We start from the raw sequence: 57,671 nt of genomic DNA, 5'->3' as shown, positions 1-57,671 counted from the left end.
AGCCCACCAGGCCCCGCGAGGGGATCTCAAATTCAAGGCGCGTATTGCCACCATGAGAGCTTCCCATGTTTTGAAGCTCTCCTTTACGTCTCCCCAGGCCTTCCATCACGGCCCCGACGTAGGCATCTTCCAGGTCTAAGGTCAGGTGTTCAAAGGGTTCATGTTTTTTTCCATCGATCATTTTAAAAATGACGGTGGGTCGGGAAACGGCAAACTCATAGCCTTCACGGCGCATGGTTTCGATCAGGATGGAGAGGTGAAGCTCTCCCCGACCGGAAACCTTGAAGGCATCGGTGCTGTCCGTCTCTTCCACCTTGAGCGCAACATTGGAGCGGAGTTCCCGAAAGAGTCGATCTCTCAGATTTCGGCTTGTAACATATTTCCCATCTAAACCCGCAAAGGGAGAGGTGTTCACCATAAAATTCATTGAAATCGTCGGCTCGCCGATTTCAATAGCAGGAAGGGCATCGGGGGTTTCCGGATCGCAAAGCGTCTCTCCAATCTGGGCGTCGTCCATCCCGGCAATCCCGATGATGTCTCCGGCTTTTGCATTCTTGAGTTCGACGTTCTTCAGACCTTCATACCCGATCAGGCGTGTTGCCTTCCCCTTGATCATCTTTCCATTCTTCTGGATCAGGACAATCTGCTCTCCGAGTTGTATCTTGCCCCGGTCGATTCGGCCCAGGCAGATCCGACCAATAAAATTGTCGTACTCGAGAGATGAAATGAGCATCTGAAAAGGCGCTTCATCGTCTCCGGAAGGCGGATTCACTTTTTTCAGGATTGTCTCAAACAGGGGGGAAAGATCGCTTTCGGGATCTTCCAATTGCAGTTTTGAAATCCCCGTCTTGGCAGAGGTATAAACAATCGGAAAATCAAGCTGATCGCCCTCCTCATCCAATTCCAGAAAAAGATCGGTCACCAGATCTGCCACCACGGCTGCCCGGGCATCCGGCCTGTCTATTTTATTGATGACAACGATGGGGTTTAAATGAAGCTCCAGGGCTTTTTTAAGGACAAACTTTGTCTGAGGCATCGGACCTTCAAAGGCATCGACCAGGAGAAGAACACCATCAACCATCTTCAGGGTTCTCTCGACTTCTCCGGAAAAATCGGCATGACCAGGGGTATCAACAATATTTATTTTATAGTCTTTATAGTGAATGGACGTATTTTTCGCGAGGATGGTGATCCCCCGTTCCCGTTCCAGATCGTTCGAGTCCATGACGCGGTCCAGGGCGTCCCCGCGTGCGTGAACAGCCCCGCCCTGTTGCAGCATCTTATCCACCAGGGTTGTTTTCCCATGGTCAACATGGGCAATAATGGCAATATTCCGAATATCTTCTCTTAGTTTCTTCTGCGCTTCTGTCGTCATGATAATTTTCCGTTTCTATCCTTTTTTTTCAAAGATTTCTGGAACTTAAGGGATCTCTTTTCTCAAAAAAAAACCCCAATCAGGTATGGGGTGACTTTTACAATAAAAACCAACCGGCGTAAATACTCACGCTAACTATAACAATCGCCACCCCCCCTCGTCAACTGTCAGAATGTTACGCTTACCCTTGACTAGAATTGACTTTTTTTCATTACCCATTATTATGTATGATTGAGAAATCGATGGCATTAAGTTCTACAGTGAAAAATTCCTGGCTTTTAATAAAGGGGGGTAATAATGGCTGAACCAACTGTTCCACAGAAGATGCCTTATGTTCAGGAAATGGAACCGGGCACGTATCATTGGTGTCGCTGCGGTCGCTCAAATGCGCAGCCCTTCTGCGACGGATCGCACAGCGGGACGGATTTTACGCCCCTGGAGGTAAGAATAGACATAAAGAAAAGGGTCGCGTGGTGCGGATGCAAGCACTCCGGAACCCAGCCCTTTTGCGACGGATCACACAGCAAGTTGTAAAACGGAAGGGCAGGGCTATAATATTGCCCTGCCCTTGTTGTTCCGACTCGCACACTTTCCGCAGGATTGCATATCCGGCGATGTGATGAAATTCCGATCATTGTGTAATAGACTGAGGTTGGCCTCAATGGCCATCTCGGAAATGATGCAATCCGTTTACAAATCTGTAATCTGGAAGCCGCTGTAGGCCTCCATGCCATGCTCGGAGAAATCGAGCCCCCGACGCTCTTCTTCCTCGGTAACCCTTATCCCCATCGTCTTTTTAATCACAAAGAAGATACCGTAAGCTGCGGCAAAACAAGTGGCCCCGTAGGCCACAACACCGATCAACTGCACGACGAGGCTATGCTCTGGATTCGTGCTGAAAATGCCGACGGCCAGAGTCCCCCATATTCCGCAAACCAGGTGGACCGAGAGCGCACCCACCGGATCATCAATCTTGATTTTGTCAAAAAACATCACGGAATAAACCACCATAACACCCGATACGGCCCCGATGATAATGGAAGAAGTCACGGAAACGGTATCAGCACTTGCCGTTATCCCGACCAGGCCTGCAAGACTTCCATTTAAAATCATCGTTAAATCAGGTTTCTTCTGAACCACCCATGAGGTCAACATTGCGGCAATCACGCCGGCCGCCGCAGACAAGGAGGTCGTGACAAAAACAAGAGAAACCAGGCCCGGGTCTGCTGACAAGACCGAGCCGCCGTTAAAACCAAACCAACCCAGCCAGAGAAGGAAAACACCAATCGTTGCCAATGGAAGATTGTGTCCCAGAATCGGCTTGATCTGCCCATTGACATATTTTCCGAATCGCGGTCCCAGAATCAATACCCCGGCCAATGCCGCCCATCCGCCAACACCGTGAACCAGGGTCGAACCGGCAAAATCGTAAAACCCCATTTTATCCAGCCAACCGCCTCCCCACTTCCATGACCCCACGATCGGATAAACGAAGGCCACATAAATAGTGGAAAAGATCAGAAAGCTGCTCAGCTTAACCCGTTCCGCAACCGCTCCAGAGACAATGGTAGCCGCTGTTGCGGCAAACATCGCCTGAAAAATGAAGTCCGTATGGTAAGTGTAGGCCCCATCCGCATAGCCAATTAAACCGGCATCGCCGGGAGGCAGACTGATACCTATCCCGGCCAATCCGATAAATCCATTAAAATCACCCGGATACATGAGGCCAAAACCAATTAGCGCATAGGTCAGCAAACCGATGGCGACAATGGCGGTATTCTTGAATAAGATGTTCGTCGTATTCTTGGCGCGCGTTAACCCCGCTTCAAGCGTCGCGAATCCAAGATGCATGATAAACACAAGGAAAGTCGCCACCAACATCCAGGTATTGTTGACGGTAAACATCTCCTGAGAGACACCCGCGGCCCCCGCTCCCGAAACATTAAAGAGAAGAAAGAAAAGAAGAACGAGTGAAAAAAAGAAAACAAGGGTAAATTTGTCATATCCTTTCAACATGGGCCTGAAACCTCCATTAAGATACGCTTTGCCTCCTCACCAAGATATCCTCGAGCTAAGCAAATATCACGGAATTTCCTTGCAACATTTTCCAGGAGTATACGCCATCACATCATTTTTTCAATGGAAAATTTTCAACCCCATGTGAAAGAATGGGACATTTTCCCCCTTAAAAACAATCCATGACTTATTTAGAGCTTCCTTGATATACTCCAACCATGTCTTTTAATCTCAAACAATTAACGGATTTAATCGGTCCGGAAAAGGTCTTGTCCGACCCCCCCGCGATTACGGCTTATGCCATTGATGCCAGCATCTACAAGGTCACGCCGAAGGCAATTGTCCTGATTACATGCCAGGCCGATATGGAATCAGCCTTGCGTTATGCCCGGAAAAATCAGGTCCCGCTGACGGCCCGAAGCGGGGGAACCAACCTGACCGGGAACGCAGTGGGAGAGGGGCTCATCTTGGAGTTTTCCCGCCTGAACCGAATTCTGGAGATCAATGATCGGGAACAATGGGCCCGTGTACAACCCGGGATCACCTACGCTGAATTGAACCGTCGCCTTTCTCTTCAGGACTTGATGTTTGCCCCTGACCCTTCCAGCGGCGAGATGTGCAAGTTGGGAGGGATGCTTGGAAACAATGCCGCCGGTCCACACTCACTTAAATACGGGGCGACAAAAGACAATGTTCTTGAGATGGAAGTCCTCCTTTCTAATGGGAACTGGATTACAGCGAAGGAGTATCGCCTCGATGATCCTCTCTTCCAGAAACTGCTTTCGGACAATCCCCCTCTGAAAGCACTGGTCGACCTGATCGGCTCTCACCATGAGCTGATTCTCTCAAAAAAACGCAAGGTCTCAAAAAATTCGAGCGGGTACAATCTCTTTGCCCTGGCAGAGAGCTTGGAACAGGGCCGATTTCCATTACATCAGCTTTTCATCGGAAGTGAAGGGACACTGGGCCTGGTGCGGGAGGCGAAAATCAAGCTCGTCCCCCGTCCACCTGAAGTCGCCACGGCCCTGGTCTATTTTAGATTCTTGTCTGATCTTGGTAAGGCGGTCAAAACCATTCTAAGCCTTTCCCCCAGCGCCCTGGAGATGATGGACGCCGCCACACTCGACCTGATCGGTCGCGAGACCCATGACATCCCTCATCAGGCAGAGGCCATGCTTCTCATCGAGTTTGATGAGTCGGTTCGGGAAAAAATGGAGGCCCTTCTCGCCTCTCTTGAAAAAACGCCCGTGTGCGCCACGCCGACCCTGGCCTTCGACCCGGAGAAACAGGCCGCACTCTGGAAGGTGCGTAAGGCGATCAATCCAATCCTCTATATGCACGACGCGAAGAAAAAACCCATCCACTTTGTCGATGATGTTGTTGTTCCGGCAGATCGGATTCCGGAGTTGATCCCTTACCTTGAGGCCCAATTCTCAAAGAGAGGGGTGAAGGTTGCGATCTATGGTCATATCGGAGATGGCAATGCCCATATCAACCCCTTGTTGGATTTGAATGATCCGGACGACTTTGAAAAAATGACCGACCTCTATCATGAGATCCATCAGGTGGTGATCAATCGCTTTGAGGGTTCTCTCTGCGGCGAGCATGGGGATGGTCGGGTCCGAGCCGAGTTACTGGAAGGCCTTTACGGGCCGGAGATCTATGCCCTTTTCAAGGAGGTGAAGCGCCTGTTCGATCCGGAGAACCTCCTCAATCCGGGAGTGAAGATCTCGGATCATGCCTTTACAGATCAAATCGACTACGAACGTTATACCAAACCCTGCGCCACCTGCGGAAAGTGCAACGCCGTCTGTCCCGTCTATGATGTGGTCGGTGAAGAGTCAAATGCCGCGCGGGGCTGGTTTCATATTTTGACCGATCCGGACTATTCTTATGAAAAATCCGCCCGCGTCGTGGAGGCCTGCATCAATTGCAAATCGTGTCGAACCGTCTGTCCCGCCGGGATCGATGTCTCCGCGCTGATTCTGAAAAAGAGGGAGGAGCATCCGAACAAGACGGCCGGGGCCCTCTTTGCCTTCCAGTCCAGACGCGCCCTTTTTGAATCCTTCCTGAAGGTCGCTGCCTGGACACAGCCGATCTGGGACACGCAGCCCGTCCGCCTCCTGATCGAATATCTCACCCTCCACTGGGTGAGAGGTCTGGCGCCGACAGCCCGAATCCCGTCTGACATGGTTCTTCCCCGGCTGGCCAAACAGCATCTGCGGGAGAGATATTCCGAGCTCACCAAGCGAAGCGGATCGCAAAGTTCAACCGCCTATTTCCATGGATGTGCGGCCAATTACATTGATGACGGGGTGGGGGATGCGGTGATTGACCTATTGAAAAAGAACGGCGTCGATCCGGCCCTTCCTCCCCAGCGCTGTTCCGGGACACCGATACAGACCTACGGCGTGATTAATCGTGTTCGGGAGGACGCCCGGTTCAACATGGATTCGATGGAAAGCTTTGAAAGGGTCATTACCGGCTGCGCCTCCTGCACCTTCATGCTCAAGGACTATGCGACGATCTTCCCGGAAGGGGAATATCACCAGAAGGCCCTAGGCCTGGCCGAAAAGGTCTTCCACATCTCAGAGTTCATGGCCGACCGGCCTCCGGAAAAGTCTCTATTAAAGGGGAATGATCTGCCAAAGAAAAGACGCGTGACCTACCATTCCTCCTGCCATCTCCGGGCGGCAGGAGTCAATGACGCGCCCCGCCGTCTCCTGCGCCAAGACCCTTCCCTGGAGTTTGTCGAGATGCCGGATGCCGATCGATGTGCCGGAGGTGCAGGGACATTCTGCATCAAAAATCCGAAGCAGTCCGCGGAAATATTTGAGAGAAAACGGCGGGGGATTGCGGCCAGCGGCGCAGAGGTTGTGGTGACCTCGTGTCCCGCCTGTATGATTCAACTTAAAAATGGATTAAAGGGAGGGGTGGATGTCAAACACATCGCCCAGGTCCTCAACGAAGAATAAAGAATCCGGGGAGCATAGTCATGACGAGACCCGGAACATCCTAATCTATGACGCCGGGTGCCGACTCTGCGTCCGTTCTAAAGGGATACTTGAAAGGTGGGACCGGACCCACCGGATCAAGTTTCTCCCTTTCCAATCGGAAGAAGCAAGGGCGATTGTTCCAAATTTTGCGGGACGGAGCGACATCGACGCCATGCGCTTTGTCGAAGCGGACCACCCCGTTTCCATCGGGATAGACGCCTTTCGACGAATGCTTCCGCTGCTTCCCCTTGGACGGGTCTTTTCGATCTTGTTTTATCTCCCCGGTTTTCCATGGCTCGCCGGGACGATTTACCGTATCGTTGCAAAAAATCGCATCCGCTGGTTTGGAAGCTGTGAATACAAATAGCATCGCTGACGATTACCGTACAAGCCCTTGTTCGAAATCTTGATCGGCCTTTTCATAGCGCTCCAAAACCCCGATATCATTCCAGTATCCGTCCATAAGATAACCCGCTATAAGCTCGTCCTGGCGAAGCATCTCAACATATGCGTCTATAATGGAATAAAACTTCCCGGAGGGGATATAATCAAAAACCCGCGATTCTATGACATGAATCCCGGTAAACATCAGGCGGCGCATGCTGCCTTTCTCTTTTGATCGAACCTTTCCCGAGTCCTTTCCCCGGACCTTTCCAAGAATATCCCGTATTTGATCTTGTGGATCAAGCGCAATCACGCCATATGTGTTTACCTGCGCTTCCTCTCGAAGAACCAGAGTTGCGCACCCTCCCCTCTTTTGATGAAAAGAAACCAGCTTCCCAAGATCCAGACGGACCAGGATATCGGCATTCATCACAATAAACGGTCCGGCTCCCAGGGCGGACTGAATTTTCTTAATCCCTCCGCCCGTCCCCAATATTTCCGGCTCTTGTGAGTAGGTGATCTTCATCCCAAAACGATCCCCGTTTCCCACCCTCTCAATAATTTTATCTCCGTGATAGTGGACATTAATAATAATATCCGTGATCCCATGGTTCTTCAATAACTCAAGATGGTGAAAGATCAAGGGCTGTCCCCCTATAGGCAAGAGAGGTTTTGGAAGGTCATTGGTGAGGGGGCGAAGACGTGTGCCCAAACCGGCCGCCAGGATCATCGCTTTCATTACTACTGAAACTCCTCAACATAAGGAAGAAGAAGGCGGTGAAGGGGAAAAAGTTTTGCGTATTTAAGAAGGTTTCGTTTGACCTTTGCAAGTGTCGGAGGAACATGGGAAAGATACTGGCTTTTATGCTTCACTTGGTCGAAATAGACAAAGCGTCCTGCCGCCTTCAGGTTCCGCTGAATACTGACCAGATCAAAAAGCTCGCGGAATGTCTCCAGTTCGATCACCGTCTTTGTGCGTTGCTCCGATTTCTCAATATAATAAAGAATCAATTCATCAACAAGCGCTTCGGGAAGATCAATATAAGAATCACGAAGGAGGGAGGCCAGATCATAGTGGGGAGGACCCATGAGCGCATCCTGAAAATCAATCAGGCGGACCCGCTTGCCACCCAGACCGGATTGAATCATTAGGTTTCGGCTATGGTAATCCCGGTGGGTGTATACAGCAGGAATGTTCGCGAGGCGGCAAGCGATCTCTAAAAATCCGGCCCGGATCGCCTCTTTCTCCTTTTTTGGCAAGACGATCCCTTTGCGCTTTTCGACGCCATACTCGATAAAATGATCAAACTCCCAGAGAAAAAGCGCCTGATCGTACTGGCGAAGGTGGGCGAAGCTGGGCGAGTTCGGGACAGGGCTGGCCTCAACCTGGAGTGTAATCAATACATCAATCGCCTTTTGGTAGTAATTCAGGAGAAGAGGCCTGTTTTGAAGCTGTCCTTCGATTTCCTGTGCCAGAGTCACATCACCCAGGTCTTCCAGAAGGAGCCATCCTTCTGGAAGATTCGAATCAATGATTTCAGGAACAGGTAGTTTGCAGGCAAGAAGGTGTTTCTGAATGTTGATAAAAGGGATCTCTTCTATGGGTGGGGCTTCCCCGCTGCCTGCTTCTTCCGAAGCCTTAAAGGCTTCGGGGTCGGCCAATACCATCACGACGAACGAGTGAAAGGAGTTGTTCTCTCTCCAGGAAAGACGACAGTAGGACCGGTTCGAGGCATCTCCGGCCAGTGGTTCCAGAGTGACCTCTTTCGCCGGAATATGTAGACGCTGATTCAGCACCTTCTTTAAGGTTTCCCGCAGCTTTTCCAGATCAATCATAAATTCCGCTCGCTGAGGTCAGCCGCTTCAATGCCTCGACATACCTCTCGCTTGTTTGCTGGACCACCTTCTCCGGCAGGTGAGGTGGCGGCGGCGTTCCATTCCAGTCGATCGAGAGGAGATAGTCTCTGACAAATTGCTTGTCAAAGCTCGCCTGGCCTTTCCCTGGTGCGTACGATGACTGCGGCCAAAAACGAGACGAGTCCGGTGTCAGAAGCTCATCGATCAGAATGAGATTCCGGGTCTTTGGATCAAGGCCGAATTCCATTTTAGTATCTGCGATGATCAGTCCGCAGGCCTCGGCCTTTTTAGCCGCCGCCTTATAGATCTGGAGACTGCGGGTCCGGACCTCCTCCGCTACAGGCGCGCCGATTAAGCCTTTCATTTCTTCAAAGGAGATATTCATGTCATGGCTTCCCACCGCGGCCTTGGTGGAGGGCGTAAAGATCGGCTCTGGAAGTCGGGCGGATTCCAGAAGGCCCGCTGGCAGCTTGACTCCCGAGACCGAGCCCTTCTGAAGATACTCTTTCCATCCTGAACCGGAGAGATATCCTCGGACGATGCACTCCACCGGCAGCGGCTCGGCCTTTTGGACAATCATGCTCCGCCCTTCCAACAGCTGCCGGTAGGGAGCGCATTTTTCCGGATAGCGATCGGAATCGGCCGTTAAGACATGGTGAGAAACAGGATGATCCCACTTTGTTAACCAGTCGAACCAGTAAAGAGAAAGCTGGGTGAGAACGTTGCCCTTTCCAGGAATTCCTTCCGGCAGAATAACATCAAAGGCAGAAATCCGGTCGGTCGCGACAAAGAGGAGCGAATCTCCCAAATCATAGATATCCCGAACCTTTCCCCTGACCGCTTGACCAAGCTCAGGGAGATGACTTTCAAGGAGGACTTCTTTTATCTCCATTTATTTCTCCAGTTCAGGTACCGACTCTTCCCAATATCGCTCATAAGGAAGCCCCGAATAAAAAACCCCAACCTCAGAAGGTTGGGGTAGATGGAGCGGGAGACGGGATTTGAACCCGCGACCAAGAGCTTGGGAAGCTCCTACGCTACCACTGCGCCACTCCCGCATACGGATCATTAATCTTTATTTTTATTCAGGTAGTGATGATTACTCTTCTGTGCTCTCACCCTTAGAGACACCTGTAGATTGCCCTTTTGAGCACGGTCGGGTAATACTATACGTCCCTATATTTAATGTCAAGATTGCCTCCATTCTGGTAGTTCATGACCAAGAACTCCTTTTCTTTTTTCTTTTTCTGAGCTCCAGACTCATCACAGGTAATTGCTCCTTTAAAAGGGTTTTATCCACAAGACGGTTGGTTTATAATGTCCGGAAAACGTCTCTACCAAAAATCCTTCAATAAGAACCAGTCCCCACTGCCATGGAGGGCGTAATCCCCTGGCGGGGATAATTGGCTCAAGCAGCCGGAGTATCCCCTGACTGGATTCTCATAGGGGATGCTTCCAAAGGCACTTCCAATGGTGGGGTTGAACGACGGAGGAGAATAAAGGTGTTTACGAAAGAAGAGCGATGCCTTTTCACTGCCTTTGAAAAATCCGATCGACGAGCCAAAGAAGACGCCATTTTTCATTTAAAACGGTACAAAGCAGAACCGTAAAGTTACGGTAGAGAGAAATACAATGAAAAAGCCCCTCCACATTTTCTTGGTATTATTAATTGCCATTCTTGGTTCAGTCAATTTAACCCGAGCCGGTTCTCAAAAAATATCACAGGGAGTCTTCTATGGATGCTCGGACCGAAATTATTGGGATAAGATAGAAAGCTATCTCATACAAGAAGATCGAGAGGCATTCGAAAAAGCGCTAAGGGCTGGAATGATAAAAGAGACTTGCGTTTGGCTGGAAACCGGCGAGGAGGTTTTCGTTGTGTTTAGGACTTCTGGCTTGATAAAGGTTCGCCGACAAGGGTAAACAAATGAGTACTGGACACACATGGAAGCTGTTAAATAACGTCGGGGTTCTTCCAAAGGCACTTCCAATCACGGTGTTGAACGACGGAAGCGAATAGAGGTGTTTACCAAAGAAATCAATTGACGGTTTTTCGATTTAGAAAGGAGGACCAAAATGTCCATTTTTACCCGACCACGTCATCCAGAAAATAGTCCTAAATAAGGCCTATCTCTTTATTTTTTATAGGTTTCCAGTAGATGAAAAAGGAAGGAACAAGGAGAGAATTCCGCTCAATTAAGCGTATACCCTCGGGTGCAACTACGCTACCTCTGCGCTACTCCCGCCAAGTAAGATTTCGAAATATTTACACTTTCCCTTGATTGTATCAAGGCGGCATACTCCTCTCCTCTTTCCTGGATTGGGTCATGGATCAAACCTTTCATTAGGAAGGGCCTGTTCCGCTTGCGGCATGGTTTCCGGCGTGCTATCCTCCTATGAATTGATCGAATGACACTCTTCGGAATCGGTTATGATAGAACCCTTCATGGACAAAAACCCGCAATTTCCGACAAGCGTTTTCATCGAAAATTCGGCACATGTCATCGGAGATGTGGAGATCGGAGCATACAGTTCTATCTGGTTCGGCGCCGTGGTCCGGGGAGATGTCCATTATATCCGGATTGGCGAACGGACGAGTATTCAGGACCTTTCCGTCCTACATGTCACACGCTTGACGCACCCCCTTCTTGTCGGCAATGAAGTCACTGTTGGTCACCAGGTCACGCTTCATGGATGTACGGTGGAAGATCGCGTCCTGATCGGGATGGGTGCGATTCTCCTGGATGGGGCCGTCATCGGAGAGGGATCAATCATCGGAGCGGGGTCCGTTGTGACGGAAGGGATGAAGATCCCGCCCGGCTCATTGGCTTTTGGAGCACCTGCTCGAGTCAAACGGGAACTCACACCGGAAGAATCGGCCTTTCTCTCCAAATCCGCACAGAATTATGTCGATCTTTCGCAAATTTATCTGAAACAGGAAGACGCCGCAAACAAATAGACACCGCACTCAAACAAGGTATCAGGACTTCGTAAACTGCTGTGGAAACACATCGAACACGATCTCTGATACGGGAACAACATGAAGGCGTTTACACCGTTTACACTTCAATTCCAGCCCTTGTTGACAGAACCGGGCGATCAGGCTTCCGCAGAAACACCGAAAATCATGAGGATCAGGAGTTTTCTTTGTTGATGATTTCTCTATCGGCTCGTTATGTTTCATCTTAGGGCTCTGTCATCACTCGTACATGATATTGATAGTAGGTACCAATATCATGTACGAGAATACCTGATTGCGATTCTCTTGTCAAGCCCCTTCCTCTCGGCTCTCTCCGGTGAGAGAGCTCCCTTGTGCCTGTACTTGAATCTTGATAAAATCAAGGTCCATCCATGAGGTTGGTGTTGCCACAAGTGAGAGAAATTTATGACGAATCGGCCTCCCCCCCCAGGACCTAAGGCATCAGGAGGCTCTGGGGCCGGTGAAACTGTGGGAGAGGCCTGTTTCCCCGTAGCCTCGACTAATATGCGAACGCGGGCGATCCGGATCTGCTGGCTTGCCTTCCGGATTTCCCTCGACTATTTTCTCTATACAATCTCTTCCTTCTTTCTTTCCAGAGATCGCGGGAAGCGCTGGAAAGAGACCCTCCATAAGAAAAATGCGCTGAGATTGCAACAGACCGCCCTTTCATTAAAAGGGCTGCTGATCAAGGTTGGTCAGTTTATGAGCGCCAGAGTTGATCTTCTGCCGGAGTCCTATACCCAAACCCTCTCGCTTCTTCAGGATCAGGTCCCCCCAGCCCCCTTTCCAGAAATCAAGGCGCGATTTATTGAAGAGCTTGGGGCCTCCCCTTCGTCTATATTTCGGACCTTCAACGAAATCCCCATTGCCTCTGCATCGCTGGGGCAGGTCCATGAGGCGACCCTCAAACCTCTGCAGTCCGGATCCCAAGCGGTCGGGGCACGTGTGGCCGTAAAAATTCAATACCCTCAAATTGAATCCATCGTAGAGACCGATTTAAAAGCCATTCGATCGATTATCTGGGTGGTCCAAAAAATCTTCCCCAGGGTCCGATTTGATATTCTCTATAGCGAGTTTTCAAAGATTGTCCATCAAGAGTTGAACTATGTGGACGAGGCCCATCATGCCGAACAGTTTCGGAAAAATTTCGAGGGAGATGACCGCATCATTGTCCCGAAAGTGATTTGGCCCTTTACGACCAAACGGGTACTCACGCTTCAATTTGTAGAGGGGATCAAGATCAACCGGTTTGACAAAATAAGGGAAGCCGGAATCGATACAACTTCGGTGGCAACCCTCTTAGTGGAATCTTACATGAAACAAATCCTGCAACATCGGTTCTTTCACGGAGATCCGCATCCGGGAAATCTCTTTGTCCAGCCGGGTCCCCGCCTGGTCTTTGTGGATTTTGGCTTGATGCAGGCCATTCCTCCTTCAGTCCACCGGGGTATTGAGAAAATGATCATTGCCATCATCGACCGGGATATTTCAGGAATTACACACGCCCTCCTCGATCTCGGCTTCATTGCCCGGAGTGAAAAGATAGCAGATGTGGAAAATGTGGTCCGTTTTTTTATGGACCGTTACCGGGATATGTCCCCCCGATCGTTTAAAACCATTACCATCACCCAGGTTGCTCAGGATCTTGAAACCCTTTTTCAGGTTTACCCATCCCTTCAAATCCCAAATCATTTTATTCTCTTTGGAAGAACCGCAGGGATGCTCAACGGGCTCTGTTCACAACTCGATCCGAGCCTGAACATCATTGAACTGGCAAAACCCCATGCCAAAAAGTTTATCTCGCCTAGCGATTGGACGAGTGAGATTTTTTCCAGAGGGAGAGAGATTATTTCCTCTCTCCTTGAACTTCCGGTCGCATTGCGAACATTGGTCGACCTCTCCAATCGGGGACATTTCAAGACAGAAATGCACTCGGAGGATCTCACCCAAATTCTGTCAAAGATCTACCGACTCGCTTATCGGACAATCCTCACGGCCTTTATCGTCGCGATGACGCTTCTTCATCGAAATTTCATCCACGATTATCGCAGTCTGGAAGGGATCTTACTGGGGATATCAATTCTATTGTCGTCGCTGATTCTCTTTCTCTCATTCTTCAGGAGGAGGTGATCTTATGCTGCCATCAGATCAATCTATAAGGAGTCTATCTTGAATAAAAAATATCCCTCATCCGATCATACCCGTCATTCAATACAGGTGATATGCCTTGCCCTCCTTTTCTTTTCCTTCCTTACTGTCCTGGGGTGTACCCCGTCTTCCGATAAAACACTTGCCGAAGCAGAACACGCCTATGCGCAGGGGGATTATAATCGTGCCCTTGCCTTGAGCGATGGTCTCCTCCAGAAAGTACCCGACTCTTTTCCGGCCCATCGTATAAAAGCACTCTCTTATGTCGCCCAGGGATCAATCGAGACGGCGTTTAACGGCCTTGAGGGGGTTGAAACACGGTATCCTGCCATGGCCACACCACTTCTGAAAGAGATCGCGATCGGTATCATCAAGCTGTCGCTTTCTCACGAAAACTTATTTGTCCGGAGTGCCGCAATCAAGGCCGTTGGGGAAATGGGAGATCTGAAGTTGAGCGCTCTGATTATTCCGGGTCTGAAGGATTCGCAGACCTTCGTCCGATTCTTTGCAGTTGAATCCATCGGCCTTCTGGGCGGCCCGGATGCCTTAAAGCTCTTCATGGCGGCCGGGAACGATCCGGATGGAATGGTACGCGTCGGGGCCGTGAAGGCCATTGATGACATGGCGGAGGAGAACAACAAAAGCGGGAAGCAGGACGGCGCTGCACTGAATCAACTTCTCGCTACATTTACAGATGATGGCGATATTACCGTCCAGCTATTCTCGCTCGCTGCAATGGCAAAGTGGGGTGATCAAGAGGCCTCTCAAAATATGTTAAAGATCATCCGAGGGCTAACCTCCAATGAGAGATTCGCCGGAGCAGCCGCCCTCGGACGAAGTAAGAAGAGCGAGGCGGTACCACTTCTGGTCGATTTTATTACGGACCCTGAAGAATCGCTCCGGATGTACGCGGCTGAAGCGATGGGGGATATTGCCTCAGGTGATATCTATGATCCTTTGGTGAAAGCCCTGTCCGACCCGGCCTCTTCCGTCCGGGCCGCGGCAGCCACCTCCCTTGGAAAACTGGGGGACAAACGGGCCATTCCACACCTGTCAAAATTGCTCAAAGATACCGATGCCGTTACCCGGGTTTCCGTTGCCGAGGGACTTCATTATCTGGGTCAGGAGAGGTTCTCCATCTTCCGGGACGCCATGACAGAAGAAGACTACGCCATTCGCCATTTCACGATCGGCTCACTTCGGAGAACAGGGGGAGAAAAGGCACTCCGGCTATTGTCCATGGCGATGCAAGACACGGCGCCGCGAGTCCGGATCGCCACGATCCGGGCTCTGGGAGAAATTGGGGGAATTAACGTACTGCCACTCCTCAGAGAAGGCATGAAAGACCCCGATCTTGCTGTTCGGACTTATGCTGCAGGGAACGTCGGACGGCTCTTGAACAAGGCCTCGGGGGCATCATTAAAAAAGACGTCAACAGAATAAACAAACGAAGGTACGTAACGGTTCAGCTTGCCTAGGAGCCTGTTGGAGAAATAGGATCGTAACGAGGTGAATGGAAAATAGAGCCCATTTTTCAGGTGATTTGAGGCGAATAGCCCCGCTATTTAACAAGAATCACCTGAAAAATGGGCCTGTTTGCCATCACCGCAGTAGATTCTCATTTCTCCAACAGGCTCCTAGATAAGGCTTCAGGGCAAGGCGCGAGGAGCGCAGAACCGGAGCGTACATTCTGTACGTGAGGATTCGAGCACCACAGCAACGCAGCCATGGAGCCTTAGATAGGTGAGCTGGATCGTTACGTCATCCGGCTTCTGATAATTCTGTTCTCACATCTTTATATAGCGTCGTCCGGTTACGGCCTTCTTGTTTCGAGGCATACAGGGCACGGTCTGCAGAGGAAACTAAATCTTCCTGCCGCGTTGCATCTTCCGGTTGTCCGCTGACTCCAATGCTGACGGTCATTGTCATCTTCTGGCCTTTCCATAAGGCGGGGGTCGATTCCACGGCCTTTCTGATCCGTTCCGCCATCCGAAGGGCTCGCATTGTGTCTGTATTGACCAGGAGGACCACAAACTCTTCCCCACCATAACGGGCAACGATATCGACCTTCCGGACCAGCTTTGTCAAAATGTTTGAAACCTTTCTGATCACGGCATCCCCCGCCGGATGGCCGAAGGTATCATTGACTTTCTTAAAGTGATCGATGTCGATCATCAAAAGAGAACACGGCTCGGGATGGCGGTTTACACGGTCAAACATTTCTAAAAGACGGTCCTGGAAACCGCGAAAATTCAGAAGACCGGTCAGCTCATCTGTGACGGAAAGCCGCTCCATCTTTGCATGGGTCTTCGCCTCATTAATTGAGATGGAGACATAATTACACATAATTTTGAGGACGTGGCGGTTATACGTTGTGAATGCGTCCCCCTTCCTGGAAGAAAAAAGAACCACCCCGATCACCCCCTCCTCGGCTTCCATCGGAAGACCCAGAAAAGAATGGGAAGGAAGACGGATCTTGCACCCGTCCGGGAAAATTTTATTCTCTTTACGGCGGGAAAAAAGAGACGGTTCCATTCGGGCATACAACGTGTTTGAAAAGGCAAGTTCCTGACGATTTTTAACAATCAGAGTGAGCAAACCGTTCGTGAGCGGAAAAGAATGGCCTATAATCTCCGTATCATAACCATCAACGGCTTTGACCGCCATCCGGCGTTCTCCCTCTTCAACCAGAAAAATGAAGCAGGTATCAAAATCAATTATTTTTTTTGCAGATGCAATCGTTACCTTCAGACGATAGTCCAGATCCAGTTGCGACCCTACATTTTTTGTAAAGTCGAGCAAGGTCAAATGCTCCTTTGTCTGATCCTTCAAGCGCTGCTGCCCCCGGTAATATTGGAGAACACGGATGACCTCTTTTGCAATATGTTCTATTAATTTCTTGTCCCCTTCGGAAAAGGCATGGGCTTTCACACTATCAATACAGACGAGTCCTTCCAGCCTGTCTTGATCCATGATGGGGACAACGATAAGAGAACCGATGGGAACCGATCCGTCGTCGTAACTCAGGCGCTCTTTGTGATTTTGAAGATCCGAAATCGAGACGGTCTTCCCCGCCTTTGCAATCCAACCCAGAATACCCTCTCCAAGCCGAACCCCCTTGTCTCGATTGACCCCGATGTGGTCCTCTCTTCCCTGCGCCCCACAAACCCAAAGACGATCCTTTTCGGGATTGTAAAACATGATCACAGCCCGGGTAACCTCCGTACGGCTTGCCAGAACCACGGACAAGAGGTTCTGGAGATCCGCTTCCATTTGCTCTGCATATACGAAGGCTTCTTCCTGTTTTTTTTCCTCGAGTAGACGAGCCGCGCTTCCACTCTCATCAGAATCCAAGGGAAACTCCAATGAGGCAACACCATCCTGAATCCTTTGGTATTGTTCCTGAAGGACTTCTTTTTCCAACAGTTGTGATCGGAGGAAGAACCGCACAATCGGCGGGATCAGGGCGAGGATCATAAACGGTATCAACAAACCTATGGAGATCCCCTCTTCCGGCGGGACAAGGAGGAGAGGGGTCACTTCAAGAAATATGATTCCTGCAACGACAACCATATTTCGGGTAAAATCAATATGAAGCGCAGAGAGCAAAACGACAAGAATATAGGCGGAAAGAAAAGGGGAATGGATGCCGCCCGTTACCCCGGAAACAGCGTGGATCAAGAGAAGCACAAGCCCTGAGGCTTCGATGTCCATCAGCCCGGGAGAAGGTTTCCTCTTGATCCGCTCATAAACAAGTGGAAACGAAAGTGTGACAAAAATAAGCCACCAGAGAAACCGACCCGTTGTATAGATGCCGGTGGGGACCAAAATCCCGACAGCAGAAAAAAGAAACAGGATGGATAACGCAAGAACCCTCAAGCAAATCTCTCCAATGATTTTTTAAAAATGCAAAGAAAAGGATAATCCTCTTCTGGCTGATAGACAACCTGAACCAGTTCCCATTTTTCTTCTCCAAGAAAATTGAGCTGGTTCTCAATCTGGACTTCTGCCAGACGTGCTGTCTTATACTCCCATTTTCCCAAGGGATAAGGCCTCCAGGAATAAACTTTCTCCGGAATGACAAATTTCCATAAAGGCATTAGACATCAAGTTTAAAAAAGTTCTTGACCTGTCTTCTCCGGATGAGTTGCTTAAGTTGATCCACTTTGAGGCGCGCCGCCTCTTCTCCCCTCTGGATCGCCTCTTTGTACCGCCAGAAGTCTGACCAGTGAATGTCATCTATCTTGGGAGAGATTACAAGGTCCGCTTGCAATACCTGCAGTCTGGAGAGGGCTCGTCGTGTAATTTCACCCGACCTGAGAACGATATCGAGCCCACTGTTGAGACGATCTGAAGATTTTTTTTCTTCTGATATATCGACGGCAATGGTGAAATTCGCACCAAGTTGCCTTAAGGGTTCTACCGGAACCTGGTTGACCCAACCTCCATCGATTAACAATGAGCCCGCAAGTTTGATTGGAGGGAAAACACCCGGAATCGCGCAACTGGCCGCGACGCTCTCTCTCATCGGACCTTTGGTCAAGACCACTTCCTCCCCTCCGATGAGATCTGTTGCAACGGCCGCGAAAGGAATCACCGTGTCATCGATTTCTTTTTCATCCAGGAGCTGACTGAGTTGGTCAAGAAAATCCCCTTCGGGAATGAAGGAAGTGCGCTGCAGGGAAATTCCCCAGAATATTCCCTTTTGAAGATAAGACCGGATACTTGAAATAAAATCCGTTGTTTTTTTCTGCTCGTAGTGTTTTTTAATAAAAAATATTTTCGTGCGTCTAAACTGACTGCTTCTCAAAAACTTGATGACCCGGTCACGAACCGGATCCACATGCGGGTTCTGGGCATACATGGCGCCGATGATGGAACCAAAGCTCGTTCCCGCAATCAGGTGGAACGAAATCCCTTCTTCCTCAAGCACCTTCAACACACCAAGATGCGCGATCCCTTTTGCCCCGCCTCCGCCGAGCGCCAACCCAACTTTTACAAAAGGTGTCATTTTTTCCTATATGCCTACTCCCCTTCTTTCTTCTCTGCCACTGCCTCGGATCCTTTCTTCCGGGCTTTCGCCTCAATAGAAGCCGCACGTACAATCAGGCGTTTGCTTCTCCGCTGGACCCGCTTCAGCTTCTTCCTGAGTCCTCGTTCCTGCACCACGTCTTTAGATACATCTTCTTTTCCCAAGCTGAGCTTTAAAACCTTAATACGCTTCTCAAGTTTACTGACCACTGTCACTTTTTTTGCCGCCATTCTTCCCTCCGATAAAAATACGATACCATTCCGTTCACTTTTTCCGCCGGACCAGGTAAATCAAGCATTGAAAAATGCAACGGTTCTTGTCAAACCTTCTTGCAGCGATACCCGCGGCTCCCAATCAACCGCTTTATTAAGTTTCTGCCAATCGAGGACGCTGCGGACCTGTTCTCCCTTTTTTTCCGGTCCGTGAATTTCCTTCATCGTGGAAGCCGTTATGTCCAGGAGGTGTCGATACAGCTGGTTCTCCGAGGTTTCATGTCCCGTTCCCACATTAAAGGTCCCCGCAAGCTCGTTATTGATGACCGCCATGTTGGCATCGACCACATCGTCCACAAAAATATAATCGCGGGTCTGCATTCCATTGCCATTGATGACGACTTGTTCTTCTTTCAGCATCTTTTGCGTGAAAACAGCCACAACACCGGCCTCTCCGTGGGGACCCTGCCGAGGGCCATAGACATTACTGTACCTTAAAGTCGTATATTCCAGGCCGCTGGCCCTTCGATAGTAATACAGGTAATGCTCGCTCGACAGCTTACTCACCCCATAGGGAGTCAGCGGGTGGGTGGGATGGCCCTCCGGGGCGGGAAAGAGATCCTGTTCCCCGTAAACTACGCTGCCGGACGAGGCAAAGACAATCCGCTGGGTCCCATGCCGAATGGCTGTATCAAGGAGATTCAAGAGGCCAAGGATGTTCGTCTGCGCGTCAAACGCCGGATCATCCCCCGATCTTCGAACGTCCGTCTGGGCCGCGTGGTGGCTAATGATTTCAGGCTTCTCTTTCTGGAAGACCCGCTCAACCCGCCTCGCATTGAGGATATCAACTTTATAAAAGGATGCCTCTTTGTTAATATTGTTTTTCTTCCCGCTGGAAAGATTATCAACAACAACCACCTGATAGCCTTCCTGAATAAGGCGGTCCACCAAGTGGGAACCGATGAAGCCAGCACCACCGGTCACGAGTATCTTCATGTTTACTTTATCCCCAATGTTCTATTCGTCGCTTCCGCTTCAACTTTCTTAAAATAAACCAGAAACTCCGCATTCCCTTTTTGACCCAGTATAGGAGAGGGAGTCGTTCCGACAACTTCCAGACCCCAAGCGTCCGCTTTGCCGCAGATCCGAGCCAGAACCTCTTGGTGTTTCTCAGCACTCCTGACGATGCCGCCTTTTCCAACTTCTCCTTTTCCAACCTCGAATTGCGGTTTAACCAGGGGAATCAGTACCGCATCCACATGCAATAAAGGGAGGATGCAGGGGATTACCTTTTCAAGAGAAATAAAGGATACATCCACGGTCGCCAGATCAATCGGGGCCGGAATCAAGGCTGCCGGCAGGCTCCGAATATTCTGCCGTTCGATAACGACCACGCGCGGGTCCTGACGGAGCTGCCATGCAAGTTGGCCATAACCGACATCAATCGCGTAGACCTTTTCTGCCCCCCTCTGAAGGAGACAATCAGTGAATCCCCCCGTGGAAGCACCCACATCAATCGCCACCTTTCCGGCAACATCAACACAGAAGGTCTTAAGGGCCCATTCCAACTTGCAACCGCCCCGACTGACATAAGGGAAGGCCTTTTTTTTAACGACAATCTCCGCTTCGATCCGAACACGGAGACCGACCTTATCTGCCTTTTCCCCGTCTACGATTACCGCGCCGGAGAGGATGAGCGCCTTTGCCCTTTCACGGCTTTCTGCAAGGCCACGTGAATGAAGGAGGATGTCCAGCCGCTCCTTCACTGATTTGTAACGATTCAGCACATCCCTTATTCTCGAACAGCTGTTTTATCGGATCGGAGACCGCTTTCCGACACGGATTCTCCGGTCAGGGTCTTCATCGGACCTCTGACAAAATTAAGTGCCAGGCTAGAAATACTTTCAGGGTCCAAGCCATTATTTTTATGAAGGATTTTTTGCGCGCCGTGCTCAATGAATTGGTCCGGAAGCCCGATCCGTTTGATATCAACCTGCGGCGCTCCTTTCTCGACCTTCGCGGCCTCAAGAGAAGAAAGCACGGCCTCGCCAAATCCACCCGCCAGTACCTGTTCTTCCAGCGTAATCAACTTGGAACAACGATTTGCAACCGTAACGAGCAACTCGTGGTCAATCGGCTTGATGAACCGGGCATTCACAACCCCGGCAACAATCCCTTCCCGCTCCAGGATGCCTGCGGCTTCTAGTGCGGGATAAACCATATTCCCGATCGCAACCAGAGCAACATCCCATTTCTCCACCAGGTCTCCTCTCAGTATCTCTCCCTTCCCTATCGGAAGGACCATCATTCTCTCGTCGAGCGGAACACCGATTCCTTCTCCTCTTGGATATCGGATGGCCACCGGACCCTGATGCTTCAGAGCGGTCGTCAACATGTGTTGGAGTTCATTCTCATCCTTGGGAGCCATGAGGGTCATATTCGGGATCCCTCTCAGATAGGAGATATCGAAGACCCCGTTGTGTGTCGGGCCGTCTGCCCCAACCAGTCCGGCGCGGTCGAGGCAAAAAACAACTGGCAGATTCTGCAGGGAAACGTCGTGGACAATCTGGTCAAAAGCCCGCTGTAAAAAGGTTGAATAGATGGCGACCACCGGACGAAGCCCGTCGGCCGCCATGCCGCCAGCCATCGTCACCGCATGTTGCTCCGAGATACCGACATCATAAAAACGGTCTGGAAACTCTTTCGAAAACGCCGTCAGGCCTGTCCCCGCGGGCATAGCAGCCGTGATTGCGACAATTTCCGCATTCTCCCTGGCCAGTCGGATCAGGGAACGGGAAAAGATACTTGTATAGGAAGGAATGCTCCCCTTCTTTTTCGTGACCCCTGTCGATAAATCAAATGAAGGGGTTCCATGAAACGCCGCCGGGTCCGCTTCCGCCGGACGATAGCCTTTTCCCTTTTTTGTGATGACATGGATCAGCAGGGGGCCGTCCAGTTGCTTGATGTTGTCAAATGTCGTTAAGAGATGATCCAGGCGGTGCCCGTCAATCGGCCCGACATATCGAAATCCGAGTTCCTCAAAAAGGTGTCCGGGAACGATCATCCCCTTGACCGATTCCTCGGCACGTTTGGCCGCCCTTAGCATCGGCTCGCCGATCTTCGGTATATTTTTCAGAAGGGTTGCCGTTTCACTCTTGACCTTTGTGTAGAGCGGCCCCGTGATAATTCGATTCAAATAAGCGGAAAAGGCACCGACGTTCGCAGAAATCGACATCTCATTGTCGTTCAGGACGACAATGAGATTCCGCTTCAGGGCCCCGGCATGATTGAGCGCTTCATAGGCCATTCCGGCAGTCATAGAACCGTCTCCGATGATGGCGATCACATGGTATTTTTCTCCATGATGATCCCGTGCCTCGACCATCCCGAGTGCGGCGGAAATAGAGGTTCCCGCATGTCCGGCACCGAAGGTGTCATAGGGACTTTCCGCTCGTGAAAGAAAACCGCTGATACCCTGATACTGTCGTAATGTCGAAAACTGCTCCCGCCTTCCGGTCAACAACTTGTGCGGATAAGCCTGGTGCCCCACATCCCAGACAAGCCGGTCCTGAGGTGCATCAAAACAGGTATGTAATGCAATGCAAAGCTCAACCGCCCCAAGGCTTGCCCCAAGATGCCCTCCCTTTTCAGAAATAACCTGAAGGATTTCATCACGGATCTCCTGTGCCAATTGAGGAAGATCCTCCCTTGGAATCTTCTTCAAATCACTCGGCGCGTCTATTTTATCTAATAACCGCAAAACATTTTCCCCAAGAAAATTTATACTTCATACTTTGTAACGACTCAGATCGCCCAGATTTTTCTTCAGGGCAAGACACGAGGAGCGCAGAACCGCAACGTATGGTTCATACGTGAGGACTCGAGCACCACAGCAACACCGCCCTGAAGGAAAAGGTGGATGAGCTGAGTCGATACGTTTTATTTTTTTCGATCCACCATATATGCTGCAATCTGACGCAAGGGGCCCGCCTCCGGGCCAAACCCTTCCAAGGCCGCCACGGCATCCTGAATATGTATGTTTGCCTCTTTTTTTGAACGCTCCAGACCCAGAAATCCGGGATAGGTCCATTTTTCTTTTGACTGATCCTGACCGACTGATTTCCCCATCAAGGCTTCATCTCCCTCCACATCAAGAATATCGTCTGCAATCTGAAAGGCCAGGCCTGCCTTCTCTCCAAACCGGGTCAAGGCGGTTAGTTTTTTAGGGCCAGCGCTCCCCAAAATCCCCCCGATCCGGATAGAGGCCCGGAATAATGCTCCCGTTTTAAGCGAGTGAATTTTTGCCAGCTTTTCCAGGTTGATCTCCTCCCCACCCTGGGACTCAATATCAAGCAACTGTCCTCCCACCATTCCCGTGCTTCCACATGCCGCACCCAATTCAAGGATGACGGATAATACCCGCCTTGGGGAGAGCGACCCGGCCAGACCTTTTTCGGCCAGCAGGGTAAAGGTCGAGGTCAAGAGCGCATCTCCCGCCAGGATTGCAGTGCTTTCACCAAACACCTTATGATTGGTCAGTTTTCCCCGCCGATAGGTATCGTTGTCCATGGCAGGGAGGTCGTCATGGACCAGAGAATAAGTATGCATCAATTCAATCGCAGCCGCAAAGGGGAGTGCTGTTTCAACATTTCCTCCCACGGCTTCGCAGGCCGCAATACAGAGAATCGGTCGAAGCCTCTTCCCCCCGGCAAACAAGGAATACCGGACCGCTTCATGGATCAGTGCAGGTTCACATGACGCCCTCGGCAAATACGATTGGAGGAGGCGATCGACCTCTTCCTTTCGCCTCGACAGATAGGCTTGAAGCGGATCCAGATTCGCAGGTCGGGCCCCATTCAAAGACTTATTCTCGGAGATCAGGACCTCAGGCACAATAGTAGAGGACGATACGCTGGGTGAAACTGCCCCATCCTTACTCATTAGGTCCTCTTTCCTCTGATGGATGACCTTCTACAAGACCAAAAGGGCGCAGGCCTTTTTTCCCCTTTTTGTCTTGAATAAGAACTTCCACCTTTTTTTCAGCCTCTTCAAGCACTTTGAGGCAATTTTTCGAAGACCGGATTCCGTCTTCAAAAATCTTGAGAGAATCTTCCAGGGGAAGATCCCCTTTTTCAAGCAACTTGACCGCCTCTTCCAGACGGGAGAGAGCCGTTTCAAATTTCAGATGCGCCACATGAGCTCCACAAGAAAAACGTAACTTCTGAGAGTATACAAGGACCCGACAAGAGGTCAAGTCCTTTTTAATTGGATGGTTTGGTCTTGGTGCAATGGGTAACGATCTGTGTAGTCCACTTGGATAAAGAACACAATGGCCGATCTGAAACCAAAATATCTTATTCTGAACGTCCATGCAGGATGTTTTTAGAGGAATGCGCCGAAAGCGCACCGGCTTTATGTTTTTTACTGTGACCCTGCCGGGCAAACGAGGTCGTTACGATGTGAATCGAAAATAGAGACCCGTTTGTCTATGACTTGAGCCGAATATTTCCACTATTTAACAAAATGCATTTTAAAAGTGGCCTATTTTCCATCGACGCAGTTGATTCTTCATTCCTCCGACAGGCTCCTAAACCTTCAAGACCGGCAGGTCAAAAGTGAAAACCGCTCCCTCATTTTTTTTGTTCTTGACCGTAACATTACCACCGTGTAATTCAAGAATTCTTTTTACAATTGCCAAACCCAGTCCCGCATGCGAACCGTCACTCTTGCGGCTCTTTTGCTTCCGGTAAAAGCGATCGAAAATATAAGGAAGATCCTCAGTATGGATACCCGATCCGGTGTCACTCACCTTGACAATAAGGCGCTTATTATCGGATGAGAAGGGTCCTTCCATTAAAGCCAGCTCAACGCGCCCACCCTCCGGGGTGTGCCTGAGCGCGTTCTCGATAAGGTTCTCCAAAACTCGTTGAATCATCCCGATGTCGCCAATGGCAAGGGGCATTTTCCGGCGATAATCGGACGCGATGTCGACCTTTTTTTTCTGAGCTGTAAGCTTAAATTTCTGGATGACATCCTGTATCAATTCTCCCATCGAAAATTCCGAGGGATCTAAAAGCTTTTGATAGGAGTCGAGCTTGGCCAGTTCGAATAGTTCTTCGATAAGCACCCCAAGTCGCTTACTGTGCCGTAAGGCAATCTGTAGATACTCCACCTTCTCCTTTTCACTCAAGGTCTCTTTTTTAATCAGCAAGGTTTCCAGATAACCGTTGAGTGAGGCAAGAGGCGTCCGTAAGTCATGCGAGACATTTGCCACCATTTCCCGCCGGAGCGCATCGGAACGGTTGAGCTCTTCCCACTGTTAATCGATGTGATCGGCCATCAGATTAAAATACCGACCCAGTTGGTCGATCTCATCTGACAGCATTTTTCCGAATCGGTAACGTGAGTTCAGATCCCGCTTGAACTGACCCTTTGTATAGTGAAGGATCACTTCTGAGAGCGTCTTCAATCTTTTGGTAAACAGTCCAAAAGTAAGCAAACCTGCAATCAGGGCAATAGAAAGACTGGTCACCAAGCCGATAACGCTGGTCCGGATCGCGTAACTCCCCTTGATCATTTCAACAACACTGTCGAATGCTTTGCCCCCGAGAATCACATAGAGAAATCCTTCGTTGAGGCCGTTTGCGGAAACCGGTGCGACTGAGAATATCTTCTTCCGGTGGGGATGCCTCGGGTCATCGCCGTAAAAAGGGAATTCCAAGGCCTGTCCCTGCGTTGAAAGGAAGGTTTGAATCGGATCCAGGTCCACCACATCTCTTTTGATCTTATCTTTTGCTGCGGAATAGGCCAGGATCTTTCCACGCTGATCAAGGAGATAGACCTCGATGTTTGGATTGATGACCATCAACATGTGAAAGATATTTTCCAGCGCAAGCCGATTGATCTCATTATCTTTCACCAACAAGGATTCTTTCGCGATATTGCCTGCAAGACGAAGATTGAGCTTTTGCGTGATTTCTTGATGATAGTTTTGGGCCGAGATGCGAACAAGATATAAAAAGAGCGCACCACTGAATGCAACAAAAAGAAAAAGCACACAGGCTAATTTGCTATAGAGCGTTCTGAAAAACATGGACCGCTTTCTTTTTATTTTTTCCATGGGACTTAAGGGATTTCTTCGTCCGAAAACTTATAACCGACTCCCCAGACGGTGAGGATATAACGCGGTTCGGAAGGGTCGCTCTCTATCTTCGATCGGAGTCGGTTGATATGAGAATTAACGGTATGTTCATAACCGTCATGCCCGTAACCCCACACCCTGTCGAGTAGTTGGGAACGATTATAAACATGTCCTGGATTTTTCATAAAAAACCAGAGCAGGTCAAATTCCTTTGCCGTGAGATCGATGAACTCTCCGTCGCGCTTGACCTGACGCTTCCTCTCGATCACCTCTATCCCGCCAGCATGAATCACCTTAGGTTCCTCATGAGAACTTTTCTTTTTGGCCATGTCGGTCCGCCGCAAAATGGCTTTAACCCGCGCAAGCAGTTCACGAACACTAAAAGGTTTCGTTAAATAGTCGTCTGCCCCCATCTCCAAACCCAGGATTCGGTCGAGTTCATTCGTCCTGGCCGTCAGCATTAAGATTGGAGTGTCATTCTCCTTGGCCTGGATGCGGCGGCAAATCTCTAAACCATCAACACCCGGAAGCATAAGGTCGAGAATCAAAAGGTCGAATGAATCTGCTTCCAGCAGGGCCAAACCCACCGTCCCGTCTTCAGCAATCTCGACTTCACAATCAGAATCGCGAAGGTGCAAGGCCACCAAGTTAGCAATATCTTCATCGTCTTCTATGACGAGAATTCTACGCATATTTCTTATTTTTTCCTTTCCATGCGACTCTCCCCTGAAACGCTGGAAGGCAGAAATCGTAATCGGATTCTAACTGAAGCGGCTATCCCCCGGAGAATGCCGGAGGACAAACAACACAACATTTTTACAGCCCAGAAACCCCACCCGAGCCACCTGTTCCCTGATTAGTTATAAACGGGGCATTCGGAATTCCAGGCGTACCGGGTGTGCCTCCATTACCCATCAATTCTATCAGCTCATCATTGGCCTCTGTACCGGCATTATAGGCATTTAAAAAGTATGTATAGGCCCCCGATGCGACGGGGATATCTATTGCATCCAGGCCCAAAAAGGCATCGTTGGTCGGCAATAACATAGAGACCACGGATAATTTTGTATTTCCTGTAGCGGCATCTGCATTCAAATTTACCGTGACACTTGAACCCGCCAACAAGGGTGCTGCTGAATCGGTGTAGGTCGCGGTAATCGTATCCAGATCTGCCTTCAGATCAGTTAAGTCACCCCCTTCAGCCATTTTTTGGAGACCCAGGCTGGCGGTTACGCCAACATCATATAGGTTTCCTGTTGAATCATGCGCCGACACAAGTATGGGAGTAAATGCCATTCCATGAGTAAGGTTTGTGATGGTTACGGACAAGTCCTGAGCACTCACTTGCGCAGAACTTAATGATGCAGCAATGAGAACTGCAGTCGCTAATCGTTTCATATGAACCTCCATGTTTAAAGTTGAATAACCCTACAAAAATAGGGGGTTAAAATCACAGAGTTATCACGAATTTATAATATTTCAGTAACAGACCGGAAAATAAAGAAGTAGAAGATTGAACCTCCCCTGAAAATTTGGACACTCAGTTAAGTCGGTATTATGGGACTAAAGAAACCGCCAGAGGGGAAAGATAAGCGTTCAAAACAGGAGAAAATATGACGCTGAATTTAAGAGAGATGCAGTTCGGAATCGAGAAAAACCAAGGCAGACAGTTTCGGAGATAACCGAGGATTGGGGATAAGTGGAGATCTGATCTATCGTTGGCGAAACAGGCCTTTTTTAGCGGGTCAAGAGGAGAACCATCGGAGAAGACAAAACATTCTTACTTATCCCCCTCCCACACGATCAGGATTTTGGAGAGAAATTCTCAGAGACACGAAAAAGGGCGGTTCGCCACTGATCAAGAGTAAGAGTTCAAGTTCTCTGCCGAGGATCGCTCCAGTTTATCTTTACGTTTCCTCACCAATAAGATGGATCAGCACCGTCCTGAGATGTCCGTCCGTACGATGCTCATAAAGGAAGATCCCTTGCCAGGTGCCGAGGGCCGGCCGACCGCTTCGGACGGGGATGGACAGCGATGTCGCTGTAAGCGCCGCGCGGATATGCGCGGGCATGTCATCCGGCCCTTCCGTTGTGTGACGGAATAGGGGATCCCCCTGAGGGACCAGACGGTCGAAGAATCGCTCCATATCCAGAAGCACCTCCGGGTCATAATTTTCCTGGATCAACAACGAGGCCGAGGTATGCTGGATATACAAGGTCAAAAGGCCACATTGAATAGGGTCCGATTTCATCCAAGAGTCAATCTTTTCGGTCAGATCATAGAGCTTCCGTCCGGAGGTCTGTATCGTAATCTCGCCGGCGATCTGTCTCATGACGCATCCTCAACTTCCTTCCCCTTTTCGACGACGGTACACGTCACCCTACCCTGATGAAGCGTCAGTCGAAGACGATCGCCCCGATGGACCTCTGTGGCATCCCGGATAATCTTCAGAGAGGGAAGTTTTTGGGTAATGCTGTAGCCCCGGCTCAATATGTTCAAGGGGCTTAAGAGATGCAGTTGCTCCATCTGAGCCAGGAGCGTGCTTCGCCCCTGATCAATGAATCCTCTCCCCTCTTTTAACAGTTGCCCGTTTAACTGATTAAGCCGTTGTCGCTTTTCCTGAAGGCGGTAAATCGGGTTCAAATGAAAAAGTCCCTGGTGGCTCCGAATCAGGCTCCCGCGGTGGATCTCCAATGCCCGCGCCATGGACTGCTGAAGGCGGATGACCAATTGGCTCAGTCGGTCTCGGGCATGACCGATCCTTCGGGAGGGATCGCTGAGGAGCCGTAAGGCAATTTCGCGCTTGTTTTTCGCATCCTCAATTCTCGTCCGGATCAAGGCGACCAAGTCCTGTTCCAGAAGTACAAACTTCTCCAGGGTCAGGCGAACACGCCGGGCCACTTCTTCCGCGGCAATCGATGGGGTGGGGACGCGAAGGTCTGAAACATAATCAGAGATCGTCGTATCGGTTTCGTGGCCAATGGCCGTCATCACCGGGAGCACAGACCGGAAGATCGCACGCGCCACATCCTCTTCATTAAACACGGCAAGATCTTCAAGCGATCCCCCACCCCGTGTAAGAATCAGTAGCTCAGGCTGTTGCGAGGCCGGAAGGCCGTTCACGGCATCCAGTGTTTCCACAATTTCCCCGGCCGCCCCCTCTCCCTGAACGGGAACAGGATAAACGGTGATTTGAATCGGAAGCTTCGCCTCCTGAAAAACCCGAAGGATGTCCCGGAGGACCGCCCCCGTGGCTGAGGTCAGAAGACCGATCCGGAGGGGGAATTGCGGGATTGTTTTTTTTCGCTCGACGTCAAAAAGGCCTTCCCGGCGAAGAGCCTCTTTCAAGGCCTCAAAGGCGGCCTGGAGGGCGCCGCTTCCCCTCGGCTCGATATAGTCAACAATAAGCTGGTAGTCGCCCCGCGCCTCGTAGAAGGTAAGGTGACCCCGGATCAGGACTGATTTTCCCTCTTTTGGGGTAAATTTAAGAAAACGCCCCTGCGCCCGGAAAATGATCGTCCTGATCTGCGCGGAAGCGTCTTTCAAAACAAAATAAAGATGGCCGGAGGCCGGCAACCTCAAATCAACCACCTCCCCTTCGACCCAGACATTGGAAAATGTCTGCTCTGCCGCCACCCGAATACGGGTGGTCAGTTCGTGAACTTTAAGGATTTTTTGACCCGGCCGGTCTGTCTGAAACATTTAATCTTCTCTATAATATGAAGGCTCTTCTTCTACGGACACATCACATCTCTACTGGCGCGCCTTATCTCTCTCCCGCCAACGCCGAAGCCGCTCGGCAATGTCTTTTTCTTTTCCCTGATTTGACGGTGTGTAGAAAACCTTCTTCTCCGGCAGATATTTTTGAGGGGTGTAATGGTCTGGAAAATCATGCGGATAGAGGTAGCCCGTACCTCTCCCCAGCTGTTTCGCCCCGGAATAGTGGGCGTCTTTAAGCGCCGCGGGAACCGCCATCACGCGGCCCGACGAGATCTCACTGAGGGCCAAGTCTATCGCAAGATAAGAGGCATTGCTCTTTGGCGCTGTAGCAATATAGATCGTCGCTTCCGCCAGGGGGATTCTCCCCTCCGGCATTCCAATGGCCTCCAGGGCATGAAACGCCGAAACAGACACGCGAAGGGCTTCAGGGTCCGCATTTCCCACATCCTCGGCGGCACAGATCATCAGACGGCGAGCGATGAAAAGGGGATCTTCCCCCGCATAGATCATTTTTGCGAGCCAGTACACCGCCGCATCCGGATCTGAACCTCGCATGCTCTTGATAAAGGCTGAAATCGTGTCATAGTGGCTCTCTTGATCCTCATAAACCAGCCCCTTCTTTTGAATCGATTCTTCTGCGACGGACAGATCAAAATAGATCACTCCCTCCACATCGGGGGGCGTCGTCGTCACGCCGATTTCAAAGGCATTGAGAAGCCGCCGGGCATCTCCTTCGGTCATCTGAATGAGATGACGCTCGGCCTCTTTTGAAAGGCGGATCTTTAATTTTCCAAAACCGCGCTCCGGGTCACGGATCGCCCGGTCAATCAGGCCTTGAAGGGCTTCATCCGGCAGCGGTTTGAGTTCCACAATTTGTGACCGTGACGCTAGAGCGGGAATAATCGAAAAGAAGGGATTTTGTGTTGAAGCCCCGACAAGGGTAATGTTACCTTTTTCAACATCAGGGAGGAGGGCCGACTGCTGAACCTTGTTGAAACGATGGATTTCATCAATCAGCAACAGGGTTTTTCGGCCTGTGGCGGTCTTTTCCTTTCGTGCCGCGGCAACGACCCGACGAATATCGGCGATGCCAGAGGTGACGGCGTTTAAATCAGAGAAAACCGCCTCGCTATATCTTGCGATCAGGTAGGCCAGGCCTGTCTTACCACAGCCCGGCGGGCCAAAGAGGATGAGGGAGGAGACCCGGTCCGCCGCAATAGCGCGACGGAGAAACTTTCCCGGGGCCATAAGATGTTCCTGTCCGACAAACTCCGAGAAGTCGCGTGGTCGTAAACGCCAAGCCAGAGGGGAAGCTGCGTCAAGAGGTAAAATCATAGGAAGCTCTGATTAAGTCTGGGTTGAATTCTTCGGAAGATAAAAGGTTTCTATTTAAGGCGCAAATCGTAGGGAATAGCTTGCTATTGTCAAGACTTGAAACGCAAAAGAGGGACATTTTTGCCCTGAAAAAACAATTCATGACTTATTCAGAGGTTCCGACAATGACCTCTCGGATTAAGATCCATTAATAGACTGTCATATCGACCAATTTGTAGATATTTTAAGGAACTGCACCCCTATGAATGATTCAAGGGTGAAGGCCAGAGCAGTCTTGCTCCGGCTTAGACAGGGAGTCAAACAGGCAGAGAAAATAAAGCGACAGAAAGGCCCCCGCATTGCCGTAAGGGCGATCAGCTCAAACCTGTTTGATTAGGTGGGCACCAAGATGAAGACGTCAGGCTTTTCCACTTGGGGCGGAACGTGCACACAGTCTTCTTGGACTCGGCTCCCTTGCTGTCGATGTTAGGCTTGACGACTAACCACTTACGCACAATGCAGGGACACCCTTTCGTCTGTAAAGATCCTATCAAAGTTGAAATGAAATTTCAAGAAGAAGACGGACCCTCTAACTTAAACGCGTCAAACTGTTCTTCAATACTCTCAATAAGGTCTCTTGTCTTTCCCCCGATCACGGCGGCGCGCTCTTTCTGGTCCGATCTCAACTGAAAGAGTTCATGCGTAATGTTGATCGAGGTGAGAATAGCCAGCTTTGAAAGCAGATTATCCGGTGTATGCGCCGCAATCTCTCCCATCTTCTCGTCGACATAGGAAGCCAGCGCTTTAACATATTCCTCATCAGCATCTCCCCTTAAGGTATACTTATTCCCAAATATTTCGACTTGAAGTTTATTCCCCAATCAACGCTTCCTCATCCGGAGTGCAGACTTCTTTTTCAAGATGGTCGAGTTTACCCAAAAGGGCCTCTATTCGGAGACGAACCTTGCCGCGCTCCTCATGGAGGGCCTGGAATTCTTTTTCGCGCTGATCCAGCCTTGTTTCCAGTTGCGCCTTCTCACTTTTCAGCCGCCGAACAAACCCAACCATCTCTTGAATACGCGACTCCAGGATCTCTAACTGTTCTAATTCCATCGCACCCTCAATTCAATGTTTTCTCGAACTTACGCCTTCACTTTTTTTTTGTCAACAGGATCTTGCAATCCAGTATTTTGTAATGCCAAGGTCCGCAATCGCGGAATTTGGGATTTGAACTGAATCGTACCCCTATGCTACTAATACTAACCTGAGCTAATTCAGAACTTTGAATAAATCACCTACTCATAAAAAGGAGACCTTATGCCGAAACCCAAGTACCACATCCTTGTCTGTACGACCAGCCGACCCGCCGGAAATCCCCGTGGGTCCTGCGGCGAAAAAGGAAGTCAGGAGATCATTCCTGCGATTTATGACGAGATGGGAAAAAGGGAACTCTTTGGGCAGGTCCTTGTCACAGAATCGACCTGTCTGGGACCCTGCCCGATGGGACCGACCGTGGTGGTCTATCCGGATGCGGTCTGGTATCGCGGCGTGAAGCCCTCTGACATCGCAGAAATTATGGAAGAACACATCACACAAGGACGACCGGTCGAACGTCTGATGGTAACGGATGAGATGTGGGGATAGACATTTGTTCGTGAGGGGCTTCGGTCTCCAATGGAATGACAACTTTTTACGAGTCTGTCAATCACGCCTTACGAAAAAATGCCTGAATCTCCTCCACGACGGCTTCCTGCATTTTCGGAGTGAGTTCCGGATAGATCGGGAGAGCGAGTGTTTCATTCGCAGCCCGCTCCGCCTCTGGAAAATCTCCCTCCTTGTAGCCAAGAAACTGAAAACACCCTTGAAGGTGAAAAGGAATGGGATAGTAAACCTCTGTGGTGATCTCTTTTTCTCTGAGATATTCCCGCAGTCGGTCCCGCTGCGGGACACGGATCACAAACTGATTGTAGATGTGGTAATGCATGACACCCTTCGCTTCATAGACCGTCTCAGGAAGGGAGAGCCCCTTTTCCTCTATCAGACGGCTTTTATCGAAGAGCGTGGCATACCGTAAGGCATTCTCCTGACGTTGAGCGGTCCAACGGTCCAGGTAGTTCAACTTGACATTGATAACAGCAGCCTGAATGGAATCGATGCGGAAGTTTCCGCCGATGATATTATGGACATACTTGGGTTTCCCGCCATGTACCCGGAGGATTCTCACCTTCTCGGCAAGCTCGGGGTCCCGCATGACAACCATCCCAGCGTCTCCCAGGGCACCCAGATTCTTGCTTGGAAAAAAAGAGAAGCACCCGAAGTCTCCCAGACTTCCGGCGCGCCTGCCGTCATGGTACTCGGCGCCAATTGCCTGCGCGGCGTCTTCGATAACCATTAAATGATGCGCTTCGGCAATCTTAAGGATAGGCGTCATATCCGCAACCTGACCATAGAGATGCACTGGAATGATTGCCTTTGTCTTGGACGTCACCACAGGCTCAATCTTCTCCGGATTAATATTATAGGTCACCGGGTCGATGTCGACAAAAACAGGGAGCGCGCCCAGACGAACAATCGCCCCTGCTGTCGCGATGAAGGAATAAGGCGTGGTGATGACCTCATCTCCCGGCCCAACGCCGGCCGCCATCAGAGAGATGAGGAGGGCGTCTGTCCCGGAGGCCACACCCACGGCATGCCCGGTCTGGCAGTAGGTCGCGATCTGTTCCTCCAGCCTCTTGACTGCGGGACCCAGGATAAAGGCCTGACTCTGAAAAACAGCATCAATCGCGGCCAGCAGTTCTTTCCGGATCGGTTCATGGTGGGCCTTCAAGTCGAGAAGCGAAACCTTCATTCCTTACCTCCTGGTTCAAAATAAAGCAGCAACGACAATTATGATATCGGACACATCTATATTACATCGGCCATGTCGGAGTCAAGAAATCGCTCCCTTAATTGCATTTCTCGATCCCGGTGTTCAGTTCTTGATCGCTGGACCGGTCGGGAGAGAATGCACCGGATAGGTATCAAACTCAGGGAAGCGGCTTCCGGTGATGAAAGTAAGATGGTTTCTGAAGAGCGTTTCGATCTCTTTTCTCATGACGGGAGAGGGCTTCAGTCTATGGGAACGTGAGTAGTCCATCCGCTGAGAGGCTTCAAGAAAAGCGAGCGTCCCCTGAGAAATAAAGACAAGCGCTCCAATTCCCTTCGCGCAGTTCGCACAGACGGCTCCTCCGAAAGATGCGGAAAAATAGAGCCCCACCTTGGGCTTCGTTCCCGAACGGAAAGAAGAGATCGGTGATTTATGGCATTTCAAACAGGGGTCCCAGCGGGGCTGGTAGCCACTGTAGGCGATCAGCCGAACAACAAAGAGAAAGACAGAAAGTTGCGGGTCCGTCCCCTTCTCCAGAAAGGTGAGTCCATTGAGTAAAAGCGGAAAAATTGCTTCGCTCGGATGCCCATCGGGGGTCATTTTTTGAACAAGATGCGCCATCAGAAAGGCGGAATGAATTCCTCCCCAGTCTTCCCTCAATTCTTGAAAAGAGTGGACAATGTCAGATTGATTGATTCGGGCAAGCTTGTCTCCACCCTTTTCAAAGACCTGAAGCCTGCAATGTGTAAACGGCTCCAGGGAAGCGCCAAACCGGCTCTTCATCCGGCGCGCGCCTTTCGCAACACCCTTGAGTTTGCCCCGCTTGTCCGTATAGAAAGTGACCAGCTTATCGGCCTCACCGAGCTTGATACTACCCAGGACAATCGCCTCGGTTGAAAGAAGAGACATATGTTGCTAGACCTCGTTCACCACCCTCTCGGGTCAAATAAAATCCTTGCATCTATAAAACAGGAAACCGTCAAGTCGCCTGAAAGACAAGGCCAGAGGTCTTTTTGGCAACCGAGGCGTACTCCTTCGTACGTTGAGGTGCCAAAAAGACCGATAACGCAGTATGGCAGGTGGATCGGCGGTTCCTTCTACCTTGCCACAATCTTAAGGATCTCTCCGCTGTAATCCACCACATAAAGTTCGTGTTGTTCATCTTCGCCAAAGGCGCTAATCCTGCGATCCGTCTCAAGGAGGAGCCTGTGCTCGGTAACACGGCGACCGTTATGCCGTAGCATCCATATCCGTCCGTTGCCGAAATCCCCGTAAATGTAGGCACCGACGAGGGACGGGAGCATGCTCCCGCGGTAGACCCTGCCCCCGATGACCACAACTCCCTCACGTCGCGGATAGTCGAGGAGGGGGCGCGCCAGCCCGCGTTGATCGCAGCGGGGATTGACGCCCGGGGTGCAGAGATTCCCTTCCATGATGTTCCACCCATAGTTCCCCCCCTTCCGGATCAGGTTGATCTCCTCGCGAGCGCTCTGGCCAACATCTCCAGCCAAAAGATCCCCGGTCACCGAATCAAAAGAGAATCGCCAGGGGTTCCGAAGGCCCGTGGCCCAGATCTCCGGCGCGGCGTTCCGGCTCCGGGCAAAGGGATTGTCGGCCGGGATGGTGTACGCCTTTCCGCCTTTGCCTGGATCAACCCCGATTCTAAGCATCTTCCCCAACCGCGTTTTCAGGCTCTGCCCGTTCCCCTGAGGATCGTTCCCCGCGCCGCCGTCTCCCATTCCAATGTAAAGATAGCCATCCGGTCCGAAAGCAATCTCTCCACCATTGTGATTTGAGAAGGGCTGCGGGATGGTCATCAGAATCCGTTCACTCGTCGGATCGGCCAAGTCTGGAGAATTGCCAACACTAAATTCAGAGATCACCGTATGAAGGCGGCCCCTTAAGGCCGTATAATTTACAAAAAAGCGCTGATTCTTACGAAATTCTGGGTGAAACGCCAGGCCGAGAAGTCCCTTCTCCCCTCCGGCAGTCACACGTCTGCGAATATCAAGGAAGGGTTTCTTTTCCAGTCGCCCCTTCTTCAGAACCCAGATCATCCCCCGCTGTTCGACAACGAAGAGTCGACCGCTCCTATCTCCCGCATGAAAAAGGCCGGTCGGACGTGCCAAGCCGCTCACAACCGACTCCAAGCTGATTCGGGAGTGTGCAGGAGCCGCTTGCGCTTCGAAACCGGGAAGAACAAGAACACAGGCCGTTAGTAAGATAAAAAGAGAAAACCCCATCAGTAAAAAACAACGTCCGGATTGCCGCGCCACCATTCCCTCCCGAAACCGATACTTCGCCAATTCTCCGACAGACTAGGAGATCATGATCCACCTTGTCAACAATCTCCTCCAAAGCCCAAACCGAAATTGCTGAATTCCCCAGGATCGGCGATTGGATCCTGGGGAAAACCGCATAAGCCTGCTGAAAGGCAAGGCCAGAGGCCATAAGGGTGATCGAGGCGTACTTACCTGTACGGTGAGGAACCCCTTGGTCGATCACGCAGACATTGGGAAGAAACCTTGCTCCCCAAAATACGAGGTTTCTTCAACCCAGAAGGAAAAAGTTATTTATTCTTATTCGCTCGCCAAACCCCTGGTAGGTCGAGGCCCACACTTGCTATGTGTGCCAGGAGAATCGGCGGTTTCTAATTCCATAATCTCGGAATTAAGAAGTTAGAAAGAACTTGACAAGTTGAAAGAAATTTCATTAATATTGCGTTTTTCGATTTGAAAATAAGTCTCATTACTCAGCGAATGGAAACTGTGACATAAAGGAAGATCACGTGACCAAAGAAGAAGAAATTCTTCAGGCCCACATTACATCCCATCGCCTCAAGGTGACCAAGGAGCGTAAGGCGATCCTCCATGTCTTCATGGGAACCGAACGGCATGTGACCGCTGAAGAGTTACACCGGGAGATGAAGAACACAGGCTCCTCCATCGGGCTGGCCACTATCTACCGGACCCTGAACCTCTTTTGTGCAAGCGGCCTGGCGGAACAGCGCCATTTCGGGGACGGACAGGCCCGTTACGAACTGACTTATAACGTGCATCACCATGATCACCTCGTCTGTAAACAGTGCCACCGTATTATTGAGTTCGAAAATCTCGAAATTGAACGATTGCAGGAGAAGGTCGCCAAAAAACATCATTTCACCATTTACAGCCATAAACTGGAACTTTACGGTACTTGTGAGGCCTGCACCAAGGAAAAATCGAAAGGTACACCCAAAAGCAAGACAGAGAGTAAAGTAAAAAGAAAAAAATAAGCAAAAATGTCAATTCGGCAATATACGCCTCGAAGCTCTCCTGATACCCGTGAAACTTCTGAATGGATACCATTTTCGAAAGGCGGCCCCCGGGTCGCCTTTCGTCCGTTAGGACAAAGGCACCCTGATAAAAAGAATGCACTTGACAGGCTGCAGGTGATTTTCCTAGTATGGCTTTCCTGATTATAATAATCACTTTCAGTACAAAGAGAATGGCAGGCTATTGAAATATGGTTTATTTAGTCGTAAAATCACTCTTCCCCGTAGTGAGGAACCCATAAAATCTTGATTCTAACCCCCCTTTGAGAGGAGATCCTAGAGAATGCTGAGAAAATGGCTTATCCCCTTCCTGATTCCATTCACACTGCTCGCTACGCAGTCCGGCTGGTCTCAGTCTCTGGAAACGAATGCGGTTCCAGATGTCCCCAGGCTCTCCTTACATGGCTATGGAGAACTCCACTTTCATGCGCCAAAGGGGACAAGCACCCCTGACCACGAAGCACCTGCCGAGATGGATGTCCATCGAATGGTCTGGGGGATCAGTTACAATGTCAATGACTGGATCATCCTTCACACCGAGGTCGACTTTGAACATGCTGCAAAAGAGTTGGAACTGGAGTTTATGTACATTGACTTCTTGATTAACCCCCTCATCAATTTCCGTATTGGTAGCCTGATCATGCCGGTGGGACCATTGAATGAATTCCATGAACCACCCCTCTTTTACAGTGTTGCACGGCCCTATGTCCAAAGACATATTATCCCGACCACCTGGCAGGAAGGGGGCATCGGAATCTTCGGGGCACCGTTCACGGGATTCAATTATCGCCTCTACATTGTCTCCTCACTGGATGCGAGAAGGTTTGACAGCACATCGGGTATCCGGGGGGGTCGCAGGAGCGCGTCCGAGGCCGAGTCTGAAGATCTTGCAATCGTTCTGCGAGGCGAATATACAGCCGTCCCCGGGGTCGACTTTGGACTCTCGTTTTACGACGGAGGTGCCGATGCATCAAAGAAGGTGGCTGGAAACGCCCGCGTCCAAATCCTTGAGTGGGATGTCCGAATCCGTATGGAGGGACTCGATCTCCAGTGGGTTTCTGTACTCATCGACATCGATGATGTCGCGGCGATTAATGCCGCGCATCTCGATCAGGATGGGAACTCTGTCGCTTTGGCCGGTTCAAATTCTGTCGGCTCGAAGCTATCCGGCACCACCCTCGAAGCGGCTTACCATCTGGCCTATATGATGAGAACCGAATGGGACCTCGTCCCCTTTGTCCGGTATGAGGCCTTCAATACACAGGATGAGGTCCCCGCAAACTTTTCCGCAAATCCGGCGAATGACCTGGAAATTCTGACATTCGGGGCCGCCTACTATCCCCACCCGCAAGTGGTCCTCAAGATCGATCGGGAATCCTGGAAAAACGGATTCGGCGATAGGGAAATCCGATACAACCTTGGCGCTGCTTATATGTTTTAGATCTCTGTTCCTGGGTACTCCATCGAAAGGCGGCCCTCCGGGTCGCCTTTTATGTTCAAGAGAGGACATCACACGACAGATGGACAGACTCACCCAAAGAATCCGTCACACGATGGGTACTTCTTTTGAGATCACTGCAGATGAAAAGGAGCCAGCCTACGGGACAGGAATCGCGGCCCCCTTCGGTCAAATCCGGGCCTGGATCGGGATGAGCCTCAGTTCCCTTCCCCTGACGCTTGTCCCGCACTACTACGTGTGAAAAAAATGAACCGATCTTCCCACGCGCCACAACCACTCCTCCCCTCAGACGGGCTTTCCGACAGCCTTAAATGGACCGGTCTTTCCGGATGGGGACTCATTCCGGTTTCCATTGCTCTCCTCGTGATAATTCCACTGGCCGTGGTGCTTTTTTCTTTGTTCACGCCGAGCGATGACGCATGGAGACACATCGTGGATACGCTGTTGGGACGATTACTCCTCAACACCTTCTGGTTGAGTCTGGGTGTTTTGAGCGGAACGGCCCTGCTTGGGGTCAGCCTGGCCTGGTTCTGCGCCACTTGCGATTTTCCCTTCAGGAAGTTCTTTGATTGGGCTCTGATGCTTCCCATGGCGATCCCCTCCTACGTCACCGCCTTCGTGGTCATCGGCCTCCTCGATTTTTCCGGCCCGGTCCAGTCGAATCTGCGCCGCTTGTTCGGGGAGGACCTTCGCTTTCCGGAGATCCGTTCCACAGGGGGCGTCGTCATCGTGATGATCCTGGCCCTGTATCCTTATGTCTACCTCCTTGCACGCAATGCCTTTCTCAGCCAGGGAAGGCGGGCCATGGAGGCCGCTCAATCGCTCGGACTTTCTCGCTGGCGGGGCTTCTTCCGTGTGGCCCTTCCCATGGGGAGACCCTGGATCTTCGGGGGACTGATGCTGGTCCTGATGGAAACACTCGCGGATTTCGGGACCGTTTCCATCTTCAATTACGACACCTTTGCAACAGCCATCTACAAGGCCTGGTTCGGGTTCTTCTCCCTCTCTGCAGCGTCTCAACTCGCCTCCCTCTTGATCCTGATCGTCTTTGTTCTCTTGTGGATGGAGCAGCGCTTGACGGCGAGAACCCGCTATACTCAGATTGAAAAGTCCGGCGCCCGGGGGGATCGCATTGTGTTACGCCCTCTGAGCGGATGTCTTGTATGTGCCTATGCCTCTATGGTCTTTCTTGCCGCTTTTGGGGTTCCGGTCACGCAACTTTCTGTCTGGACGCTTAATGTCTTTCAAAATGACTTTAGCCCCCGGTATTTCTCTTTTTTGTTTCATTCTCTTTTTCTCGGGGGATTCGGTGCCATTCTCACGGTTGCAACAGCGCTCCTACTGGTCTATGCGCTTCGCTTACAGGGCAACCCGCTCAACCGGATCATGGTCCGGATCGCCACACTCGGCTACGCCCTGCCCGGTACCGTTCTCGCCGTCGGTCTCTTCATCCCCCTGGCCTGGCTCGACAATAAATTAATCGCCCTGGGAAAGACCTGGTTTGGCAGGGACCCCGGGCTGATCCTAAACGGCACACTGATCGCCATGCTTCTGGCCTACCTGGTTCGCTTCCTTGCGGTCGCGCATCATCCTGTTCAGAGCGCCATGAAGCGAATTACACCGTCAATCGATGAAACATCACGGAGTCTCCGGATCAGCGGCTTCTCGATGTTGAGAAAGGTCCATCTGCCGGTCTTGCGCAGCGGATTGTTCACCGCCGCCACACTTGTCTTTGTCGACATAATGAAAGAGATGCCGATTACGTTGATGACACGACCTTTTGGATGGGATACCCTTGCAATCAGAATCTACGAAATGACTTCAGAGGGAGAATGGGAGCGCGCGGCCCTACCGGCAATGGCTCTTGTCCTGACCGGGCTTTTCCCGATCATACTGCTCACCAGAAATTCAAGAGAAGACGACGATGGCCAATAAGACGATTATCGAATTGCTTCATGTGAGCCGACAATATAAAAACAGCGAATCGCCTGCCATACACGATATCTCCTTTCACGTTGAAAAGGGAAAGGTCCTGGCCCTCCTGGGACCCAGCGGGAGCGGAAAGACAACCCTCCTCCGCTTAATCGCAGGGTTTGAGGCCCCAAACCAGGGAAAGATCTTCCTCGAGGGACGCGAGGTCAGCCGGCCTCGGGCCTTTGTGCCCCCTGAACAAAGAGGCGTCGGGATGGTCTTCCAGGATTATGCCCTGTTTCCTCATCTGAACGTTTCGGAAAATGTTGTTTTCGGATTAAGCCATTTAAGCCGACGCGATCAGAGTCGGAAGGAAGACAAGATCCTGGAACTGGTCGGCCTCTCTTCCTTGCGGCATCGCTACCCGCATGAACTCTCCGGAGGACAGCAGCAGCGTGTCGCCCTGGCACGCGCCCTCGCGCCCGACCCGATCGTTCTCCTCATGGACGAGCCTTTCAGCAACCTCGACCCCGACATGCGAACCCAGATGCAGCGGGAAGTATCATCCATCCTCGAGAAAACAGGAAGTACGGCAATCCTGGTGACCCACGACCACGAAGAGGCCTTTGCGATGGCGGATCAGATCGCTCTTCTCAATGAAGGCGTGTTGGAACAATGTGATACACCAGAGGTGATCTATCACACCCCCGCGACCCCTTTTGTGGCTGACTTTGTCGGAAAAGCCGATTTCATTCCAGGAACCGTTCGAGATCATTTGATTACGACAGAAATCGGCACCTTCCCAAACAAGGTGGAACTTCCACCCGGGACAGAGGTTATGGTCATGATTCGCCCGGACGACATCGACCTAATCCCGAACCCGAGGGGAGAGAACACCCTCTTTAAAAGGCAATTCCGCGGGTCGGAGAACGTCTACCGCATCCTTCTCCCCTCAGGCCAGGTCCTTCACAGCAGTCAACACTCCCTGACCGTCTATCCGGACCAGACCCGGGTCGAGCTTAAACTGAAAGTAACCCATACGGTGATCTTTGAGAAGAAAACAGACGTCTTTGAAAAAGATGCGACCGGCCGCTATCGCGTCCGGCCAAGAGAATGACACTCAGGTCAGAGTGAAAAGGTGAATCGTGATTAGGTTCACATGATGGTCCCGCATGCCTCAGTTCAGGACAAGGTAGGAGAATTGGGCACCACGGAAACGCCGCCATGGAGGCTTAGAGGGGTGTGCTGAGTCGTTATGTTTTTACCACGGCAATCTTGAGTTCTTTTACCTTCTTCCGAAGGGTATTCCGATTCATCCCGAGAAGCTGGGCCGCACGAACTTGATTGCCCTTGGTCTCCTTCAGGACAAGCTTGATCAACGGCTTCTCAAACTCGCGCAGCAAGAGACCATATAGTTTTTTTACTTTGCATTGTTTAATCTTTGCGACAAACTGGGAGAGCTTCTTTTCGACAAGTTCTTCCAGGGTCGGGTCGGGTTTTTTGTACTCTTCCTCTTTTTTTTTCACAAGTGCGGCGGAATGAAGACCATCAGTATCTCTGGAATGCAGGCGTTCCGACATTTCTCCGATGAGGGGAAATGTCCTCTCGACGGTGTCCGAAGACGAAACAATTGTGAAGAACGCCCTCCCCTCCTTCTTCATAAGTCGAAGCAGTTTGAGCTCCTCCGTTAAGTTCTCATCCGAGGCAATAACAACAACCGTATTGGGGGAATCATATTTTTTAGGGAGCGATTTTATCGATTTAAGAGCTTTGATCTGCGTACCGTTCAAACTGAATGCTTTTTGGAAATCCTTCACAAACTCCGCATGCTCATGAACGACAAAAATGTGTTGGGTCACAAAATACTCCAGGGAGGGAGGCAGGTGAACTACCTTTAAAAATATTAGATATCTATCTAGCATGTTCAATTTAATTCGTCAACCAAAAACACAAAAAACCGCCGTCGTAACTTGACAATCCCCACCTCCCATGCTACCCATCCCTGCAATGCGAGGAATGAATATGCAAAAAGACCCTTCAGGAGAAGGGAAAGAAAAAGCGGTCCAGGCGATGTTTTCGTCGATCGCACGCTTTTACGATTTGAATAACAGTCTCCTCTCACTTGGTCTGCATCATCGCTGGAAAAAAAGAACCCTTGAGGCCGTGGCACTCTGTCCGGGAGAGAAGGTCATAGACATCGGGGCCGGGACTGCCGATCTTTCCATCCTGGCTGCCGCCCAGGTCGGAAAGAACGGGGTGGTCATTACGAGCGATCTGAACGAAGCCATGCTCAGGATCGGCCTGAAAAAAGTGCAGGATCGACGACTCAGCCAAGTCCTTTGTCTCCTCGGAAATGCCGAGGAGCTCCCCCTGCCCGACACAACATTCGATGTTGCCCTGACTGGATTCTGTATCCGGAACCTCTCAGACCTCGACCAAGGCTTCCGGGAGATCTATCGTGTCCTCAGACCCGGAGGAAGGATGGCCTGTCTCGATTTTTCAAGGCCCGTGCAGCCTCTCTTCCGAAAATTCTACGACTTCTACTCCTTCACGCTCCTCCCCAAAATCGGAACATGGATCTCAAAAGACCAGACCGGTATCTATCAATATCTTCCTGATTCCATCCGAAAGTTCCCGGACCAGGAGGATCTCATAAAAAGGATCGAAGCCGCCGGCTTCAGAGACGTCTCCTACCAAAACCTCACAGGCGGAATCGTAGCCATTCATTTTGGAAAAAAATAAAGGCCTTGGATTCCGGCCTTCGCCGGAATGACGAACTAAAACAAGAAGATTAAAGGGAGGAGGAAACCGTCAAGTCGATTGCAAGACAAGGCCAGAGGTTTTTTTGAAGATCAACACGTACGCATGTACGTTGAGGAGGCAAAAAGGCCGATAACGCAGTATTGTAGGTGAATCGGCGGCTTATTAGGAGGGGGCTTTCGCGCTGATGATCGCCGCCCCCTGCATCGTCAGTGATTCAACCTGAATCTCGCAGAATCCCTCTTCCTTCATCGCCGTGCTCAGCTCTGAGACCCACTCGGTAAGCCGGATCACCTCTGGCAGTTCCCGAAGAACCTCCTTCCATTCAGGGTACCACCACCCCCCAATCGGTTGGGCCAGTTTAAAATAAAGCGTAAATAATTTTTGCAGCATCGGAGAGTCTGGATAGGTGAAATCATGCATGAGGAGCGTCCCCTCCGGAGCAATCATGCGTCGGCAATTTCGAATCAGGAGAGGAAGGTCGGCATACTTCGGGAGATAGGAGGTCGTAATCGTATCAAAGAATGCATCAATTAAGTATTCTTCGGCCGGCGAGTGAACAAAATCGACATTTCTGAACCCGAGAGCTTCCGCTTTGAGACGGGCGACATCCAGGTAGCCTTTTGTAATATCAACCCCGATCACTCGACACTCCGGGTATTTCTGTGCAATGGCAAAGGTGAGGATGCCGGTCCCACAGGCCAGATCAAGGACTCTTCGGGGCGCAGTAATTTGTGCCAGGATTCTTTTTTTCCATAAGCGATCGATGCCCAGTGTGAACCGGTGAACCACCTCATCATAACTCGGTCCGGTCCTGGAAAAAAACTTATCGATCCACCGTCGCTTCTCTTCAAGAGAGGCCATCTTCATTCATCCCGACTTTATATCATTAGGGAGCTCTGCCTCAGAAAAAACGGGATTGCACTCGTGATGCGTGTACAAAAACTATCGGCAAAGCACCCGTGTTGACGGAAGGCCCCAAAAAGATTAATCTTGGCTTGAAAGCACTTTGAATTTATACCACAGGTGCTTGAGATCTGACAAGAAGTCACTAAGATCCATAAATTGGATCTTAGTGAAGCCGTCAAGTCGCCTGAGAAATAAAGCTAGGGATCTTCGTTACCGATCGAGGCGTACTGATACCGTTTCTCTCTTCGATGTTCGAATGCAGCGAACAAATGAGAGCGTAGAGGGGGCGACGCCGGCCCCCTTTGCGGTCTCGGCAGTTTAGGAGGGGAAGGAATGCGGATTATTGTCATATCGATCTTTATGCCCATCCTCCTGATGTTTCCTGCGCCAACCCAACACAGGGTTTTCGAGGAAAAAATCCCAGTAAAGCCTTCTGCCCTCCGGACGGGAACCATCATCCCCCAACCGACTTTCTCTGAATCTTTCTCTGAAAAACCGACAGATATCCTCTTCCGGATCATCAACCGGAGCCGGGAAAAAATTTATCTTCAGGGGATCACTCAGGAAGAGCGTGCCGTACAACTCTTTTTCTATCATCGTGACAGAGGAAAGGGGTGGAAACCTTTCTTTTCATCCTTGCCCTGTGATCTCCCGACCTGCCGGAACTTGCACGCCTTTAAAGAAGACTGTCCCAAACCGGTTCCCTTTGTCCTCTCCCTCGGCGCAGCCGGAACAATAAATGCTGTTCGTGAATTTCGCTGGGGTGGACTTCTTTATCAGAGAATTGAGGCCACAAGAGAACCACGCGGAAGGCGTTATTGTTATAAAGGCTGGCTCCCAAAACGGGGCAGAATGCGGATAGAAGTCGAATTTTCCAAAACAAAACAAGCGAGCAGCGAGAGAAAAGGACTCATAGGAGGCCGGGCTCATACGGCCATCGAGTTTGATCTCCCTGCGCGCCGAGCGGTTTACGAGGTCTTTGTCGGTAGTTGATTCTTCCCCGTTTGCAGGCTCCCAAAAGAGGACAGACACCACACTTTTCCCAATTCGGTTTGATGGGGCAGGCGCCTGAGATACCAAGATGGCAAAGGGCGAAGTCATACTTCACAGGGTCGTGGGGATCAAAACGTAAGAGACTATCGGTAATCTCTTTTGCCATCTTCCAGCCAGAACTTTTTCGCGTGGTGAGCCCCAGATATCGTGAAATCCGGGCAATGTGCGTATCCAGAGGGATGATAAGTTTTTCAGCCGGGATCTCAGGCCAAAGGCCAAAATCAATCCCGTCTTTTGCCTCTTTAGGGCGAACCATCCACCGAAGAAAAAGGTTCATCCGTTTACAGGCGCTTCCGGAACTCGGAGCAGACAGAAGCTGTCTCAGACCTGCGGGGGCCTGATTCCGACCATAGATCGGACGAAGATCGAAGCTCCTTATCTCCGCGATGACACGTGAGAGGGTCGGCCCGATATCTTCCTCTTCCTTCCGATAAAGCGAAACAAATAGATTCTTCAAGGACCCGTGCCGCACAAGCACCCGGCTCATCAGGTAGACAAAAGCAAGGAGGTCTTCCGTCGCATTTAAGCGATAATAGATCCCCCGAAAACGCTTGCGCTCCCGCGACAGGTCAAAGGCGCGAAGATAATGATCAGGATGTCCGGAGCTCAAGTCCAGGATCTGACCCACCGTGTTCTTGAAGAGATCGACCCGGCCATAAGAAAGTGCCGCAGTCAGCCATGCCACAACCTCTATGTCTCTTGGATCTTTATAACGGCGCGGTATCTCGATCGGATCATCCTTGATCCGATGAAAAAAAGAGATCTCCCGATAAAATGATTCAAGTCGCAGGGCAAGGCGTTTCGCCTGATATCGCGTCATTACTCGACAAACTCCTAGGGGAGAAAGGGCCGGATGAGCAGGACAACACCCACGATAACGAAGGGCATGATAAGGTTCAGCCTGAGCCCCGTCTTGATCATGGTCTGCATCGGGATGCGCTCCGTTCCAAAGACAATGGCGTTCGGCGGGGTCGCCACCGGCAGCATAAACGCACAGGAGGCGGACAGCGTGGCCGTCGCCAACAAGAGGGTCATGTCGTGCCCGCTTCCCAGGGCAACGGCGGCCAGGATCGGGAGAAGAACCTGGGTCGTGGCCGTGTTACTGGTAATCTCAGTAAGAAAGGTCACCCCCAGCGCAATGCCGAACATCATGAGGGGAACGGAGACCTCGGTTAAAAAGGCCAGTTGAGATCCCATCACCCCGGAAAGCCCGGAGCGCTGCATCCCCATCGCCAGGGCGAACCCTCCGCCCAAAAGAATCATGATCCCCCAGGGAAGCCGGCCAAAGGCCTCACGATCGAGAACCGGGTTTCCCTCTTTAACCGGAACGAGAAAAAGAAACAGGGCGGCGGCGATGGCCACCGTGCCATCATCAACGCCCGGATAGGGCAAAAGCGCGGACCAGCCCGGCAGGGTAAAGCCCTCTGCAACAATCCCCTTTCGGGTCATCCAGGCCAGGGCCGTGATCCCAAGGACCCAGGCAACAAAGCGCTCCTCCCGACGGAAGGGACCGAGTTGCCGGATCTCTTCTTCCAGGCTCCCGACAGCCGATGCGGTCCAGGGCATTTTGCGAACCAATCGACCCAACAAAAGATAGAGGACCGTGAGGCCTGCAAAAACAATTGGAATCCCCAGGGCCATCCATTGAAGAAAGCTGATCGCATGCTCCGGATCATGGGTGTTGATCGTCTCGAGAAAGATGAGGTTGGGCACTGTCCCAACCGGGGTCCCCATGCCCCCGATGTTTGCCGAATAGGCCACCGTCAGCAGAAGTGTAGGGGTGACCACCTTCATCTCTTTCGAAGGAAGTTGTCGGTCCAAACGGGCGATCACTGCCATCGCGATGGTGGCCATCAGCATGGTCGTTGCCGTATTGGAAATCCACATGGAGAGAAAAGCCGTCGCGCCTGAAAAACCCATGAAGATCTGTAGAAGGCTGGCATGCCATCGTGAAAGGATCAGGAGGGCAATACGGCGGTGGAGTCCTGTCCGTTCCATCGCCTGAGCGATTAAAAACCCGCCGAGAAAGAGGAACATGATACTGGTCATATAGCGTGGCGCAGTTTCTTTGGCGGTTGCGATCCCGGTCAGGGGAAAGGCAACCAGGGGAAGAAGGGCCGTAACCGCAAGAGGAGCACACTCCGTCATCCACCAGAGCGCCATCCAGAGGGCGATGCCCAGCATGAGGGGTGCCTTCGGGTGATCCGGAGAGTCAAGAAGGAAGGGGACAACCACACCGATGGAGGGTCCAATCAGGAGGGCGGCCTTTCTTAAACGACGAATCATGAGATTCCTGAAGTATTTTCTATAAGACGGTCATCGTATCACAACCCACTTCTAAGCACCAAACCTCCGATTCGCCTGCAAATACTACGTTATCGGACTTTTTGGTCCCTCAACGTACGAAGAGTACGCCTCGATCACCAACGAAGACCTCTGCCTTTGTCTTGCATGCGACTTCTGTGGTTTATCCCAAGATCCGTTGGCCCGAAATGAGATATAATAAAAACCAGTTCAGAGAAAGGATCAGCTTGGAAAAATCCTATAACATCCTGATTGTCGGAGGCGGGATCATCGGGAGCAGTCTCGCCATGGCCCTTGCCGAGAGGGGCCAAAAAGAGATCGGGGTGGTCGATGTCGATCTTTCCGGGAGGTGGAGTTCTTCAGAGCGAAATGCCGGCGGAGTTCGGGCCTTTTGGGACCAACCAGTCAATATCCACCTTTCCAGCTTATCAATCTCCTTTTTTGAAAAGATCTCCGAAGTAGTGGGGTTTCATCAAAAGGGCTACCTCTGGCTTCATGATCAAGCAGGATGGAAGACCATCAACAAGCGCATCACGAAGCTGAAAGAAAACGGATGTGAGATTGCAGCTCTTAGCCCGGTGGAAATTCAACAACGCTTCCCCTTTCTTGACCGCCTCAATGGCATTTCCGGGGGAACATTTTCTCCCCGAGATGGCCTGATCAATCCCAACCTCCTGAAGAATTATTATCGAGACCATGCATCTACAGAGGTCGATTGGATCGATCGCCACAGGGTCAAAGAGGTGATCATCGAAGAAGGGAGAGTAAGGCAGGTCCGCCTGCAAAAGATTCTCGACGAGAAAGATGTTGGGACGTTTTTAAAAGAGGGTGCATCTCCTGACCAAGGAACGGTGTCCGAGGTTGAAGTTCGGACCCTGGTCAATACCAGTGGCGCATGGGCTCCGTCTCTGGCAAAGTTGTACGGGAAGGAACTTCCCTCGATCCCGGTCAGACGTCAGGTCTCTGTGATGCATTGCAAGGGGGTTGATCTCTCACCTTACGGAATGATTGTCGACACCAGCGGTCTCTACTTTCATCACGAGGCTGGGAATATCCTGGCAGGATATTCTATCCCCTCGGAGCCGGCCGGAGTTCGCTTTGGCGACGAAGGGTCCAACTTCTTTCTCCAGGAGATCTGGCCTCGGCTCGCTGAAAGAAGCAGTCGATTTGAAAGACTAAAGTACATCGGTGGCTGGGCCGGATTGTACGCCATTTCCCCCGATAAAAGCGCCATTATCGGCCGCGTTGAGGGCCTCACAAACCTCTTCGAGGCCCATTCTTTTTCAGGCCGGGGCATCATGCAGTCTTATGCGGCCGGCCAGGCCCTGGCCGAACGCATCCTTAAGGGGAAATACCAAATGATTAATCTATCGTCTCTTTCAGGGGACCGCTTTAAAGAGAGAAACTTGGTGCCGGAGGGCTTACATATCTAGACAAACCTCACGCAAGCACTTCCCGCCGCGGGAATGACCGTGGACGTTGATAGCGCCACACGATTCTGGTACCATGACTTTATGGGATCATTCATAAGACCATCCAGAGCTGTCACAAGCCCAAGATTCTCTGGAAAACCGGTTTCCAAAATTTTTCTTCTTTTCTTTTTAACCCTCATCACCACCCAAACAGACCATGTACTGGCGCAGGGTCGCCCGCCGACCAAGGTCGTTGTCTCCCCTGTGATCTTAGAGTCGATTCATGATCAGGTACAACTGATCGGGACGGTGGAGTCCTGGCGAACCAGTCGGGTTGCCGCCGAAACCTCGGGGAAAGTTGCCGTCCTGAAGGGACGTCGCGGAGATCGGGTCGAGAAGGGTGCCGTCCTGGCCCGCCTGGGGAAAAGCGCGCTTCAATTGAAGTTAAGGGAAACCATCGCCAGGCGGAATGCATCCCGGGCGCGCCTGAAAAAAGCAGTTGATCAGATGAAGCGTTCTGAAAAATTGGTGAAGGAGGCCCTCCTTTCAGAAAGGGCCTATCGCGAGGCCGAGTTGACGGTAGACGAGTTGAGAGAAGGCCTCGCGGTCAGTGAGGCTGCAATTCTGCAAATTCGGGATGAATTGGAGAAAAAGACCGTGAGGGCACCCTTTGATGGTGTGGTCACCCGAGAGTTAACGGAGGTGGGTCAGTGGGTACAAAAGGGGGGCGGCATTCTCCGGATGGTTGACCTCTCGACAGTTCGCATCCTCGTTGATATCCCGGAAAGATATGTTTCAGGAGTGAAGAAGGGGAGCGCTGTGCGTGTCAGGATTGATGCCCTCGGGAAGGAAACCTTTCCGGGAAAGGTCCACGCACTGGTTCCCGAGGGGGACCGGGCGTCCCGTCTCTTTCCATTGGAAATCCGAGTCAAAAATGCGCAGTTCCGTATCAAGGAAGGGATGCTGGCCAGGGTCGAATTTGACCTCGGGGAGGCACGACGCAGTCTGATGGTCGACAAAGATGCCATTATTGTAAGAGGTCCTCAAACCTACCTCTTTTCCATCCAGGAGGGCAAGGCCATCCGACAGAAGGTCTCCACCGGGAAGGCGAAGGGGACACGGATTGAAATCAAGGGTCCAATCGAAGAGGGACAATTGGTGGTCATTCGTGGGAACGAACGCTTGCGTGATGGCCAAGCGGTAGAAGTCCTCCCAAGCAAATAGTCAGGCGAAACTAATGAAGTTCATTCGTAACGATATCAGCATGCCTAGATTTTACTTCAGGGCAAGGCGCGAGGAACACAGAACCACAACGTATGTGTCTATACGTGAGGATTCGAGCACCACAGCAACGCCGCCATGGAGGAATGGGTCTCGCGAAGCCAAGGATGGGTGTGTTGATATAGTTACGTTTGTTCAAGAGATCCCATGAAGTTCATTCAAGAAATGATAGACCGACCGGTCACGGTGACCGTCGGTGTCATCCTGCTCCTTCTCTTTGGGTTGATCGCACTCTTCAAGATTCCAGTCCAGCTCACCCCCGAAGTCATCAAACCGGAGATCACGGTAGATACCTTCTGGCGCGGGGCCAGCCCGCTCGAGATTGAGAGAGAAATCATCGAGCGGCAGGAAGAGCAGCTTAAGGCGATCCCCGGACTGGTTGAGATGACGAGTACAAGCCGGGACAGCCGCGGGGCGATTGTCCTGAGCTTTCGAACGGGAACCGATCTGGACAGTGTCCTGCTCCAGGTCTCGAACCGTCTCAACCAGGTCTCCAATTTTCCGCTTGAGGCCGATCGGCCCCTCCTTCGGACCGTCAATGTCGGGTCCTCCGCCATTGCCTGGTTCATCCTCAAGACCCGGCCGGGGAATCAAAAAGATATTAATACCACCCACGATTTTGCTGAAGACTTTATAAAAGCCCGCTTGGAGCGGGTACCCGGCGTTGCCATCAGTAACGTTTTCGGTGGAATAGAGCGCGAGATGCAGGTCCGGATTGACCCGGACCGCGTTGCTGCATTCAACATCACAATCCTCGACCTGATCTCTGCCCTGAAAAGAGAAAATACCGATATCAGCGCAGGTGATTTTGATGAGGGAAAACGACGTTACATCGTTCGAACCCTTGGCAAGTACCGCTCTCCTCAGGATATCGAAGAGGTCGTCATCAAGACCGTTGAGGGAAAACGAATACGGGTCAGTGATGTGGCTCAGGTTCAACTCGGCTTCAAGAAACCACAGCGGATGGTCCGGCAAAACGGCGACCCTGCCGTCGCCGTCAATGTCCTGCAGGAATCAGGGGCCAACACCCTGGAGGTTATGGAAGGACTGAGAGAAGCTGTAAAAGATCTCAACGCCGGCATCCTGAAAGACAACGATCTCCATCTTAACCAGGTCTATGATGAGACGGACTACATCGTCAGTTCTATCGCCCTTGTGAAGAAAAACCTGATCGCCGGGGGCTTTCTGGCAGTGCTGGTGCTGATTCTCTTTTTACGGAGCGGGTCCAGTACGCTGATTGTTGCCACAGCCATCCCAATCAGCGTCATCGGAACCTTTCTGGTCCTCCGCATCCTTGGACGAAATCTAAACGTGGTCTCCATGGCCGGAATGGCCTTTGCTGTCGGGATGGTCGTCGATGTGGCGATTGTGGTCCTGGAGAATATTTACCGCCACCGGCAAATGGGAAAGGATCGCAATCAGGCCGTAATTGATGGGATGTCTGAAGTCTGGGGCGCCGTCCTGGCGAGCACGCTCACAACCATTGCGGTCTTCCTCCCCATCTTCTTTATTGAAGAGCAGATCGGCCAGCTCTTTCGGGACATTGCCATCGCCATCAGCGCCAGTGTCTCCCTGAGTCTGATCGTCGCGATGACCGTTATCCCGACTTTTGCCTCAAGAATTATCGACGGTGCCGCCCCGCTTGAAAAAAGTGGGAAGACCGGCGATGTTCACAACCTTTTCGGGATCGTCCCACTCGCCGCGAAGGCTTCGGACGGGATCGCCCTTCTCGTTTATCGGATCTGCCGCCGTCCCCTCCTCGCCTTCGGAGTCGTTGCGGGACTCACCCTCTTCTCCGTCGGGCTCGCCTGGTTTCTGATACCGAAAGCCGAATACCTTCCGGAAGGCAACAGGAACCTGGTCATCGGCATTCTCTTGCCGCCCCCTGGATACAACCTCGAGGAAGTACGGAAGATCGGAGAGGAGATCGAGGCTGATCTAAGACCCTATTGGGAAAAAGACAACCTGAACCCAAAACCGGAGGACCCGGACGGACCGGAAATCACCAATTTCTTCTACGTCGCTTCCGGCCGACAAGTCTTCATGGGGGTGCGGACACAGGATCCAACGCGGATCCGGGAAATGATCCCGATCATGCGGAAAACACTTCGCAAGATTCCCGGAATGATTGCCATTGTTTTACAATCGGGTCTCTTCTCAAGAGGACTCGGAGAAGGACGAAGCATCGACGTCGCATTTTCCGGACCGGATCTGAACAAATTGGTCGGTCTCGGCCGACGGACCTTTGGCCAACTGAGGGGCCTTATGTCCCAGGCACAGATCCGGCCGGTCCCAGGACTCGACCTTGGAAATCCAGAGGTCCAGGTAATTCCCGACCCCACACGCATGGCCGATATGAAACTATCGGCGAGTGAATTGGGGCGAACAATAGATGCTTTACTGGATGGGACAAAAGCGACCGACTACTTCGAAGAAGGCGAACGGCTTGATCTGGTCGTCAAGGGGCTTGATCGTTTTGATGGGCCGATTGAGGACCTGGAACACCTTCCGATCCGAACCCCGACCGGCCGCATCGTCACACTGAATTCCCTGGCAGAACTCGTGATCACCAATGGTCCGGAACAGGTTAATCATCTGGAACGGGAACGGACAATTTCGATCCGCGTCGTCCCGCCGATCGAAATCTCCCTCCAGGAAGCGATGGAGGTCATCGAAGAAAAAGTCCTTGCGCCCATGAAGGCCCAGGGCGTTCTCCGTCCCCCTTATCGTGTGGCCTTAAAAGGCACCGCGGATGACCTGCTCGTCACACGGGAAGCGATACAATGGAACTTGATCCTTGCCGCGGTGATCACCTATCTGCTGATGTCTTCCCTCTTTGAAAGTTTTTTCTATGCCTTCGTCATCATGTTCAGTGTCCCCCTGGCAGCGGGGGGCGGTTTCCTCGGGCTCTGGCTGGTGAATAAATTCATCACCTACCAGACCTTCGACATCCTCACAATGCTCGGTTTCATTATTCTGATCGGGACCACCGTGAATAACGCAATCCTCATCATCCACCAGGCCCTCGTCTATATCCGGGAAGAAGGAGAGATCGCGATCAAGGCGGTACAACGATCAGTTCGGGTCCGGATTCGTCCGATCTTTATGAGCATGCTCACCAGTGTCTTTGGCATGCTTCCTCTGGTTCTCTTCACCGGACCGGGATCTGAGATTTATCGCGGCATTGGCAGTGTCGTCATCGGTGGCCTGGTCCTCTCTACCCTGTTTACACTTTTCTTGGTTCCCGCGCTCTTCAGCCTGATGCTCGATTTTGGAAATCGACTGACAAGAAGCAAACCGGCCGGGATCCATCTGGAAGAAGGTGTCGTCCCAAAAGGATAATATCCCGATTTGACCGGAAAACTTATACCTCTTTGCGGATAGACTCGAGTTCAATTAAAATGAGAGACTCTTTCGGGGTTCAGAAAGGAAAAAAACCTACGGTTATGGCGGGCCTAATAATACCGGACATTTCTATTTCTTCTTGGAATGGGATGATTTTTTGATTGACGAACAAACACGAGGTTGTGTATCTTTATGCCTTAGGTGTGACCACCTGAACACACCTCGAAATGGTTCAATCGTAAGGAGGACAAGCATGAAAAACCCGCTCGACTCGGAGTTGGGAACCATTATCAGCGGTTTTCTACTCACCATTGTGCTCTATCTGATTGTCAGTGCCGTGATATAAACTGCAGGGGTATTGACACATCACCATTCACCCTTAGTTAGGAAGGAATGATTATGAATGCGTTGGAGCTCTTTTTTCGATGGGCACATTTCCTGTTTGGAATCACCTGGATCGGTATCCTCTATTACTTTAATTTCATCCAGGGACGCTACCTCAAAGCCATCACGCCGGAAGCAAAGGGCGAGGCCGTGAAACACCTTGTTCCCCGTGCACTAGCCTACTTTCGCTATGGGGCACTCGGGACATGGGTCTTTGGTGTATTGATTCTGATGACCCGGGGAACACTGGGAGAGGCATTCATGCTACAAGGAGCCCCCGCCGTGATCGGGATGGGCGCCTGGCTCGGCACGATTATGTTTCTCAATGTCTGGTTGATCATCTGGCCGAACCAAAAAAAGGTACTTGGGATGGTGAGCGCCACGCCGGAAGAAAAGGCAAAATCAGCGCGTATCGCGTTCCTGGCCTCACGGATCAACACGCTGCTATCGATTCCGATGCTTTTCTTCATGGCCGGTTCAAGCCACGCGCCCGCAGGGTTCTTCGGCTGATCTAGGTATGCCAGCCTGTCAGCACGAACCTAATACCGGATGCGTGTCTATGGCCTTCTCCCATCGGTACGGCGCACAACCCAGGTATAAATACCAACGTTTATTCCTAGGACAAAAATGCCGAGTACGATCTGTAGTCGGCGGGTCAGGATAGCCGGATAGAGGATCGGAAGAAGATAGTGTTCGATAAAACCGGTGCTGTACCCGGAAGTACCGCCCCTCTCACGGAGCCAATTTTCCAAGGGCGTGAGCGGGCAGCCCCCCCCCCCACAACTGCAATTCCTGCTGCCCAGAGGACGGCAGGAACATGAACCCAGCCCCAAAATCTCTGCCGGAGCACCAGAATTCCTCCCAGCAAGGCGAAAAGAACAAAAACCACATGAATCAGAACAACAAGATCAGCGAGAATGCGATAGAACATCTTTACGCTTCTCCCTATCTATTTGATAATCCCGACCTCCCTTGCAACCTTTTTAAATTTTCCCAGGGCAAAGGCCAGGTCCGCCTCGTCATGCGCAGCAGAGATTTGAACACGTATCCGGTCTTCTCCTCTCGGAACGACCGGGAAAGAAAAGGGGACCACAAAGACCTCTTCCTCAAAGAGGCGCTTCGCCATCTCTTTTGCCTTCATCGGATCTCCGATTAAGACCGGGATAATCGGGTGGACCCCCGTTTTGATTCTGAGACCCATCGCCATAATGCCCTCTCGAAAAAACCGGGTGTTGGCCCGGAGCCCTTTCCTCCGCTCCGGTTCTCTTTCCAGCAGATCAAAGGCGGCAAGGGCGGCCGAAGCAATCATGGGTGGAAGGGCGTTCGAGAAGAGGTAAGGCCGGGAGCGCTGGCGGAGAAGATCGATCAATTCGCGGCGTCCCGAAACAAAGCCCCCGGAAGCCCCCCCCATCGCCTTGCCCAGGGTGCTGGTAATTAAATCCACACGCCCCATCACGTCGCAGTGATCAATAGACCCCCGCCCTTCATCCCCCATAAATCCGGTCGCATGCGAATCGTCGACCATCACAAGCGACTCATAGCGCTCCGCCAGGCGGCAGATCTCGGTCAGGGGCGCGATCTCTCCATCCATCGAGAAGACGCCATCGGTAGTGATGATCCGCATCCGGTGGTGTTTTGCCTCCCGGAGTTTTTCTTCCAGGTCATCCATATCCATATGCCGGTAGCGGTAGCGTGCCGCCTTACACAGTCGGACGCCATCAATGATAGAAGCATGATTCAGAGCATCGGAGAGGATCGCATCTTCCTGCGAAAAAAGGGTCTCAAAAAGGCCCGTGTTTGCGTCAAAACAGGAGGAAAAAAGCAGGGTGGCATCGGTTTTCAGAAAAGTGCTAATCCGTGCTTCCAGCCGGGTGTGGAGATCTTGTGTTCCACAGATAAAGCGAACCGATGCCATGCCGTAGCCCCGTTCATCAAGCGCCTTCTTCGCGGCTTGGATCAGGTCGAGATGATCGGCCAGATCAAGATAGTTGTTGGCACAGAGGTTCAAAAGACGCCGTCCTTCAACGATGATGTGTGTCCCTTGGGGGGAGGTGATCGGCCACTCCTCCTTGGTCAGGCCGGACCGTTTGATCTCTGCAAGTTCAGCGCAGACGATTTTTCTGACCTTTTCAATCATCTTCATTCTCCTCGGTCTTTCATCAAAGATTTGTTGAGCAATGACTTGTTAAGATAAAGGACAACCTTGGCCGCCTCTCTTGGACTCGCCTCCATCATTTGGAAGCCTTTTTCGAAGTCCTCAAAAGAGAGGTGGTGGGTCAGGACCGGGCCTGGATCGAGTCGGCCCGAATTCAGCATCCCGGCCATCTCAAACCAGGTCTCAAACATCTTTCGGCCATTAATCCCGTAGAGTCGGATTCCTTTAAAGATGATCTCCTCGCTAAAATCGACCGCCACCGACTGTGATGGAAGCCCAAAGGCCGAGAAGCGCCCACCTTTTTGTACCATCTTCAGGCCGTCTGAGATGGCTTGCGGATCTCCTGACATTTCAATAACCACATCGGCACCGGACCCCGCAGTCTCGTCCATGACCGCTTCGACAACATTTACCTGATCGGCATGATAGACCCGGTCTGCCCCCATTTTACGACCGATCTCAAGGCAAAGCGGGTTTAAGCCGGTCATCATGATCCTTGAAGCGCCCGAGACCCGGGCCACAGCAATCGATAAGAGGCCCACCGGTCCATCCCCCAGGATGAGGACCTCTCGGCCCGCAACCGGTTCAACCAAGGTCGCATAAATCGCATTCCCGAGAGGGTCCTGAATGGATGCAATATCAGGAGGGAGAGACGACTCATTTTTCCAGAGACTGCGTTCCGGGATGGCGACAAGCTCTGCAAAACAACCGTCCCGATCCACGCCCAGGATCACCAGATCATCACAAAGGTGGCACATCCCCCGCAAGCAGGTTCCACAGATAAGACAAGGAATATGGCTGTCGGCCGAAACAAAGTCACCCGGCCTGAAGCGCTTGACACCTAAGCCGACCTCGACCACTTTCCCGGAAAGTTCATGACCGATAATTTGAGGAAGCGCCTTGACCCGGCCTTGCGCCCAGCCATCCCAACGATCCAGGTGGAGATCCGTCCCGCAGATGGAGACCACATCAACCTGGATCATCACCTCGTCCGCTTGCAGAGAAGGAATGGGGACCTCATGCATCTCCAATCCCTTCCCTTTTTTGGTCTTGACGATTGCCTTCATTGGGCCTCCTAAGAATCTATTCTTTAATTATATACCCATCTTCCCTTCTTGATGGTCCCCTCATAGGGTTCACTCCGAAATAGTTGAGTTATAACTGAAAGTGGTGTATTGAGTACTTGAAAAAAAGCGGCGTATCTGGTTGATTTGAAACTGCGAAGAAAACAAATAACCGAAAGGATACGCCACCATGAATAAGAACACCGTTATTTCTTTAAAAGATCGAGAAGATATTTCAGATCCGTTCAGAGATTTACTGAGAGCTGGCGCTCGAAAATT

The 57,671-nt window shown here is 51.3% G+C and carries 51 protein-coding genes, 1 tRNA gene, 1 other RNA gene and 2 pseudogenes (2 of these 55 only partly in view); 19 read left to right on the top strand and 36 right to left on the bottom strand.

What is annotated here, in order from left to right; genetic code table 11:
* Window positions 1-1,375: the 5' portion of a translational GTPase TypA gene (gene typA, locus EYQ01_08370; GenBank protein HIE65807.1), read on the bottom strand. The gene continues 458 nt to the left of window position 1, outside the view; only the first 1,375 of its 1,833 coding nucleotides appear in the window; its start codon is at window positions 1,373-1,375; its stop codon lies beyond the left edge, outside the window.
* Window positions 1,376-1,672: 297 nt separating this feature from the next.
* Here typA and EYQ01_08365 point away from each other — a divergent pair, with 297 nt between their 5' ends.
* Window positions 1,673-1,909, top strand: coding sequence for a CDGSH iron-sulfur domain-containing protein (locus EYQ01_08365; GenBank protein HIE65806.1), 237 nt, complete (start codon window positions 1,673-1,675; stop codon window positions 1,907-1,909).
* Between the two features lie 156 nt (window positions 1,910-2,065).
* On the opposite strand, the gene amt is transcribed toward EYQ01_08365, so the two are convergent.
* Window positions 2,066-3,280 carry an ammonium transporter gene (amt, locus tag EYQ01_08360; protein HIE65805.1) on the bottom strand — a complete coding sequence of 405 codons (1,215 nt, stop codon included), beginning with the start codon at window positions 3,278-3,280 and terminating at the stop codon, window positions 2,066-2,068.
* 329 nt (window positions 3,281-3,609) lie between these two features.
* Here amt and EYQ01_08355 point away from each other — a divergent pair, with 329 nt between their 5' ends.
* A complete protein-coding gene (locus EYQ01_08355) occupies window positions 3,610-6,366 on the top strand; it encodes an FAD-binding oxidoreductase (protein HIE65804.1) in 2,757 nt (918 codons plus the stop codon).
* Complete coding sequence (locus tag EYQ01_08350; GenBank protein HIE65803.1) at window positions 6,329-6,754, top strand: DUF393 domain-containing protein; 426 nt, start codon at window positions 6,329-6,331, stop codon at window positions 6,752-6,754. Before EYQ01_08355 ends, EYQ01_08350 begins: the two co-directional genes overlap by 38 nt.
* A gap of 12 nt (window positions 6,755-6,766) precedes the next feature.
* Here EYQ01_08350 and EYQ01_08345 read toward each other — a convergent pair whose 3' ends face one another.
* The 4 genes from EYQ01_08345 to EYQ01_08330 form a co-directional block, all read right to left on the bottom strand.
* The gene (locus EYQ01_08345) at window positions 6,767-7,510 is read right to left on the bottom strand and encodes a nucleotidyltransferase family protein (protein ID HIE65802.1); all 744 of its coding nucleotides are present in this window, start codon (window positions 7,508-7,510) and stop codon (window positions 6,767-6,769) included.
* Between the two features lie 2 nt (window positions 7,511-7,512).
* Window positions 7,513-8,607: a hypothetical protein gene (locus tag EYQ01_08340; protein ID HIE65801.1), complete on the bottom strand. Its 1,095-nt coding sequence runs from the start codon at window positions 8,605-8,607 to the stop codon at window positions 7,513-7,515.
* Window positions 8,600-9,514: a phosphoribosylaminoimidazolesuccinocarboxamide synthase gene (locus EYQ01_08335; protein HIE65800.1), complete on the bottom strand. Its 915-nt coding sequence runs from the start codon at window positions 9,512-9,514 to the stop codon at window positions 8,600-8,602. The genes EYQ01_08340 and EYQ01_08335 overlap by 8 nt, the downstream gene beginning before the upstream one ends.
* 97 nt (window positions 9,515-9,611) lie before the next feature.
* Window positions 9,612-9,686, bottom strand: a tRNA-Gly gene (locus EYQ01_08330).
* A 1,373-nt stretch (window positions 9,687-11,059) separates the two neighbouring features.
* Here EYQ01_08330 and EYQ01_08325 point away from each other — a divergent pair.
* A complete protein-coding gene (locus EYQ01_08325) occupies window positions 11,060-11,587 on the top strand; it encodes a gamma carbonic anhydrase family protein (GenBank protein HIE65799.1) in 528 nt (175 codons plus the stop codon).
* Window positions 11,588-11,608: 21 nt separating this feature from the next.
* Here EYQ01_08325 and EYQ01_08320 read toward each other — a convergent pair whose 3' ends face one another.
* Window positions 11,609-11,812 (bottom strand): hypothetical protein, encoded by a 204-nt coding sequence (locus EYQ01_08320; protein HIE65798.1) that lies wholly within the window; start codon window positions 11,810-11,812, stop codon window positions 11,609-11,611.
* A 201-nt stretch (window positions 11,813-12,013) separates the two neighbouring features.
* On the opposite strand from EYQ01_08320, the gene EYQ01_08315 reads away from it, so the two are divergent.
* A complete protein-coding gene (locus tag EYQ01_08315) occupies window positions 12,014-13,738 on the top strand; it encodes an AarF/ABC1/UbiB kinase family protein (protein ID HIE65797.1) in 1,725 nt (574 codons plus the stop codon).
* Window positions 13,739-13,777: 39 nt separating this feature from the next.
* Entirely contained in the window at window positions 13,778-15,199 is a 1,422-nt protein-coding gene (locus EYQ01_08310; GenBank protein ID HIE65796.1) for a HEAT repeat domain-containing protein, read from the top strand.
* A gap of 318 nt (window positions 15,200-15,517) precedes the next feature.
* On the opposite strand, the gene EYQ01_08305 is transcribed toward EYQ01_08310, so the two are convergent.
* The 19 genes from EYQ01_08305 to zapB form a co-directional block, all read right to left on the bottom strand.
* Complete coding sequence (locus tag EYQ01_08305; GenBank protein ID HIE65795.1) at window positions 15,518-17,635, bottom strand: diguanylate cyclase; 2,118 nt, start codon at window positions 17,633-17,635, stop codon at window positions 15,518-15,520.
* Window positions 17,632-17,856 carry a hypothetical protein gene (locus EYQ01_08300; GenBank protein HIE65794.1) on the bottom strand — a complete coding sequence of 75 codons (225 nt, stop codon included), beginning with the start codon at window positions 17,854-17,856 and terminating at the stop codon, window positions 17,632-17,634. The genes EYQ01_08305 and EYQ01_08300 overlap by 4 nt, the downstream gene beginning before the upstream one ends.
* The gene (locus tag EYQ01_08295) at window positions 17,856-18,767 is read right to left on the bottom strand and encodes a hypothetical protein (GenBank protein HIE65793.1); all 912 of its coding nucleotides are present in this window, start codon (window positions 18,765-18,767) and stop codon (window positions 17,856-17,858) included. The genes EYQ01_08300 and EYQ01_08295 overlap by 1 nt, the downstream gene beginning before the upstream one ends.
* A gap of 14 nt (window positions 18,768-18,781) precedes the next feature.
* Window positions 18,782-19,018, bottom strand: a complete 237-nt coding sequence (locus EYQ01_08290; GenBank protein HIE65792.1) for a hypothetical protein — start codon at window positions 19,016-19,018, stop codon at window positions 18,782-18,784.
* A 60-nt stretch (window positions 19,019-19,078) separates the two neighbouring features.
* Entirely contained in the window at window positions 19,079-19,996 is a 918-nt protein-coding gene (locus EYQ01_08285) for an NAD-dependent epimerase/dehydratase family protein (protein HIE65791.1), read from the bottom strand.
* Between the two features lie 2 nt (window positions 19,997-19,998).
* Window positions 19,999-20,784 (bottom strand): TlyA family RNA methyltransferase, encoded by a 786-nt coding sequence (locus EYQ01_08280; GenBank protein ID HIE65790.1) that lies wholly within the window; start codon window positions 20,782-20,784, stop codon window positions 19,999-20,001.
* Between the two features lie 8 nt (window positions 20,785-20,792).
* Window positions 20,793-22,784, bottom strand: coding sequence for a 1-deoxy-D-xylulose-5-phosphate synthase (gene dxs, locus EYQ01_08275; protein HIE65789.1), 1,992 nt, complete (start codon window positions 22,782-22,784; stop codon window positions 20,793-20,795).
* A 155-nt stretch (window positions 22,785-22,939) separates the two neighbouring features.
* Window positions 22,940-23,836 (bottom strand): polyprenyl synthetase family protein, encoded by an 897-nt coding sequence (locus tag EYQ01_08270; GenBank protein ID HIE65788.1) that lies wholly within the window; start codon window positions 23,834-23,836, stop codon window positions 22,940-22,942.
* A 97-nt stretch (window positions 23,837-23,933) separates the two neighbouring features.
* Window positions 23,934-24,194 carry an exodeoxyribonuclease VII small subunit gene (xseB, locus tag EYQ01_08265; GenBank protein HIE65787.1) on the bottom strand — a complete coding sequence of 87 codons (261 nt, stop codon included), beginning with the start codon at window positions 24,192-24,194 and terminating at the stop codon, window positions 23,934-23,936.
* Between the two features lie 393 nt (window positions 24,195-24,587).
* On the bottom strand, window positions 24,588-25,277 hold the full coding sequence (locus EYQ01_08260; protein ID HIE65786.1) for a HAMP domain-containing histidine kinase: 690 nt from the start codon (window positions 25,275-25,277) through the stop codon (window positions 24,588-24,590).
* 42 nt (window positions 25,278-25,319) lie between these two features.
* On the bottom strand, window positions 25,320-26,120 hold the full coding sequence (locus EYQ01_08255) for a HAMP domain-containing protein (GenBank protein HIE65785.1): 801 nt from the start codon (window positions 26,118-26,120) through the stop codon (window positions 25,320-25,322).
* Window positions 26,121-26,125: 5 nt separating this feature from the next.
* Window positions 26,126-26,833 carry a response regulator transcription factor gene (locus EYQ01_08250; GenBank protein ID HIE65784.1) on the bottom strand — a complete coding sequence of 236 codons (708 nt, stop codon included), beginning with the start codon at window positions 26,831-26,833 and terminating at the stop codon, window positions 26,126-26,128.
* Window positions 26,834-26,957: 124 nt separating this feature from the next.
* Window positions 26,958-27,551, bottom strand: a complete 594-nt coding sequence (locus EYQ01_08245) for a hypothetical protein (protein HIE65783.1) — start codon at window positions 27,549-27,551, stop codon at window positions 26,958-26,960.
* A gap of 497 nt (window positions 27,552-28,048) precedes the next feature.
* A complete protein-coding gene (locus tag EYQ01_08240; GenBank protein ID HIE65782.1) occupies window positions 28,049-28,474 on the bottom strand; it encodes a YjbQ family protein in 426 nt (141 codons plus the stop codon).
* Complete coding sequence (gene xseA, locus EYQ01_08235) at window positions 28,471-29,844, bottom strand: exodeoxyribonuclease VII large subunit (protein HIE65781.1); 1,374 nt, start codon at window positions 29,842-29,844, stop codon at window positions 28,471-28,473. Before xseA ends, EYQ01_08240 begins: the two co-directional genes overlap by 4 nt.
* 51 nt (window positions 29,845-29,895) lie before the next feature.
* Window positions 29,896-31,197, bottom strand: a complete 1,302-nt coding sequence (locus EYQ01_08230) for a replication-associated recombination protein A (protein ID HIE65780.1) — start codon at window positions 31,195-31,197, stop codon at window positions 29,896-29,898.
* Between the two features lie 326 nt (window positions 31,198-31,523).
* A non-coding RNA gene (gene ssrS, locus EYQ01_08225) (6S RNA) lies at window positions 31,524-31,704 on the bottom strand.
* Between the two features lie 41 nt (window positions 31,705-31,745).
* Window positions 31,746-32,057, bottom strand: a complete 312-nt coding sequence (locus EYQ01_08220; protein ID HIE65779.1) for a cell division protein ZapA — start codon at window positions 32,055-32,057, stop codon at window positions 31,746-31,748.
* Entirely contained in the window at window positions 32,047-32,289 is a 243-nt protein-coding gene (zapB, locus tag EYQ01_08215) for a cell division protein ZapB (protein HIE65778.1), read from the bottom strand. Before zapB ends, EYQ01_08220 begins: the two co-directional genes overlap by 11 nt.
* A 204-nt stretch (window positions 32,290-32,493) precedes the next feature.
* Between zapB and EYQ01_08210 the strand changes: the two genes are divergently transcribed.
* The gene (locus EYQ01_08210) at window positions 32,494-32,820 is read left to right on the top strand and encodes a (2Fe-2S) ferredoxin domain-containing protein (protein ID HIE65777.1); all 327 of its coding nucleotides are present in this window, start codon (window positions 32,494-32,496) and stop codon (window positions 32,818-32,820) included.
* 61 nt (window positions 32,821-32,881) lie between these two features.
* Here EYQ01_08210 and EYQ01_08205 read toward each other — a convergent pair whose 3' ends face one another.
* The 3 genes from EYQ01_08205 to EYQ01_08195 all read right to left on the bottom strand — a co-directional run bounded on the left by EYQ01_08205 (window position 32,882) and on the right by EYQ01_08195 (window position 36,285).
* Window positions 32,882-34,024: a DegT/DnrJ/EryC1/StrS family aminotransferase gene (locus EYQ01_08205; GenBank protein HIE65776.1), complete on the bottom strand. Its 1,143-nt coding sequence runs from the start codon at window positions 34,022-34,024 to the stop codon at window positions 32,882-32,884.
* A gap of 123 nt (window positions 34,025-34,147) precedes the next feature.
* Entirely contained in the window at window positions 34,148-34,951 is an 804-nt protein-coding gene (gene recO / locus EYQ01_08200) for a DNA repair protein RecO (protein ID HIE65775.1), read from the bottom strand.
* A gap of 188 nt (window positions 34,952-35,139) precedes the next feature.
* Window positions 35,140-36,285 carry a glucose dehydrogenase gene (locus tag EYQ01_08195; protein ID HIE65774.1) on the bottom strand — a complete coding sequence of 382 codons (1,146 nt, stop codon included), beginning with the start codon at window positions 36,283-36,285 and terminating at the stop codon, window positions 35,140-35,142.
* Window positions 36,286-36,920: 635 nt separating this feature from the next.
* Between EYQ01_08195 and EYQ01_08190 the strand changes: the two genes are divergently transcribed.
* The 5 genes from EYQ01_08190 to EYQ01_08170 all read left to right on the top strand — a co-directional run bounded on the left by EYQ01_08190 (window position 36,921) and on the right by EYQ01_08170 (window position 41,842).
* A complete protein-coding gene (locus tag EYQ01_08190; GenBank protein HIE65773.1) occupies window positions 36,921-37,316 on the top strand; it encodes a transcriptional repressor in 396 nt (131 codons plus the stop codon).
* 322 nt (window positions 37,317-37,638) lie between these two features.
* Window positions 37,639-38,796, top strand: a complete 1,158-nt coding sequence (locus EYQ01_08185; GenBank protein ID HIE65772.1) for a hypothetical protein — start codon at window positions 37,639-37,641, stop codon at window positions 38,794-38,796.
* 79 nt (window positions 38,797-38,875) lie between these two features.
* Window positions 38,876-39,055, top strand: a complete 180-nt coding sequence (locus EYQ01_08180; GenBank protein ID HIE65771.1) for a hypothetical protein — start codon at window positions 38,876-38,878, stop codon at window positions 39,053-39,055.
* Window positions 39,056-39,060: 5 nt separating this feature from the next.
* Entirely contained in the window at window positions 39,061-40,749 is a 1,689-nt protein-coding gene (locus EYQ01_08175; protein HIE65770.1) for an iron ABC transporter permease, read from the top strand.
* Window positions 40,739-41,842, top strand: a complete 1,104-nt coding sequence (locus EYQ01_08170) for an ABC transporter ATP-binding protein (protein ID HIE65769.1) — start codon at window positions 40,739-40,741, stop codon at window positions 41,840-41,842. Before EYQ01_08175 ends, EYQ01_08170 begins: the two co-directional genes overlap by 11 nt.
* Window positions 41,843-41,978: 136 nt before the next feature.
* Here the strand turns inward: EYQ01_08170 and EYQ01_08165 are convergent, their stop codons facing one another.
* Window positions 41,979-42,647 carry a hypothetical protein gene (locus EYQ01_08165; protein HIE65768.1) on the bottom strand — a complete coding sequence of 223 codons (669 nt, stop codon included), beginning with the start codon at window positions 42,645-42,647 and terminating at the stop codon, window positions 41,979-41,981.
* A gap of 94 nt (window positions 42,648-42,741) precedes the next feature.
* On the opposite strand from EYQ01_08165, the gene ubiE reads away from it, so the two are divergent.
* Window positions 42,742-43,467: a bifunctional demethylmenaquinone methyltransferase/2-methoxy-6-polyprenyl-1,4-benzoquinol methylase UbiE gene (gene ubiE, locus EYQ01_08160; GenBank protein HIE65767.1), complete on the top strand. Its 726-nt coding sequence runs from the start codon at window positions 42,742-42,744 to the stop codon at window positions 43,465-43,467.
* Window positions 43,468-43,650: 183 nt separating this feature from the next.
* On the opposite strand, the gene EYQ01_08155 is transcribed toward ubiE, so the two are convergent.
* Window positions 43,651-44,355 carry a methyltransferase domain-containing protein gene (locus tag EYQ01_08155; GenBank protein ID HIE65766.1) on the bottom strand — a complete coding sequence of 235 codons (705 nt, stop codon included), beginning with the start codon at window positions 44,353-44,355 and terminating at the stop codon, window positions 43,651-43,653.
* A 372-nt stretch (window positions 44,356-44,727) separates the two neighbouring features.
* Between EYQ01_08155 and EYQ01_08150 the strand changes: the two genes are divergently transcribed.
* Window positions 44,728-45,387, top strand: a complete 660-nt coding sequence (locus EYQ01_08150; protein ID HIE65765.1) for a hypothetical protein — start codon at window positions 44,728-44,730, stop codon at window positions 45,385-45,387.
* On the opposite strand, the gene EYQ01_08145 is transcribed toward EYQ01_08150, so the two are convergent.
* Both EYQ01_08145 and EYQ01_08140 read right to left on the bottom strand, forming a co-directional pair.
* On the bottom strand, window positions 45,305-46,267 hold the full coding sequence (locus EYQ01_08145; protein HIE65764.1) for a TIGR02757 family protein: 963 nt from the start codon (window positions 46,265-46,267) through the stop codon (window positions 45,305-45,307). The genes EYQ01_08150 and EYQ01_08145 overlap by 83 nt on opposite strands.
* 14 nt (window positions 46,268-46,281) lie before the next feature.
* Entirely contained in the window at window positions 46,282-47,733 is a 1,452-nt protein-coding gene (locus tag EYQ01_08140) for an SLC13/DASS family transporter (GenBank protein ID HIE65763.1), read from the bottom strand.
* Between the two features lie 101 nt (window positions 47,734-47,834).
* On the opposite strand from EYQ01_08140, the gene EYQ01_08135 reads away from it, so the two are divergent.
* From EYQ01_08135 to EYQ01_08120, 4 genes are all read left to right on the top strand, one after another.
* On the top strand, window positions 47,835-49,184 hold the full coding sequence (locus EYQ01_08135; protein HIE65762.1) for an FAD-binding oxidoreductase: 1,350 nt from the start codon (window positions 47,835-47,837) through the stop codon (window positions 49,182-49,184).
* Window positions 49,185-49,217: 33 nt separating this feature from the next.
* A complete protein-coding gene (locus EYQ01_08130) occupies window positions 49,218-50,387 on the top strand; it encodes an efflux RND transporter periplasmic adaptor subunit (protein ID HIE65761.1) in 1,170 nt (389 codons plus the stop codon).
* Window positions 50,388-50,591: 204 nt separating this feature from the next.
* Window positions 50,592-53,786: an efflux RND transporter permease subunit gene (locus EYQ01_08125; GenBank protein HIE65760.1), complete on the top strand. Its 3,195-nt coding sequence runs from the start codon at window positions 50,592-50,594 to the stop codon at window positions 53,784-53,786.
* Between the two features lie 396 nt (window positions 53,787-54,182).
* Window positions 54,183-54,683, top strand: coding sequence for a hypothetical protein (locus EYQ01_08120; GenBank protein HIE65759.1), 501 nt, complete (start codon window positions 54,183-54,185; stop codon window positions 54,681-54,683).
* A 47-nt stretch (window positions 54,684-54,730) separates the two neighbouring features.
* On the opposite strand, the pseudogene EYQ01_08115 reads toward EYQ01_08120, so the two are convergent.
* From EYQ01_08115 to EYQ01_08105, 3 genes and pseudogenes are all read right to left on the bottom strand, one after another.
* A pseudogene (locus EYQ01_08115) lies at window positions 54,731-55,104 on the bottom strand (DUF2784 domain-containing protein).
* Window positions 55,105-55,122: 18 nt separating this feature from the next.
* Entirely contained in the window at window positions 55,123-56,310 is a 1,188-nt protein-coding gene (locus EYQ01_08110; protein HIE65758.1) for a glycine C-acetyltransferase, read from the bottom strand.
* A gap of 2 nt (window positions 56,311-56,312) precedes the next feature.
* Window positions 56,313-57,395 carry an L-threonine 3-dehydrogenase gene (locus EYQ01_08105; GenBank protein HIE65757.1) on the bottom strand — a complete coding sequence of 361 codons (1,083 nt, stop codon included), beginning with the start codon at window positions 57,393-57,395 and terminating at the stop codon, window positions 56,313-56,315.
* Between the two features lie 187 nt (window positions 57,396-57,582).
* Between EYQ01_08105 and EYQ01_08100 the strand changes: the two are divergent.
* A pseudogene (locus EYQ01_08100) lies at window positions 57,583-57,671 on the top strand (IS256 family transposase) (it continues 1,214 nt past the right edge of the window).

Source organism: Candidatus Manganitrophaceae bacterium (assembly GCA_012960925.1).
Taxonomy (GTDB): Bacteria; Nitrospirota; Nitrospiria; order SBBL01; family JAADHI01; genus DUAG01.
The sequence above is the reverse complement of the archived record's forward strand: the minus strand, read 5'-3'. Positions and strand labels throughout refer to the sequence as shown.

Bases quoted from the DNA above. Each gene is read 5' to 3' on its own strand.
- EYQ01_08195 (HIE65774.1), bottom strand. From the start codon at position 36,285: ATGGGGTTTTCTCTTTTTATCTTACTAACGGCCTGTGTTCTTGTTCTT.
- EYQ01_08165 (HIE65768.1), bottom strand. From the start codon at position 42,647: ATGCTAGATAGATATCTAATATTTTTAAAGGTAGTTCACCTGCCTCCC.
- EYQ01_08120 (HIE65759.1), top strand. From the start codon at position 54,183: ATGATTATGAATGCGTTGGAGCTCTTTTTTCGATGGGCACATTTCCTG.
- EYQ01_08145 (HIE65764.1), bottom strand. From the start codon at position 46,267: ATGACGCGATATCAGGCGAAACGCCTTGCCCTGCGACTTGAATCATTT.
- EYQ01_08295 (HIE65793.1), bottom strand. From the start codon at position 18,767: ATGACACCTTTTGTAAAAGTTGGGTTGGCGCTCGGCGGAGGCGGGGCA.
- EYQ01_08245 (HIE65783.1), bottom strand. From the start codon at position 27,551: ATGGAGGTTCATATGAAACGATTAGCGACTGCAGTTCTCATTGCTGCA.
- EYQ01_08230 (HIE65780.1), bottom strand. From the start codon at position 31,197: ATGATTTTACCTCTTGACGCAGCTTCCCCTCTGGCTTGGCGTTTACGA.
- EYQ01_08205 (HIE65776.1), bottom strand. From the start codon at position 34,024: ATGAAGGTTTCGCTTCTCGACTTGAAGGCCCACCATGAACCGATCCGG.
- EYQ01_08355 (HIE65804.1), top strand. From the start codon at position 3,610: ATGTCTTTTAATCTCAAACAATTAACGGATTTAATCGGTCCGGAAAAG.
- EYQ01_08340 (HIE65801.1), bottom strand. From the start codon at position 8,607: ATGATTGATCTGGAAAAGCTGCGGGAAACCTTAAAGAAGGTGCTGAAT.
- EYQ01_08110 (HIE65758.1), bottom strand. From the start codon at position 56,310: ATGATTGAAAAGGTCAGAAAAATCGTCTGCGCTGAACTTGCAGAGATC.
- EYQ01_08255 (HIE65785.1), bottom strand. From the start codon at position 26,120: ATGGAAAAAATAAAAAGAAAGCGGTCCATGTTTTTCAGAACGCTCTAT.
- EYQ01_08300 (HIE65794.1), bottom strand. From the start codon at position 17,856: ATGCCTTTATGGAAATTTGTCATTCCGGAGAAAGTTTATTCCTGGAGG.
- EYQ01_08290 (HIE65792.1), bottom strand. From the start codon at position 19,018: ATGGCGGCAAAAAAAGTGACAGTGGTCAGTAAACTTGAGAAGCGTATT.
- EYQ01_08285 (HIE65791.1), bottom strand. From the start codon at position 19,996: ATGAAGATACTCGTGACCGGTGGTGCTGGCTTCATCGGTTCCCACTTG.
- zapB (HIE65778.1), bottom strand. From the start codon at position 32,289: ATGGAATTAGAACAGTTAGAGATCCTGGAGTCGCGTATTCAAGAGATG.
- xseA (HIE65781.1), bottom strand. From the start codon at position 29,844: ATGTTTCAGACAGACCGGCCGGGTCAAAAAATCCTTAAAGTTCACGAA.
- amt (HIE65805.1), bottom strand. From the start codon at position 3,280: ATGTTTACCGTCAACAATACCTGGATGTTGGTGGCGACTTTCCTTGTG.
- EYQ01_08175 (HIE65770.1), top strand. From the start codon at position 39,061: ATGAACCGATCTTCCCACGCGCCACAACCACTCCTCCCCTCAGACGGG.
- EYQ01_08345 (HIE65802.1), bottom strand. From the start codon at position 7,510: ATGAAAGCGATGATCCTGGCGGCCGGTTTGGGCACACGTCTTCGCCCC.
- EYQ01_08130 (HIE65761.1), top strand. From the start codon at position 49,218: ATGACCGTGGACGTTGATAGCGCCACACGATTCTGGTACCATGACTTT.
- EYQ01_08260 (HIE65786.1), bottom strand. From the start codon at position 25,277: ATGGTGGCAAATGTCTCGCATGACTTACGGACGCCTCTTGCCTCACTC.
- recO (HIE65775.1), bottom strand. From the start codon at position 34,951: ATGTCTCTTCTTTCAACCGAGGCGATTGTCCTGGGTAGTATCAAGCTC.
- EYQ01_08250 (HIE65784.1), bottom strand. From the start codon at position 26,833: ATGCGTAGAATTCTCGTCATAGAAGACGATGAAGATATTGCTAACTTG.
- EYQ01_08315 (HIE65797.1), top strand. From the start codon at position 12,014: ATGACGAATCGGCCTCCCCCCCCAGGACCTAAGGCATCAGGAGGCTCT.
- EYQ01_08140 (HIE65763.1), bottom strand. From the start codon at position 47,733: ATGATTCGTCGTTTAAGAAAGGCCGCCCTCCTGATTGGACCCTCCATC.
- EYQ01_08155 (HIE65766.1), bottom strand. From the start codon at position 44,355: ATGAAGATGGCCTCTCTTGAAGAGAAGCGACGGTGGATCGATAAGTTT.
- EYQ01_08180 (HIE65771.1), top strand. From the start codon at position 38,876: ATGGACAGACTCACCCAAAGAATCCGTCACACGATGGGTACTTCTTTT.
- EYQ01_08210 (HIE65777.1), top strand. From the start codon at position 32,494: ATGCCGAAACCCAAGTACCACATCCTTGTCTGTACGACCAGCCGACCC.
- EYQ01_08185 (HIE65772.1), top strand. From the start codon at position 37,639: ATGCTGAGAAAATGGCTTATCCCCTTCCTGATTCCATTCACACTGCTC.
- EYQ01_08190 (HIE65773.1), top strand. From the start codon at position 36,921: ATGGGAACCGAACGGCATGTGACCGCTGAAGAGTTACACCGGGAGATG.
- EYQ01_08365 (HIE65806.1), top strand. From the start codon at position 1,673: ATGGCTGAACCAACTGTTCCACAGAAGATGCCTTATGTTCAGGAAATG.
- EYQ01_08320 (HIE65798.1), bottom strand. From the start codon at position 11,812: ATGAAACATAACGAGCCGATAGAGAAATCATCAACAAAGAAAACTCCT.
- EYQ01_08105 (HIE65757.1), bottom strand. From the start codon at position 57,395: ATGAAGGCAATCGTCAAGACCAAAAAAGGGAAGGGATTGGAGATGCAT.
- EYQ01_08240 (HIE65782.1), bottom strand. From the start codon at position 28,474: ATGAGACAGATCGCCGGCGAGATTACGATACAGACCTCCGGACGGAAG.
- EYQ01_08125 (HIE65760.1), top strand. From the start codon at position 50,592: ATGAAGTTCATTCAAGAAATGATAGACCGACCGGTCACGGTGACCGTC.
- EYQ01_08350 (HIE65803.1), top strand. From the start codon at position 6,329: ATGTCAAACACATCGCCCAGGTCCTCAACGAAGAATAAAGAATCCGGG.
- EYQ01_08150 (HIE65765.1), top strand. From the start codon at position 44,728: ATGCGGATTATTGTCATATCGATCTTTATGCCCATCCTCCTGATGTTT.
- EYQ01_08325 (HIE65799.1), top strand. From the start codon at position 11,060: ATGATAGAACCCTTCATGGACAAAAACCCGCAATTTCCGACAAGCGTT.
- ubiE (HIE65767.1), top strand. From the start codon at position 42,742: ATGAATATGCAAAAAGACCCTTCAGGAGAAGGGAAAGAAAAAGCGGTC.
- EYQ01_08170 (HIE65769.1), top strand. From the start codon at position 40,739: ATGGCCAATAAGACGATTATCGAATTGCTTCATGTGAGCCGACAATAT.